The sequence below is a fragment of the Pseudoduganella lutea genome, from assembly GCF_004209755.1.
Lineage (GTDB): Bacteria > Pseudomonadota > Gammaproteobacteria > Burkholderiales > Burkholderiaceae_D > Rugamonas > Rugamonas lutea.
Window position 1 is genome coordinate 4,417,236 of record NZ_CP035913.1, and the last position, 57,671, is coordinate 4,474,906.

At 62.6% G+C, this 57,671-nt stretch carries 44 protein-coding genes, 1 tRNA gene and 2 pseudogenes (1 of these 47 only partly in view); 12 read left to right on the forward strand and 35 right to left on the reverse strand.

Features of this window, described 5'->3' with window-relative positions:
* Positions 1-56 carry the 5' end (the start) of a leucyl/phenylalanyl-tRNA--protein transferase gene (gene aat / locus EWM63_RS18745; RefSeq protein WP_130187892.1) on the reverse strand. It extends 673 nt beyond the left edge of the window, so only the first 56 of its 729 coding nucleotides appear in the window; its start codon is at positions 54-56; its stop codon lies off the left edge, out of view.
* Positions 53-625 (reverse strand): NUDIX hydrolase, encoded by a 573-nt coding sequence (locus tag EWM63_RS18750; RefSeq protein WP_130187893.1) that lies wholly within the window; start codon positions 623-625, stop codon positions 53-55. Before EWM63_RS18750 ends, aat begins: the two co-directional genes overlap by 4 nt.
* 182 nt (positions 626-807) lie before the next feature.
* On the opposite strand from EWM63_RS18750, the gene EWM63_RS18755 reads away from it, so the two are divergent.
* Together EWM63_RS18755 and EWM63_RS18760 are read left to right on the forward strand one after the other, a co-directional pair.
* A tRNA-Met gene (locus EWM63_RS18755) sits at positions 808-884 on the forward strand.
* 390 nt (positions 885-1,274) lie between these two features.
* Positions 1,275-1,694: a hypothetical protein gene (locus tag EWM63_RS18760; RefSeq protein WP_130187894.1), complete on the forward strand. Its 420-nt coding sequence runs from the start codon at positions 1,275-1,277 to the stop codon at positions 1,692-1,694.
* A gap of 73 nt (positions 1,695-1,767) precedes the next feature.
* Here the strand turns inward: EWM63_RS18760 and EWM63_RS18765 are convergent, their stop codons facing one another.
* The 19 genes from EWM63_RS18765 to EWM63_RS18855 form a co-directional block, all read right to left on the reverse strand.
* Positions 1,768-2,778, reverse strand: a complete 1,011-nt coding sequence (locus EWM63_RS18765) for a MerR family transcriptional regulator (RefSeq protein WP_130187895.1) — start codon at positions 2,776-2,778, stop codon at positions 1,768-1,770.
* A 51-nt stretch (positions 2,779-2,829) separates the two neighbouring features.
* Positions 2,830-3,750 (reverse strand): DNA-3-methyladenine glycosylase family protein, encoded by a 921-nt coding sequence (locus tag EWM63_RS18770; RefSeq protein ID WP_229487374.1) that lies wholly within the window; start codon positions 3,748-3,750, stop codon positions 2,830-2,832.
* Positions 3,747-4,631: a DMT family transporter gene (locus EWM63_RS18775; protein ID WP_130187896.1), complete on the reverse strand. Its 885-nt coding sequence runs from the start codon at positions 4,629-4,631 to the stop codon at positions 3,747-3,749. The genes EWM63_RS18770 and EWM63_RS18775 overlap by 4 nt, the downstream gene beginning before the upstream one ends.
* A gap of 84 nt (positions 4,632-4,715) precedes the next feature.
* Positions 4,716-5,750, reverse strand: a complete 1,035-nt coding sequence (locus EWM63_RS18780; protein WP_130187897.1) for an XdhC family protein — start codon at positions 5,748-5,750, stop codon at positions 4,716-4,718.
* A gap of 12 nt (positions 5,751-5,762) precedes the next feature.
* Entirely contained in the window at positions 5,763-6,191 is a 429-nt protein-coding gene (locus tag EWM63_RS18785; RefSeq protein WP_130187898.1) for a surface-adhesin E family protein, read from the reverse strand.
* Positions 6,191-7,321, reverse strand: coding sequence for a M48 family metallopeptidase (locus EWM63_RS18790; RefSeq protein WP_130187899.1), 1,131 nt, complete (start codon positions 7,319-7,321; stop codon positions 6,191-6,193). The genes EWM63_RS18785 and EWM63_RS18790 overlap by 1 nt, the downstream gene beginning before the upstream one ends.
* A gap of 72 nt (positions 7,322-7,393) precedes the next feature.
* Positions 7,394-7,843 carry a dUTP diphosphatase gene (gene dut / locus EWM63_RS18795; RefSeq protein ID WP_130187900.1) on the reverse strand — a complete coding sequence of 150 codons (450 nt, stop codon included), beginning with the start codon at positions 7,841-7,843 and terminating at the stop codon, positions 7,394-7,396.
* A 1-nt stretch (position 7,844) separates the two neighbouring features.
* Positions 7,845-9,077: a bifunctional phosphopantothenoylcysteine decarboxylase/phosphopantothenate--cysteine ligase CoaBC gene (coaBC, locus tag EWM63_RS18800; RefSeq protein WP_130187901.1), complete on the reverse strand. Its 1,233-nt coding sequence runs from the start codon at positions 9,075-9,077 to the stop codon at positions 7,845-7,847.
* A 37-nt stretch (positions 9,078-9,114) separates the two neighbouring features.
* Entirely contained in the window at positions 9,115-9,624 is a 510-nt protein-coding gene (gene lspA / locus EWM63_RS18805) for a signal peptidase II (RefSeq protein ID WP_130187902.1), read from the reverse strand.
* Positions 9,625-9,865: 241 nt separating this feature from the next.
* Entirely contained in the window at positions 9,866-12,763 is a 2,898-nt protein-coding gene (ileS, locus tag EWM63_RS18810; RefSeq protein ID WP_130187903.1) for an isoleucine--tRNA ligase, read from the reverse strand.
* Positions 12,764-12,822: 59 nt separating this feature from the next.
* Positions 12,823-13,794 (reverse strand): bifunctional riboflavin kinase/FAD synthetase, encoded by a 972-nt coding sequence (locus EWM63_RS18815; protein WP_130187904.1) that lies wholly within the window; start codon positions 13,792-13,794, stop codon positions 12,823-12,825.
* Between the two features lie 158 nt (positions 13,795-13,952).
* Positions 13,953-15,182 (reverse strand): tetratricopeptide repeat protein, encoded by a 1,230-nt coding sequence (locus tag EWM63_RS18820; protein WP_229487375.1) that lies wholly within the window; start codon positions 15,180-15,182, stop codon positions 13,953-13,955.
* A 171-nt stretch (positions 15,183-15,353) separates the two neighbouring features.
* Positions 15,354-15,788, reverse strand: a complete 435-nt coding sequence (locus EWM63_RS18825; RefSeq protein WP_207221116.1) for an ExbD/TolR family protein — start codon at positions 15,786-15,788, stop codon at positions 15,354-15,356.
* 65 nt (positions 15,789-15,853) lie between these two features.
* The gene (locus EWM63_RS18830) at positions 15,854-16,282 is read right to left on the reverse strand and encodes an ExbD/TolR family protein (RefSeq protein ID WP_130187905.1); all 429 of its coding nucleotides are present in this window, start codon (positions 16,280-16,282) and stop codon (positions 15,854-15,856) included.
* A 4-nt stretch (positions 16,283-16,286) separates the two neighbouring features.
* Positions 16,287-17,231: a MotA/TolQ/ExbB proton channel family protein gene (locus EWM63_RS18835; protein WP_165390864.1), complete on the reverse strand. Its 945-nt coding sequence runs from the start codon at positions 17,229-17,231 to the stop codon at positions 16,287-16,289.
* Positions 17,232-17,309: 78 nt separating this feature from the next.
* Complete coding sequence (locus tag EWM63_RS18840) at positions 17,310-17,969, reverse strand: energy transducer TonB (RefSeq protein ID WP_130187906.1); 660 nt, start codon at positions 17,967-17,969, stop codon at positions 17,310-17,312.
* A 657-nt stretch (positions 17,970-18,626) separates the two neighbouring features.
* Positions 18,627-20,168, reverse strand: coding sequence for a SpoVR family protein (locus EWM63_RS18845; protein WP_371861102.1), 1,542 nt, complete (start codon positions 20,166-20,168; stop codon positions 18,627-18,629).
* 71 nt (positions 20,169-20,239) lie between these two features.
* The gene (locus tag EWM63_RS18850; RefSeq protein ID WP_130187907.1) at positions 20,240-21,508 is read right to left on the reverse strand and encodes a YeaH/YhbH family protein; all 1,269 of its coding nucleotides are present in this window, start codon (positions 21,506-21,508) and stop codon (positions 20,240-20,242) included.
* Positions 21,509-21,618: 110 nt separating this feature from the next.
* Positions 21,619-23,541 (reverse strand): PrkA family serine protein kinase, encoded by a 1,923-nt coding sequence (locus EWM63_RS18855; RefSeq protein WP_130187908.1) that lies wholly within the window; start codon positions 23,539-23,541, stop codon positions 21,619-21,621.
* Between the two features lie 557 nt (positions 23,542-24,098).
* Between EWM63_RS18855 and EWM63_RS18860 the strand changes: the two genes are divergently transcribed.
* Together EWM63_RS18860 and EWM63_RS18865 are read left to right on the forward strand one after the other, a co-directional pair.
* Complete coding sequence (locus tag EWM63_RS18860; RefSeq protein WP_130187909.1) at positions 24,099-25,112, forward strand: adenosine deaminase; 1,014 nt, start codon at positions 24,099-24,101, stop codon at positions 25,110-25,112.
* 26 nt (positions 25,113-25,138) lie between these two features.
* The gene (locus EWM63_RS18865; RefSeq protein ID WP_371861103.1) at positions 25,139-27,649 is read left to right on the forward strand and encodes an ABC transporter permease; all 2,511 of its coding nucleotides are present in this window, start codon (positions 25,139-25,141) and stop codon (positions 27,647-27,649) included.
* Between the two features lie 68 nt (positions 27,650-27,717).
* On the opposite strand, the gene EWM63_RS18870 is transcribed toward EWM63_RS18865, so the two are convergent.
* Together EWM63_RS18870 and EWM63_RS18875 are read right to left on the reverse strand one after the other, a co-directional pair.
* Positions 27,718-28,722, reverse strand: a complete 1,005-nt coding sequence (locus tag EWM63_RS18870) for a response regulator (RefSeq protein WP_130187911.1) — start codon at positions 28,720-28,722, stop codon at positions 27,718-27,720.
* Positions 28,719-29,993: a sensor histidine kinase gene (locus EWM63_RS18875; RefSeq protein ID WP_130187912.1), complete on the reverse strand. Its 1,275-nt coding sequence runs from the start codon at positions 29,991-29,993 to the stop codon at positions 28,719-28,721. The genes EWM63_RS18870 and EWM63_RS18875 overlap by 4 nt, the downstream gene beginning before the upstream one ends.
* 120 nt (positions 29,994-30,113) lie before the next feature.
* Here EWM63_RS18875 and EWM63_RS18880 point away from each other — a divergent pair, with 120 nt between their 5' ends.
* The 3 genes and pseudogenes from EWM63_RS18880 to EWM63_RS18890 all read left to right on the forward strand — a co-directional run.
* The gene (locus EWM63_RS18880; protein ID WP_130190475.1) at positions 30,114-30,527 is read left to right on the forward strand and encodes a group II truncated hemoglobin; all 414 of its coding nucleotides are present in this window, start codon (positions 30,114-30,116) and stop codon (positions 30,525-30,527) included.
* A 21-nt stretch (positions 30,528-30,548) separates the two neighbouring features.
* Entirely contained in the window at positions 30,549-31,814 is a 1,266-nt protein-coding gene (locus EWM63_RS18885) for a DNA recombination protein RmuC (protein ID WP_130187913.1), read from the forward strand.
* A gap of 22 nt (positions 31,815-31,836) precedes the next feature.
* Positions 31,837-33,381: pseudogene (locus EWM63_RS18890) on the forward strand (acyl CoA:acetate/3-ketoacid CoA transferase); the annotation flags it as partial.
* Positions 33,382-33,446: 65 nt separating this feature from the next.
* Here EWM63_RS18890 and moeA read toward each other — a convergent pair.
* The 5 genes and pseudogenes from moeA to EWM63_RS18910 form a co-directional block, all read right to left on the reverse strand.
* Positions 33,447-34,673, reverse strand: coding sequence for a molybdopterin molybdotransferase MoeA (gene moeA / locus EWM63_RS18895; RefSeq protein WP_207221346.1), 1,227 nt, complete (start codon positions 34,671-34,673; stop codon positions 33,447-33,449).
* A gap of 42 nt (positions 34,674-34,715) precedes the next feature.
* A pseudogene (mobA, locus tag EWM63_RS32080) lies at positions 34,716-35,278 on the reverse strand (molybdenum cofactor guanylyltransferase MobA); the annotation flags it as partial.
* A 129-nt stretch (positions 35,279-35,407) separates the two neighbouring features.
* Entirely contained in the window at positions 35,408-36,520 is a 1,113-nt protein-coding gene (moaA, locus tag EWM63_RS18900) for a GTP 3',8-cyclase MoaA (RefSeq protein ID WP_130187915.1), read from the reverse strand.
* Between the two features lie 37 nt (positions 36,521-36,557).
* Positions 36,558-37,898: a chromate efflux transporter gene (gene chrA / locus EWM63_RS18905; protein ID WP_130187916.1), complete on the reverse strand. Its 1,341-nt coding sequence runs from the start codon at positions 37,896-37,898 to the stop codon at positions 36,558-36,560.
* A 48-nt stretch (positions 37,899-37,946) separates the two neighbouring features.
* A complete protein-coding gene (locus EWM63_RS18910) occupies positions 37,947-41,261 on the reverse strand; it encodes an Rne/Rng family ribonuclease (protein WP_130187917.1) in 3,315 nt (1,104 codons plus the stop codon).
* 583 nt (positions 41,262-41,844) lie between these two features.
* Between EWM63_RS18910 and EWM63_RS18915 the strand changes: the two genes are divergently transcribed.
* From EWM63_RS18915 to EWM63_RS18930, 4 genes are read left to right on the forward strand one after another with little or no spacing between them, the layout of a single operon-like run.
* Positions 41,845-42,867, forward strand: coding sequence for an RluA family pseudouridine synthase (locus tag EWM63_RS18915; protein WP_130187918.1), 1,023 nt, complete (start codon positions 41,845-41,847; stop codon positions 42,865-42,867).
* Between the two features lie 35 nt (positions 42,868-42,902).
* The gene (locus EWM63_RS18920; protein WP_130187919.1) at positions 42,903-43,565 is read left to right on the forward strand and encodes an HAD-IIIA family hydrolase; all 663 of its coding nucleotides are present in this window, start codon (positions 42,903-42,905) and stop codon (positions 43,563-43,565) included.
* 56 nt (positions 43,566-43,621) lie between these two features.
* On the forward strand, positions 43,622-43,996 hold the full coding sequence (locus tag EWM63_RS18925; protein WP_229487377.1) for a Rieske (2Fe-2S) protein: 375 nt from the start codon (positions 43,622-43,624) through the stop codon (positions 43,994-43,996).
* Entirely contained in the window at positions 43,993-44,997 is a 1,005-nt protein-coding gene (locus tag EWM63_RS18930; RefSeq protein ID WP_130187921.1) for a S49 family peptidase, read from the forward strand. Before EWM63_RS18925 ends, EWM63_RS18930 begins: the two co-directional genes overlap by 4 nt.
* Positions 44,998-45,269: 272 nt before the next feature.
* On the opposite strand, the gene EWM63_RS18935 is transcribed toward EWM63_RS18930, so the two are convergent.
* Entirely contained in the window at positions 45,270-45,482 is a 213-nt protein-coding gene (locus EWM63_RS18935) for a hypothetical protein (RefSeq protein ID WP_130187922.1), read from the reverse strand.
* A 179-nt stretch (positions 45,483-45,661) separates the two neighbouring features.
* Between EWM63_RS18935 and EWM63_RS18940 the strand changes: the two genes are divergently transcribed.
* Positions 45,662-46,378: a pseudouridine synthase gene (locus tag EWM63_RS18940; protein WP_130187923.1), complete on the forward strand. Its 717-nt coding sequence runs from the start codon at positions 45,662-45,664 to the stop codon at positions 46,376-46,378.
* 155 nt (positions 46,379-46,533) lie between these two features.
* On the opposite strand, the gene EWM63_RS18945 is transcribed toward EWM63_RS18940, so the two are convergent.
* From EWM63_RS18945 to EWM63_RS18970, 6 genes are all read right to left on the reverse strand, one after another.
* Complete coding sequence (locus EWM63_RS18945; protein WP_165390865.1) at positions 46,534-47,583, reverse strand: polysaccharide pyruvyl transferase family protein; 1,050 nt, start codon at positions 47,581-47,583, stop codon at positions 46,534-46,536.
* Positions 47,584-47,700: 117 nt separating this feature from the next.
* Positions 47,701-49,347, reverse strand: coding sequence for a glycosyltransferase family 4 protein (locus tag EWM63_RS18950; protein ID WP_130187925.1), 1,647 nt, complete (start codon positions 49,345-49,347; stop codon positions 47,701-47,703).
* Position 49,348: 1 nt separating this feature from the next.
* On the reverse strand, positions 49,349-51,754 hold the full coding sequence (locus tag EWM63_RS18955; protein ID WP_130187926.1) for a glycosyltransferase family 2 protein: 2,406 nt from the start codon (positions 51,752-51,754) through the stop codon (positions 49,349-49,351).
* Positions 51,755-51,836: 82 nt separating this feature from the next.
* Complete coding sequence (locus EWM63_RS18960) at positions 51,837-54,206, reverse strand: glycosyltransferase family 2 protein (protein ID WP_165390866.1); 2,370 nt, start codon at positions 54,204-54,206, stop codon at positions 51,837-51,839.
* A 22-nt stretch (positions 54,207-54,228) separates the two neighbouring features.
* Positions 54,229-56,232 (reverse strand): glycosyltransferase family 2 protein, encoded by a 2,004-nt coding sequence (locus EWM63_RS18965; protein WP_130187928.1) that lies wholly within the window; start codon positions 56,230-56,232, stop codon positions 54,229-54,231.
* Between the two features lie 7 nt (positions 56,233-56,239).
* Positions 56,240-57,298, reverse strand: coding sequence for a DUF4214 domain-containing protein (locus EWM63_RS18970; protein ID WP_130187929.1), 1,059 nt, complete (start codon positions 57,296-57,298; stop codon positions 56,240-56,242).
* Positions 57,299-57,671: the final 373 nt, after the last annotated feature.

Genomic DNA, 57,671 nt, shown 5'->3' on the forward strand with positions numbered 1-57,671 from the left:
GTGAGCGCTTCGGAAACGTCAGGAAAAGGGGTGTGGGCGCCGAGCCAGGGGATCATGAGTCGCCGCGCATCGGGCGCGTGATGTCCTGCGTATGGAAACCATAGCTGCCGCCCTCCAGCATCCTGGCGCGGTCGGCAAAGAAGCATTCCAGCGTGGTGTGGATCGTGGGGAAGGCCAGTTCGTCCCACGGGATTTCGCTTTCGGTGAACATTTTCACATCGAGGCTCTCTTCGCCGGGCGCGAAGTCGAGGTCGCGCAGCGTGGCCAGGTAGAACATGTGCACCTGGTGCACGTGCTTCACGTTCAGCAGCGCGAACAGCGGGCCGAGCGTGATGTTGGCGCCCGCTTCCTCCTGTGTTTCGCGCTCGGCGGCGTCGGCCGTGGTTTCATTGTTTTCCATGAAGCCGGCCGGCAGTGTCCAGTAGCCATAGCGCGGCTCGATCGCCCGCCTGCACAGCAATACGCGCACTTCGCCATCGCGCTCCCATACGGGAATCGTGCCGAGCACCATCTTGGGGTTCTGGTAATGGACCGTGGCGCAGTGCGTGCAGACATAGCGGGGGCGGTTGTCGCCGGCCGGGACCATCAGCTCGACAGGGTTGGCGCATTCGGAGCAATATTTCATAGTATTTGCATACAGTTCGGTTTCGGTTGTCGTGTCTACTTTACACCGTTTGCATGCGTGCGCGGAACCTGCGCCACGCGGTCTGGGCATGCCTGCTGACGTATATAGCCGGGCTATCATGCAGAAAACGAGGATAAATATTGCCTAAACCTGCGAAGGCACGTATAATTCATTTCATCAGACGCGGGGTGGAGCAGTCTGGCAGCTCGTCGGGCTCATAACCCGAAGGTCACAGGTTCAAATCCTGTCCCCGCAACCAGAATTCCGAAAAAACCGTCATCGTGAGCCATTCGCGATGACGGTTTTTTTATTTCCCAGCCTGTATTTCCTCTACGTCCCCGATATACTTGCTATTTCGTAAATATCGGCGGCTCGCATCAAGATAGTAGCGCACGGCGAAAATTCGCTGGCGGGTTTTATCCTGGTCGCAGGGCTGCACCTGTTCGTGCTTTATCTTCTGGTGCAAGATTATTCCCGCGTGGACCAGTCACCGGTCCCACAGTATTCCCGCCTGGTGTTGATCGACGTGCCCCGCAAACCCGTGGTGGCCAAAACTCCACCGCGCCCATCCGTACCCGCAACCGCTCGACCGGCACCAGCGTCCAGGCCTGCCGTGGTAATACGGCCGGAAACTACGGAAACTGCGGAAATGACGGTCACACCGGAATCCCTTGAGAATCCGGCCCCTTTCGAAAACGCCGATCCATCCCGGGAGCCGGCGCGGCTGAATATCGACAATCTGGTCAGGCAGGCAGGGAAGGCCGATCGGGAAACCCGGCCCGTCAATGAAATCCATGTCTATGGCCCGACGCGTGATTCGATGGAAGCAATCATGACCCGTGCATTTACTGAAGCCAAGCTGGCGGTTCCCCTGAAATGGTATGAGGCAACGCGCATTGAATTGTTCAGCGCGCCCAATGACCCGAAAAAGATTTATCAGGTGAAAACCGCATTCGGCACTTATTGCCTGTTTTACCCGAGTATCTACGAAGACAGTGGCGGCGGGGCGGCAGCCCGGCAGCCGAAGATTTCAAGTTGCCCCAGGCGTTTCGGGCGCGGTGCGAAGTAAATCATGCTGGAATCTGGTTTGATTGCGCCAGATTCCAGCATGATCCGGACGTGGCGAGCGCCTTGAGTACCCTTCAGGCCCGCTGATGGACTGCGCGCAGCCAGCTAATCATATCGTCCGTCAATCCGCGCGCCACGCGCAGCACCGGCTCGTTTTCCACCGCCGCGCGGAAGCGCCCAAGTGTTTCCGGATTATCGCCAGCCATGTCGTGGAATAATTCGAACTTGTGCCGGGCAACGCGTTTCGATTCCGGCATATTGCCCTCCGGGTCGGCGCGGAATTGCTCGCGGATTGCTTCGAATAAAGGAAACCATTCCCTGCCGCGTGAACGCTGGTGGCGGCGCATGCGTTCCAGTTCCGCAGGCAGCAAGTATTTGGACCAGGCATCCAGTTTTACTTCGTTGATTACCTCGGCGATATAGGCATGCATGGCCGGCGTGATGCCGGAACTTTCCTGGATTGCCGGCTCGTTGACGTGCATCGAATCGAGGCGGGCAATCAGCGATGCATCGCCGCCTGTATCGCGTTCGAGCATCGTCAGCCAGCGCAGCCCTAATTGTTTCGCCTCCAGGCTGGTCGGTAATGCATTCGCCGCCATGATATTGCCGACCTCCGTAACCAGTGCCGCCCATTCGGCCCGGCAGTCTTCATCGTGGATGATGCGCAGGTTTGCCAGCTCTTCCTTGGAAAAATATTTGTCGTACATTTTCATCTGCTCCAGTGTCGTCAGCCAATCGGCCAATTCCGGTTGTTCGCCGCGCGCCAGCCGCGCATGCAAACCCAGCAAATGCGCGTGCATGCGTGTCGCTTCGTCGATCCGGCTTTGCAGCGCGGCCAGTTGGCGCTCGACGATTGCCAGTGCGGAGGTACCGGAATGGGCCAGGAAATGTCCGATGTCGGCCAATGGCATGCCGAGTTGACGCAGTGCCTGGATTTGCTGAAGGCGGGCCGCGTCATCGCGGTCATAGAGCCGGTAGCCGGCATCGGTGCGCACCGAAGGGCGGAGCAGGTCGATGTCGTCGTAATGGTGCAGGGTGCGGACCGTCAAGCCCGCGTGTTTCGCCAGTTGTCCAATTTTCAGCATCGTCAGCTCCTCTTCGGTAAAGCCATCGTGAAGCCTGACGTTGCGTGAGGGTCAAGCGGTATCGTTGTCGTCGGGTGGGGCCAGGCTGGCCCACAGGTGAGCCGCGGCCATCGTACGGTGCGGTTGGTATTGCTGCAAGATCTGCTCGGTGCGGACGATGTCCGGCCGCTGCTCCTCACCGAGCAGGCGCTGCAGCGCGGCGCGGATCGCCACGTCGCCATGCAGCGAACAGTCGGCATGGCCATAGCCGCGCAGCAGGCCATAGTTGACTGTCCACGGCCCGATCCCCTTGATGTCCAGCAGCCGCTGCCCGATGGTCTCGACCGGATTGTCCGCACCCGGTTCAAGGTCGAGTTCACCGCTTGCCACCAGGTGGGCGAAGCGCAGCAGCGTTTCCGCCTTTGCCCGCGAAAACTTGCGGCTTGTGAGGTCGTCGACGGCCAGGTCGGCAGCGTCAGGCGCTTCCGGATAGCACCACAGTCCGCACGAGTGCCGCCGGCCCGCCAGCTGGATGAAGGTACGCCGCAGTGCGATCGCAAACGGCAGGTTGATCTGCTGGCCGATGATGGCCCACGTCAGCGCTTCGAACACGGTGGCCGATTGCACGATGCGCAAGCCTGGCTGGCGCCGCACGATGGGGCCGAACAGGGGATCGTCGGCCGCGAACGCGCAAAATGGCCCAGGGTCGATGCGCAGGCCGAGGATGCTGCTGAATGCCTCGTCGATGCGCCGTTCCAGCGCCGGCGTTGCCGAGCCGTCAATGTCGGCGGTGCAGGTCGCCTCGGTGGGCGCAAAGTCCACGGCCAGCACGACCGGCACGCCTTCGAGCATCACGCCTTTGCGCAGCATGTCGGCCCCCACCTGTTCGGCCGTGCTTTCCGCATCGCGGCGGTGGAAGGCCAGCACGTCGCGCAGGCGGTAGCCGGCCGGCAGCGGGAGCTTGCGTTGCCATGTCATGCGCTGCTGTGTCATGCCAGGTTGGCCTTGCCGCCAAAGCCGGGCCGGTAGCCGGTGACGAGCACGGTGCCGGCAATGACGATGGCAGCGCCGGCCACCGTGTACCAGCCGACCACCTCGTGCAGGAACAGTGCACCCCACAAGATGCCGAACAGCGGACTGATGAAGGTGACGGTCAACGCCGACGTCGCGCCGACATCGCGGATCAGTCCGTAGTACAGCAGATAGGCAACGCCGCTGCACAGCACCCCCAGTGCGATGGCGGCCGCCATGATACCGGTGGTGGGTTCGCCAGGCGCGGGGAAGAACAGCAGGGAAGGCAGTACCATCAGCGCGGCTGTCCACATGCTGCCGTGCGCGTTCGCGAACGGTTCCACGGCCGGCGCCGCCTTGGCATAGGTGCTGGCGATGCCGTAATTGAACGATGCAAACAGCGCCGCGGCGATCGCCAGGCCCGCGCCATCGCGCGAACTCACATGGTCGAAGCCGACCAGCAGGGCCACGCCGGCGGTACCGAGGGCAATGCCCACCAATACACGCGGACTCACCATCTGGCGCTGCCACACGGCGCCGATCAGCGCACCCCACATGGGCGCCGTGGCGTTCAGCACGGCCAGCACGGAGGCCGACAAGGTGCGCGCCGACCAGGCGAACAGCAGGAACGGCAGCGCGGAATTGAAGAAGCCGAGGATGACGTAGTGCTTCCAGTGCCGTTTCCAGTGCAGCGGCTTCTTCGTCAGCAGTGCGATTACCGCCAGGAACAGCGCTGCGAACACGACGCGGTATTCGATGAGCACGGCCGGGCCGAGGACGGGCGCGGCAATGCGCATGAACAGGTACGAGGCGCCCCAGATGGCGGCAAGCAGGACCAGGCGGAACAGGTTGGCGGTGGACATGTGACTGATCGATATTGTTCTGCGCGTGGCCGTGTGGTGGACACGCGCTCATTCATGGCGTCATTGTCGCCGCCGCAGCCCGGACTACGCCATCTTCATCTTGCTGTCGAATTCGACGGCGCAAACGTTGCTGCCCGGCGCTTCGAGGGCGGCGGCATGGTTGACCTGGAGCGCCGAAGGCACGCCGTTTTTCACGGCCGTCATTTCGGCCAGGATCGAGATGGCGATCTCGGAGGGCGTCTTGCTGCCGATGTACAGCCCGATCGGCCCGTGCAGCCGGGCCAGTTGCGCTTCATCGAGGTCGAACTGCAGCAGCCGTTCGCGCCGCTTTGCGTTATTGGCACGCGAGCCGATCGCACCCACGTAGAACGCTTCGGATTTCAGCGCTTCCATCAGCGCCAGGTCGTCCAGCTTGGGGTCGTGCGTCAGCGCGATCACGGCGCTGCGCCGGTCCAGTTTCATCTCGATCACCAGGTCGTCGGGCATCGCATGCACCAGCCGCACTTCCGGGAGCATCCAGCCGGCGCGGTATTCCTCGCGCGGATCGCAGACGGTGACGTAATAGTCCATGGCGATGGCGATCTGCGCGACAAAGCGCGACAGTTGCCCGGCGCCGATGATCAGCAGCCGCCAGCGCGGGCCATGCTGGGTGACCAGTTCGTCGTCCGTATGCACCAGCACGTTGCCGGCAACGGCGCGCTCGAGGCGCACAGTGCCGGTGCGCAGGTCGAGCCGGCGTTCCACCAGCTGGTGCTGTTCCAGGCGTTCCAGGAGTTCGGCGATCCGGCTGTGTTCGGACAGCGGTTCGAGCGCCAGTTCGATGGTGCCGCCGCAGGGCAGCCCGAAGCGGTGCGCTTCGTCGGCCGTGATGCCGTAGCTGACGATTTCGGGGAGCACGCGGGTGATGCCTTCACGCCGCACGCGGTCGATCAGGTCGTCCTCGATGCAGCCGCCGGAGACGGAACCGACGACGCGGCCATCGTCGCAGATGGCAAGGGTGGCGCCGACCGGGCGCGGGCTCGAGCCCCAGGTGCGGATCACGGTAACGAGTTCGCAGCGGTGCCCGGCCGCGATCCACGCGGCGCTGGTCTTGAGTACTTCGAGATCGATGCTGTCCATTGCTGGACTATACTACGGCGCCGGTTTCGCTGCCCGTACCCGCCCGCACACGGCGGTCATCGCCGTTGCATAGCGGGTACCCGCTTCCACTTTCTCGGCATCGAAGGCTTCGAACTTGTAGGTGCCGACGGCTTCGCCCTTTGCCATGGCTTCGGGGAAGAACGTCTGCGATTGCAGCGTCACGCTGCGCTCGTCGCAGTCGTACAGGTGGAGCGCCTTCACGGACAGGTACTGCTTGCCGTCCGGCGCCGTCTGCGGCTTGCCGAACGATTCGAGCGTCCAGGCACGGCGAGCACTGTCGCCGCCTTTCGATCCACCCTTCTTGATCGATGCCTTGTCGATGTACACGCGGCTGTCCTTCGTGCTGCCGGCCTTCGTCCACGTTACCGCATGGGCCAGCGCGGGCACCGTGCACAGGACGAAGAGGGTGGCACGCAGCATCACGGTACCAGCGGCTTCTTCGAGGCCTGCTTGGCCTTGATGTCGGCCACCACCTTGTCGATCGCGGCCAGGCGTGGCGCCAGGTTCGGATGGACCGCCATGTAGCCGTTCGGTACCGAAGCCGGATACTGCGCCGCCAGCCGCTGCCAGAACGCCTTGTAGCGCTCCACGCCATAGCCGCCGCGCACCAGCATGTACAGCGCCAGCGTATCGGCCGCCGTTTCCAGGTTGGCGGCGAACGGCTTCACGTTGCCGCTGCCGGCAAGTTGCGTCTGGTCGGGCTGCACGCGCGTGACGTTGTCGATGATGGCCGCCACGGCGGCCGTGTTGCGCGACAGCGCCGCATGACCGAGCACGTTATGGGCGATGTCCTTGGCCAGCACGTAGGCGATCGCTTCGTCGCCGCCGGCGAAGTTGATCATGCCGCGCGTGACGGCGATGCGGCCGCCATCGGCATAGGAATTGACGTTGTCGGCATTGCCCAGGTCGACCCGCATTGCGCAGGCACGCGTGACAGGCACTTTCAGCACCTGGGTCTGGCCATTGCGGCCGACCGTCATCGACAGCTGGGTACGGCCGGAAACGAGGGGGGCGAACACGCTGGCGGCCGCGGTTTCCGCACCCGCGCCGGTGGGCAGCGCGCGGCCGTCGGCGGCAACCAGCAGGTCGCCTTTGCGCAAGCCGGCGCGCGCGGCGCCACTGCCCGGCAGCACGCCGGAGACACGCAGCGTGTCGTCATAGCCCAGCACGGCCGCCGCGGCATCCGCATATTCGCCCGGATACGACCACTTGTTCTTTGCCGTAAAGCCCAGCAGGCCGCGCGCGGCGGTGCGGCACAGGTCGACGTTATTGATCAGCAGCGGCGCGGCCACGCGGTACAGCCTGTCCTGCTGGGTGACCATCGTGTCTAGCGCGGCCCGCGCCGCCTGCATGCGCGGCGTGACCAGCGGCGCTTCCGCGGCCGGTTGCGACGTATCGACGACCGGCGGGGAGGGCTGGGAAAGGGGCACTGTGGAGCAGGCGGACAGCAGCATGGCCGCTGCGACCGCGCTCAGGACCGATGCGCGACGGGTGATGGGATTGATGCGCGAAGCAATGTGCAAAGTGACGTGTACCGCGGTTCCTGCCATGGTTCCTTCCTGTATTGTTCCTGGAGCCTCAGTCTTGGAGCCTCAATGCCTGGAGCCTTGGTGCTTGAAGCCTTAGTGCTTGCCGGTGCTGCCGAAGCCACCTTCGCCCCGTTCGCTGGCACCGAATTCCTCCACCACGTTGAACCCCACCTGCAGCACGGGCACGATGATCAACTGGGCCAGGCGCTCCATCGGTTGCAGCGTGAAAGCGTTCTGGCCGCGGTTCCACGTCGACACCATCAACTGACCCTGGTAATCGGAATCGATCAAGCCTACCAGATTCCCCAGAACAATGCCGTTCTTGTGACCCATGCCGCTGCGGGGCAGGATCATTGCCGCATAGCCTGGATCACCGATGTGGATCGCCAGGCCCGTGGGCACCAGCACGGTCTGGCCAGGCTCGATCGTCAGCGCGGTATCGAGGCAGGCGCGCAGGTCGAGGCCGGCGCTGCCGGGCGTGGCGTAGGCCGGCATCAGGTCGTGCATGCGCGGGTCGAGGATTTTGACGTCGATGGTTTTCATGTTATTGGAACAGCGAGTGCTTGCTGATGCGTTTCGAGATTTCGGAAATCAGCTGGCGTGCCAGCGTGAGCTTGGGTGCTTGCGGCAGGATCGTGTGGCCATGCTCGTCGAACAGCACGATCGTGTTGTCGTCCTGCCCGAACGTGTGGTGGCCGATATTGCCCACCAGGAGGGGAATGCCCTTGCGTTCGCGCTTGGCCGAGCCGTATTCGAGCAGGTTTTCCGATTCGGCCGCGAAGCCCACGCAGTAAGGATAGCCAGCCAGCGTGGTACGCGCGGCAATGGTGGCAAGTATGTCGGGATTCTGCTCGAACTGCAGGTCTGGACCTTTAGCTCCCCCCGCACCGCCTTCGGTCTTCTTGACCTTCTGCGTGCTGGGATTGACCACGCGCCAGTCCGCCACCGCGGCCACGGCGATGAACACGTGCTGGCCATCGATGTGGCGGTTCACGGCATCCATCATCTGCTGGGCGCTCTGCACGTCGATGCGGGCCACGCCGTGCGGCGTCGGCAGCGCGGTGGGGCCGGAGATCAGCGTGACGTCGGCACCGGCTTCGCGGGCGGCGCGGGCGACCGCGTAGCCCATCTTCCCGGAGGAGAGGTTGGTGATGCCGCGCACGGGATCGATGGCCTCGAACGTCGGGCCGGCCGTGATCAGGATGCGCTTGCCGGCCATGACCTTCGGCTGGAAGGCTGCCACGATCTCGTCGAGCAGCTGCTGCGGTTCGAGCATGCGGCCCATGCCGACTTCGCCGCACGCCTGTTCGCCTGCGGCCGGGCCGAGAATGCGGATGCCATCCTCGCCCAGCTGTGCGGCATTGCGCTGGGTGGCGGGATTCGTCCACATTTCCACGTTCATCGCCGGGGCTACCAGCAGCGGCACGTGGCGCGGGCGGGCCAGGCACATCGTCGACAGCAGGTCGTCGCAGGCGCCATGGGCCAGCTTGCGGATGAAGTCCGCCGAGCAGGGCGCGATCACGATCGCATCCGCGTTGCGCGTGACGTCGATGTGCGCCATGTTGTTGTCGACGCGCGGGTCCCACTGGTCCGTGTAGACGGGCTTGCCGGACAGGGCCTGCATCGTCACCGCCGTGATGAAGTGGGTGGCGGCATCCGTCATCACCACCTGCACGGAGGCGCCTTCCTTCGTGAGTGAACGGCACAGTTCCGCCGCCTTGTAGCAGGCCACGCCGCCGGACAGGCCGAGGACGATCTTCTTGCCGGTCAGTTCCATGCCGTTCCCCCGTTCCGATGGGCTTGATGGGCTTGCATCATTTGTTCACGCGCCGCAGTTCATCGAGGATGAGCAGCCCGGCGCCGATGCAGATCGCCGTGTCGGCCACGTTGAATGCCGGGAAGTGGCCGATGCCGCGCCAGTGGAAATCGAGGAAGTCGATCACGTGGCCATGCACCATGCGGTCGATCACGTTGCCGACCGCGCCGCCCAGGATCAGCGACATCGACCAGCAGAACAGCTTTTGCGCCGCGTGCTTGCGCAGCAGGTAGACGATGAACAGGGCGGCGCCGATGCCGATCGTGGTAAAGAAGTAGCGCTGCCAGCCGCCCTGGTTGGACAGGAAGCTGAACGCGGCGCCCTTGTTATAGGCCAGCACCAGGTTGAAGAAGCTGGTGACGTAAAGCTCCTCGCCATACGTGAACAGTTTTTCGATCGTGATCTTGGTCAGCTGGTCGACCAGGATGATGATGGCGGCAATGCCGAGCCACGGTGCCATGCTGCCACCGGCAGGTTTGCTGGAGAAGGTTTTCTTGGATTTTGCCATTGTTGTTGTCGGGTCCGTGGGTCCGCCAGGAATATTGCAGAAAAACCGGTGACAGACACCGGTTTTAATGAAATGTTTCAAAAAAACCGGTCGCTATCGTGCATGCCAGCGTTTGAACATGTCTTCGCCGAAAACCGGTGTCCGACACCAAAAGGCCGGTGTCCGACACCAGACGCTGGCGACGCGAATGACAGCGAATGCCGCGAACTGAACGGCATTCGTGTCCGCTGCCGGCTTTGCGTTATGCGAAGCGCCGCTGTTCGCCGGCGCCGAACAGGTTGCTATGGCAGCGGCCGCACAGCGTGGGATGCTCGGCATGGGCGCCCACGTCGGCGCGGTAGTGCCAGCAGCGTTCGCATTTTTCCGCCTTCGATGCGGCCACGGCAATCGCTTCGTCGGCATCGTTCGCCACTTCGACGGCTTGCGCCAACGATGTGATGAACACGAACTTCAGGTCGTCGTCCAGGCTGGCCAAGGCGGCGTACTTGTCGCCGGCGGCCTTGATCTCCAGCTCGGCCTGCAGCGACGAACCGATCGCGCCGGACGAGCGCAGGTCTTCCAGCTGCTTCGTTACGTCGGCGCGCACGGCCAGGATCGTTGCATACTTCGCCAGCAGCGCTTCGGCATCGGCAATCGCCGGCAGCTGCCAGAACGTCTGCGTGTAGATGGTTTCGTCGGACGCGGCGAATTGCTCACCCGCGGCGAACACGGCCCATGCTTCCTCCACGGTGAACGGCAGCACCGGTGCCAGCATGCGCAGCAGGCTTTGCGTGATGTGCCACAGCGCGGTCTGCGCCGAGCGGCGCGCCCGGGAATCGACGGCCGTCGTGTACAGGCGGTCCTTCAGGATATCGAGGTAGAAGCCGCCCAGGTCCTCGGAGCAGTAGTTCTGCAGCTTCGACACGACCGGGTGGAATTCGTATTGCTCGTAGTGCTTCTCGACGGCCTGCTGCAGCGCGGCCAGGTTGGCCAGCGCATAGCGGTCGGTTTCCAGCAGTTCGGCCACCGGCACGGCGTTCGCCTTCGGATCGAAGTCCGACGTGTTGGCCAGCAGGAAGCGCAGCGTGTTGCGCAGGCGGCGGTACGATTCCGTCACGCGCTTGAGGATCTCGTCGGAGATCGACAGCTCACCCGTGTAGTCGGTCGAAGCGACCCACAGGCGCAGGATGTCGGCGCCCAGCGTGTCCGAGATCTTTTGCGGCGCCAGCGTATTGCCCAGCGACTTCGACATTTTCTTGCCTTCGCCATCGACGGTGAAGCCGTGCGTCAGCAGCGCCTTGTAGGGCGGGCGGCCGTTCAGCATCGACGACGTGAGGAGCGACGAGTGGAACCAGCCGCGGTGCTGGTCCGAGCCTTCCAGGTACAGGTCGGCCGGGAAGTGCGACTGTGCGGCGTGCGAGCCGCGCAGCACGGTCTGGTGCGTGATGCCCGAATCGAACCACACGTCCAGCGTGTCCTTGTTCTTCACGTAGTTTGCCGCATCGTCACCGAGCAGTTCCTGCGGGTCGAGCGCGAGCCAGGCGTCGATACCGCCTTTTTCGATGCGCTGCGCCACCTGTTCCAGCAGTTCGGCGGTGCGCGGGTGCAGCTCGCCCGTTTCCTTGTGCACGAAGAAGGCCATCGGCACGCCCCACTGGCGCTGGCGCGACAGGGTCCAGTCCGGCCGGTTGGCGATCATGCCGTGCAGGCGCGCCTTGCCCCAGTCGGGGAAGAACTGTGTCTCGGCGATGCCTTCGAGCGCCGTTTCGCGCAGCGTGGAGCCGCCGTCGATCGGCTGCACGTCCATGCCGGCGAACCACTGCGACGTGGCACGGTAGACGATCGGCGTCTTGTGGCGCCAGCAGTGCATGTAGCTGTGGTCGAACATCTTCAGCTCGAACAGCGCGCCCGCTTCGCGCAGCGCGTCGCAGATCGGCTTCGATGCTTCCCAGATCGTCATGCCGCCGAACAGCGGCAGGGTGGACACGTATTTGCCGTCGCCCATCACCGGGGTCAGGATTTCGTCATCCTTCATGCCGTGCTGGCGGCACGACACGAAGTCTTCCAGGCCGTAGGCCGGCGCGGAGTGCACGATGCCGGTGCCGGAATCGGTGGTCACGTAGTCGGCCAGGTACACCGGCGAATAGCGGTCGTAGAACCCGTCGCGCGTATGCAGCGGGTGCTTGAAACGGATGTTTTCCAGCTGCGCGCCCGTGGTGGTCGCGATGACCTTGCCTTCGAGCTTGTAGCGCTGCAGGGCCGCTTCGACCAGGTCCTGGGCGAGGATCAGCAGCAGCGGCGACGGTTCGCCATCGACCTCGCGCGACGTTTCAACGAGGGCGTACGTCACTTCGGGGTGCACGTTCAGCGCCTGGTTCGACGGAATCGTCCATGGCGTGGTGGTCCAGATATTGATGAAACCCGTCTGCGTGGGCAGCGCCGGCAGGCCGAATGCGGCGGCGATCTTCTCGTGCTCGGCGAACGGGAAACCCACGTCGATGGCCGGGTCGCGCTTGTCCTGGTATTCCACCTCCGCCTCGGCCAGCGCCGAGCCGCAGTCGAAGCACCAGTTCACCGGCTTCAGGCCGCGGTAGACATAGCCCTTTTCCAGCAGCTTGCCGAGTGCGCGCAGTTCGTCGGCCTCGTTACCGTAGGCCATGGTGAGGTAGGGGTTGTCCCACTCGCCCAGCACGCCCAGGCGGATGAAGCCGGCGCGCTGGCGGTCGATCTGCTCCAGCGCGTAGGCGCGCGCCTTGGTCAATACCTCGGCGGTCGGCAGGTTCTTGCCGTACTGTTTTTCGATCTGGATCTCGATCGGCATGCCGTGGCAATCCCAGCCCGGTACATAAGGCGCGTCGAAGCCCGCCATCGTGCGCGACTTGACGACCATGTCCTTGAGGATCTTGTTGACGGCGTGGCCCAGGTGGATATCGCCGTTCGCATACGGTGGACCGTCGTGCAGCACGAACATGGGCCGGCCCTTGGCGGCCTTGCGGATGCGCTGGTAGACCTTCTTGTCCTGCCATTGCTTCACCCAGTTCGGCTCGCGCTTGGCCAGGTCGCCGCGCATCGGGAACGGGGTTTCGGTCATGTTGACCGCGTATTTACTATTACTCTTGCTGGGGGCCTTGCTGTCGGCCTTTTTTGGTTTGTCGGACATGGTAAATCTTTATGTAGTCAATCGGGAGTGACGGCGCGGTGATGCCGGATGACCGGCACTCAAATTCGGTCGGTGGCGGTGACGGCACCGCTGCGTTCGCGGAACCAGGCCCGCGCCTGCTCCGCGTCGCGGTCGATCGCCGCGGTCAGCGTCGGCAGGTCGATGAACTTTTCCTCGTCGCGGATCTTGTGGAGGAACTCGACCTTGATGCGCTGGCCGTACAGGTTGGCGGCGAAATCGAAGATGTGCACCTCGAGCAGCACGCGGCCTGCGTCTTCCACGGTGGGGCGCACGCCCAGGCTGGCCACGGCCGGCAGCGGTACATCGGCAATGCCGTGCACCTGCACGATGAAAATGCCGGACAGGGCGGGGCGGTGCGGCACGCGCAGGTTCAGCGTGGGGTATCCGATCGTGCGGCCCAGCTTCTGGCCGTGGATTACGTGGCCGGAAATCGAATAGGGGTGGCCCAGCAATTGCTCGGCCTGTGCAAAGTCGCCGTTGGCCAGCGCCGAGCGCACCGCCGACGAGGAGATGCGCGTGGCGCCGCTCATCACGGTCTCCAGGGTTTCGACCTCGAAGCCATAGCGCTCGCCCGCTTCGTGCAGCATCTGTACATTGCCGGCACGGCGTGCGCCATAGCAGAAATCGTCGCCGACCATCAGCCATTTGACGTGCAATCCGTCCACCAGCACGCGCTCGGTGAAGTCCTGCGGGGTGAGGGCGGCAAAGCTGTCCGAGAAATGCTCGACGATGACGCGGTCGATGCCGTTCGCCTCCAGCGAGGCCAGCTTGTCGCGCAGGTTGGCGATCCGCGGTGGCGCCTTCGACAGGTCTTTTTGCTTGTGGGCAAAGAATTCCCGCGGATGCGGCTCGAACGTCATGACGGCGGCTTCCAGGCCGAGGCGCGATGCGGCGGTGCGCACGTGGGCCAGCAAGGCCTGGTGGCCACGGTGAACGCCGTCGAAATTACCGATTGTGAGGGCGCAGGGCGCACGGGACGCTGCGTTGGGGAGTCCGCGAAATACCTTCATGGATATGCAATCTTTTGCCTGAACCACGGATTATACGGCGGTTTTACAAATTCACATGGGAAATGCCGCAGCGCACCAGGGAGGGCCGCGGCGACCCAAGTAAAAAGCGCCGCCTGCGGAGCAGGGCGGCGCTTTCAAAACGGGAACCGTGCAGGAAATTATGCGGCCACGTTCGGATTGTTGATATACAGCGTCCAGTAACGTGCCAGGTCGGATTCGCCGGCAGTGCCCTTGACGTTCTTCAGTGCCGTCAGCGCCTGCTGCTTCTTGCCGGCGTTGAACAGCGCGATGCCATAGTGCAGCTTCATTTCTTCCGGACGGCGTGCCGTACCGAACTCCATCGCCTGGTCCATCAGCGCAATGCCTTCGCTGGCCTTGCCACCGGTAACCATGGCATAACCCATATTGAACAGGCCATCCGCATCTTTTTCTTTGATCAGGGTGGCTTGATGGGTTGCCTGGGCGGCGGTATTGTCGGCCAGGGTCTTGTTGGCCAGGTCTTTCAGGCGCTGGTGGCGGGCGGCGTCGGTGCCGGTGCCCAGCGCGCCTTTCTTGTAACCCTGGTCGATGATCTTGATCGCTTCAGGCGCATTGCCGGCCTGCAGTGCGAGCTGGGCCATTTCCATGTACTCGGAAGGCTTCGTCAATTGGCCCAGCGCCAGGCGCAGGCGCATCAGGTCCAGGCCCAGCGTGCGGGAGAAGCCCGGCTTGCCCTGCACGCGGTTCAGCAGGTCGGCCCAGTAGCTTGCTTTCGGGTAGCTGCCGGCCAGCTTCTCGATGGTTTGCACGTAGCCAGCCTTGTCGTTCTGCTTCAGCTGGATGTTGGCCAGCATCTGCAGGCTTTCCTCGTTCTGCTTGCCGGACTTCAGCGCGGCAGCCGCTTCGTTGAAGCGGCCGCTGATGAAGTAGGTCTGCGTCAGCAGTTGCTGCATCTGCGAGTTGCCCGGATTGTCCTTCAGCACGCCCTGGATCGCCGTGATCGCTTTCGGGTAATCCTTGGCGCGGTAATACATGCCGGCCAGGCCTTCCTGGAACTTGCCTTTTTCGGAAGCCGACAGGCGGCCCGAGGCGATCAGGGTTTCAAAGGCCCGGATGGCGGTCGGTGTGTCGCCGGCGGTGGAGGCGGCGGCTGCGCGCACGCGCTCGATCTGGTATTTCTCGAATTCAGTCTTGTTGCCGACGGCATCGGCATCCTTCAACTTGGCCACCGCTTCGCGGGCCTTGCCGCTGCTCAGCAGGCGCTGCGCTTCCTGCAATGGTTTGCCCACATCGGCACGGACCGTATCGGCAGCATGGGCAGCGGACACCAGGCCAGCCATGGGAGCTGCAGCGGTAAAGCCGACGGCGGCCATTACCAGGCCGAGATGGGCGAGACGGAACTTGGACATAAGCGAGGTATCTTTCATCAAAAAACAAGAATAGGCAGGATAACCTGCCTATCGTGGAAAATAAAGAGCCGTACTCCTGAGTTTCAAAAGTTACCCGCGCTTACAAAAATCGCGGTACCGAAGTACCGCGATTTTGTATGCCAGGCATCGAAACTGTCCAGGAAAATACTCTTACTGGAACTGCTCGTTACCGACGAGGCCGATCTTCGTGACGCCCAGGCGCTGGGCCGAAGCCATCACGCCTGCAACAGCGTTGTACTCGACCAGCTTGTTGGGACGCAGGTGCACTTCCGGCTGGTCAGCCTGTGCAGCCACGTTCATCAGCTTCTGCTCCAGCGTCGCGCGATCGGGAATGGTCTGGCCATCCCACAGGATCGTACCGTCGAAGTCCACGTCGATCGTCACGACCACCGGTTCCACCGTCGATGGCGGCGGCGTACCGACCGGCATGTTCAGGTTCACCGAGTGGTTTGCTTTCGGGATCGTAATAATCAGCATAATGATCAGCACCAGCATCACGTCGATGAGCGGTGTCATGTTCATTTCCATCATTGGTTCCGGATCCGCGTTTGATGCACCGCCGCCCGAACCGACATTCATACTCATGGGTGTGTTCCTTTTTCAAAGACTGCCCGGCCGGCAGTAATAAACCGGCCGGCCGAGCAGGGGCCTTACATCTTGTCAGGCGGTTCGGTAATGAAACCAACCTTCTGGATGCCAGCGCGCTGGGTCGTGAAGATCACGCGGCCGATCGACTCATACTTGGCTTCTTTATCGCCACGCACGTGCACCTCGGGTTGCGGCACTTTCACGGCCTCGACCTTCAGAAAATCGAACAACTCATTCGTGTCCGCCATTTTCTTCTGATTCCAGTAGATATCACCATCCTTGTTAACGACGATGTTGACATTTTCCGGCTTCGTTTGGATCGCCTGGTTGATCTCCGACGGCAGCGTGATTTTCTGCAGTTTGAGAACGACCGGGCTGGTAATCAGGAAGATGATCAGGAGAACCAACATGATGTCCACGAGGGGCGTCGTGTTGATCTCCGACATTACCTGGTCTTCGCCTCCGCTATCGGAGCCTACGGACATCGACATGGTATTAGCCTACTTTTTTCGCACGAGCAGCGGAGTCAGCGGTGGACATCGCGCCGGAGATCAGCACCGAGTGCACGTCAGCAGCGAAGGTACGCACTTCTTCCATTGCGGACTTGTTACGACGCACCAGCCAGTTGTAGCCCAGAACGGCCGGAACTGCGACTGCCAGACCGAATGCCGTCATGATCAGTGCTTCACCGACCGGACCTGCAACCTTGTCGATCGACGCGTTACCGGTCATGCCGATGGCGGTCAGTGCACCGTAAATACCCCACACCGTACCGAACAGACCGATGAACGGTGCGGTCGAACCCACGGTTGCCAGGAACGACAGGCCATCTTGCAGGCGCGATTGCACTTTGTCCACCGAACGCTGGATCGACATCGTCACCCAGGTCGACAGGTCGATCTGCTCCAGCAGGGCGCCGTCGTGGTGAGCCGAAGCCTTGGTGCCGGTTTCAGCGATGAAGCGGAACGGCGAACCTTCGGCCAGGGTCGTGGTGCCGGCAGCGATCGACGATGCTTTCCAGAACTTGGCGGAGGCTTCACGGGCTTGACGCATGATCTTCATCTGGTCCAGCAGCTTGGTGATGATGATGTACCACGAGCCGATCGACATGATCGACATGATGATGATGGTGCCTTTGGCAACAGGGCCGGATTCCCATGCTGCCTTGAAGCCGAATGGGTTTTCCACTTCTTCCGTGGCGCCGTGGCCGCCAGCTGCTGCCGGTGCTGCGTCGGCAGCAGGTGCTGCTGCGTCGGCTGCCGGTGCTGCTGCATCGGCTGCTGGTGCTGCTGCCGCATCCGCTGCCGGCGCTGCTGCCGCATCCGCTGGGGCCGGGGCAGGTGCATCGGCCATGGCCGGCGCGCTTACCAGGGCGGTTGCTGCGGTCACCGAGAACAGCACAGCGGCCAGTACAGCGGACAAACGGGTATTCTTAAACATGCTTCCTCCAAATTGATAAAAGATCAGTTCGCTGAACGTAACGACAACGAATATTGCTAAATGAGACTTTGTCTCGGGTTATTCCAGCGTCCAGACGTATTGCATCTGCATCCACGCCTGCTCCGGCTTGCCATCGACCAGGGTCGGCTTGAACTTGCACTTGCCGATACCGTTCACGGCTGCCTTGTCCAGATCCCGGAAACCACTGGATTTCACGATCTTGGAATCGGCAACGCGACCGTCAACGCCAATCAGGAACGACAGGGTTACCGTGCCGGTTTCTTCGTTACGCAGCGACGACTTCGGCCATTCCGGCTTCGCGCAGGTGCTGAAGTCAGCCACTGCAGGAACACGCACGGATTGGGCCGGAGGTGCCGGCGGTGCAGGAGGTGCCGGTGGTGCCGCTTTCGCCAGCTCGGTCGTTGCCGGCTTTTGCTGGGTCGTGTTGGCGATCACGTTCTGCTGTGGCGGCGGCTGCTGCACATTCACTTCAACTGGCGGAATGAACGGCGGTGGTGGCGCTTTCATTTCCGGCGGCGGAGGCGGTGGCGGCAACTCCTTCGGTGGCGGTGGAGCGACCTCTTCGATGATCTTGGTTTCAACCGGCTCGATCATTTTAGTGACGATCCGTTTGCCCATGCCCGACACCATTGCATAACCAGCGACGATGTGCAAAGCAACCACTACCACGATGCCGGTATAGTTCTTTTTGACCTTCCCGTTATCACTAAAATTCATGCCTGCTTTCTCCAATACCTACTCTACTTGAACCCCAAAATAGCGACACAAAGCTACAGCCGCATCCGGGACGTCGGCGAATTATACATACGAATTCTTCATTGTACATAGAATTTTGGGCTCAAAAAACTGGTTAAATTTCATGCCCTTAGCTGCTCCCGTGCACCAATCTGGCGTCCGTTCCGGGGCACCGCTGACCAACGCTGTGCAAGCCGTGCAAACAGTGTCATGAAGTTTTCCGAATGCGAAAAAAACAAAATTTTCTGCGCAATTCCCTCCCTTCAAGGTATGTAAAATTTGGTACCGAAACTTGCTATTTCATAAGAATGGGAGCGGTACCTTCGACTGACCAGTATATGCAATTTGCAGCCCCGGTGGAGCATGCGAATACAAAAAAACCAAGCTTGAAAGTTCACTACAGAAAAAATGCCGGCGTCGGCTGAAAATGTAGGTCCGGTCAAGCCGATCCGGTAATGCGGTCAGACCAGTTTACAGGGTTTTTAACGGATGAAGGAGTTCGGTTGCCATGCCGTTCGGACGGCGCTCCGAGGAGGGAAGGGAAAGTGCCGGACTTGGCGCGTCAATCCGGATCGCACCCTGAAATGTAGCGGCGGGCAGCCATGCAGCCGCCCGCCGGAGATCGATACGAAAGAACGGTCAAATCAGGCGGCCGCGCTTTTCACGCTTGCATTCCAGCGTGCTGATCAGTTTGCCTTCAGGTGACACGGTATCGAGGTGGACATCGAAGCCCCAGAGGCGTGCCACGTGCTTGAGCACTTCATGTGCCTGCTGGTTCAGCGGGCGGCGGTTGAACTGCGTATGGCGCAAGGTCAGTGCGCGGTCATCCCGCGTGTTGACGGACCAGACCTGGATGTTCGGTTCACGATTGCCCAGGTTGTACTGGTCGGCCAGTTGCTGTCGCACGTAGCGGTAACCCATCTCGTCGTGGATGGCCGAGACGGACAGCTTTTCATTGCGGTCATCATCGAGCACGGCGAAGAAGTGGAATTCCCGGATCAGGCGCGGCGACAGGTACTGGGCAATGAAGCTTTCGTCCTTGAAGTTGCGCATCGCGAAGTGCAGCGTTTGCTTCCAGTCGCTGCCGGCGATATCCGGGAACCATTCGCGGTCTTCGGCCGTGGGGTTCTCGCAGATGCGGCGGATGTCCGTCATCATCGCGAAGCCGAGCGCATACGGATTGATCCCATTGTAATAGGGACTGTGCACCGGCGGCTGGAAGACAACGTTGGTGTGGCTCTTCAGGAATTCCATCATGAAGCCATTGCCGACCACGCCTTCGTCATACAGCTGGTTCAGGATCGTGTAGTGCCAGAACGTGGCCCAGCCTTCGTTCATGACCTGGGTTTGCCGCTGCGGGTAGAAGTATTGCGAAATCTTGCGCACGATGCGCACCAGCTCGCGCTGCCAGGGTTCCAGCAGCGGCGCGTACTTCTCGATGAAGTACAGCAGGTTTTCCTCGGGCTCGGGCGGGAAGCGGATCGGGGCCTGCGCCACCGTTTCCTCCTCGGCCTTTCGTGGCAGCGTGCGCCACAGCTCGTTGATCTGCGACTGCAGGTAGGTTTCGCGTTCCTTTTGCCGGCGCTGTTCCTGCGCCAGCGACAGCTTGGCCGGCCGCTTGTAGCGGTCCACGCCATAATTCTGGATCGCATGGCAGGAATCGAGCAGCAGCTCGACGGCATCGATGCCGTGCCGCTGCTCGCATTCGGCGATGTAATTCTTGGCAAAGACCATATAGTCGATGATCGCATCGGCATCGGTCCACGTGCGGAACAGGTAATTACCCTTGAAGAAGGAATTGTGGCCGTAGGCGGCGTGCGCGATCACCAGCGCCTGCATCGTCAGGCTGTTTTCCTCCATCAGGTAGGCAATGCAGGGATTGCTGTTGATGACGATCTCGTAGGCCAGGCCCATCTGGCCGCGCTTGTAGCCCTTTTCGGTCGACAGGAAATGCTTGCCGAACGACCAGTGGCTGTACGACACGGGCATGCCGACGGATGTGTAGGCATCCATCATCTGCTCGGCCGTGATGATCTCGAGCTGGTTGGGATAGGTGTCGAGGCCAAAGGCTTCGGCCACCCGCTTGATTTCCTCGTGCGCCTGTTCGATCAGCTCGAACGTCCATTCCGACTGCTCGGGCAGCGCACGCGGGTGCGGCGGTCGTTTCATCATCTGGTTCATCAGGTTTGCTCCAAACCCGAGCCGTCAGGCTTGCGCCTGTCCAGCTCCGCCCTCCAGGGCAGGGCAGTTGACTATTTAGGCTGCTTCTTGAACAGTTCGCGGAACACCGGATAGATGTCGGCCGGCGTGACGATCTTCTGCATGGCGAAGTGCTGGTGGATCTCCGGCACCTGCGCATATTGTTCCCACAGGTTCTGCGGCGGGCCATCGGTGATTTCCACGTAGGTGTAATACTGCACCTTCGGCATGATCGTGTTGGCCAGCAACTGGCGGCACAGTACCGAGTCGTTGTCCCAGTTGTCGCCGTCCGATGCCTGGGCCACGTAGCTGTTCCACTGGCCGGCGCCGTAGCGCTCGTCGATGATCTTGTTCAGCAGGTTCAGCGCGGACGACACCACAGTACCGCCCGACTCGCGCGAGTGGAAGAACTCGTGCTCGTCCACTTCGGCCGCCGCCGTGTGGTGGCGGATGAAGACCACCTCGATCTTGTCGTAGACCCGCTTCAGGAACAGGTACAGCAGGATGAAGAAGCGTTTTGCCGTGTCCTTGCGCTGTTCATCCATTGAGCCGGACACATCCATAATGCAGAACATCACGGCCTGCGTCATCGGCTTGGGAATCTTGATGCGGTTGCTGTAGCGCAGGTCGAACGGGTCGATGTAGGGAATCGCCAGCAGCTTCGTGTGCAGGTGATGGATGCGCTTCTTCAGCTCGACAACACGGAAATCGTCGAGCGGCACATCGGCCAGCAGCAGCGTTTCCAGCTCCAGTTCCGCTTCGGCCAGCGCCTTGCGCGACGGGCCGCCCACGGCGATGCGCCGGCCGAGCGCGCCGCGCAGCGAGCGCAATACATGGATATTGCTGGGCGTGCCGGACACGGTGTAGCCGGCGCGCTGGCTCTTGAAATCGGTGGTGGCCGTCAGCTGCGTCTTGACGAGGTTCGGCAGTTCGAGGTCTTCAAAGAAGTAATTCATGAATTCCTCGCGCGACAGCTCGAAGATGAAGTCATCCTCGTTGGTCTGGTCGCTGTTGCCCGCCTTGCCGCGGCCGGAGCCGCCGCCGCCCTTGGGCCGGGCGATCTGGTCGCCCTTCTGGTATTCCTGGTTGCCGGGATTGACGACTTCCCACACGCCGCCATGGGCGTGGCCGAAGCTGGGCTCGTTCACGTCCTTGACGGGAATCGAAACCTTTTCGCCATTTTCAATGTCGGTGATCGAACGGCCTTTGATGGCGCGCCCGACCGCGTCCTTGATCTGGGCCTTGTAGCGCCGCAGGAACCGTTCGCGGTTGACCGCGGACTTGTTTTTGCCCTGTAGCCGTCTGTCGATGAGGTAACTCAAAAGAATCCTCCTGCGGTGGGGACCGCGCTCCCGCCGGGAAGCGGGAGCGCGAAGCCCGGTACTGCGGTAAACCAGACTCGCTTGTTGAACCTATTATGGCACTGACAGCCTTACGACGACTTCCGCACGCGCAGATACCATTCGCACAGCAGCCTTACCTGCTTGGCGGTGTAGCCTTTTTCCACCATCCGGGCCACGAAGTCGGCGTGCTTGTTGGCATCTTCGGCGCTGGCCTTGGCGTTGAACGAGATCACCGGCAACAGTTCTTCGGTGTTCGAGAACATCTTCTTCTCGATGACCGTGCGGAATTTCTCGTAGGACGTCCACGCCGGGTTCTTGCCGCCGTTGTTGGCGCGGGCACGCAAGCCGAAGTTGACGATCTCGTTGCGGAAATCCTTGGGATTGCTGATGCCCGCCGGCTTCTCGATCTTTTCCAGTTCGGCGTTCAGCGATTCGCGGTCGAAGCTTTCGCCCGTGTCCGGATCGCGGTATTCCTGGTCCTGGATCCAGAAATCGGCGAACGTGACGTAGCGGTCGAAGATATTCTGGCCGTATTCCGAATAGCTCTCCAGGTAGGCGGTCTGGATTTCCTTGCCGATGAAGTCCACGTAGCGCTGCGCCAGGTGCTCCTTGATATAGGAGAAGTACTTCTGTTCCGTTTCTGGCGGGAACTGTTCGCGTTCGACCTGCTGCTCGAGCACGTACAGCAGGTGCACGGGATTGGCCGCCACTTCCGTCGAGTCGAAGTTGAAGACCTTCGACAGGATCTTGAAGGCGAAGCGGGTCGACAGGCCGTTCATGCCTTCGTCCACGCCCGCGTAATCGACGTATTCGTGGATCGACTTCGCCTTGGGATCGGTATCCTTCAGGTTCTCGCCATCGTAGACCAGCATCTTCGAGAAGATCGACGAGTTTTCCGGTTCCTTCAGGCGCGACAGGATGGCGAACTGCGACATCATGCGCAGCGTGCCCGGCGCGCATGGCGCTTCGGCCAGCGACGAGTTGCGCAGCAGCTTGTCGTAGATCTTCACCTCGTCGGACACGCGCAGGCAGTACGGCACCTTGACGATGTAGATACGGTCGAGGAATGCCTCGTTGTTGCGGTTGTTGCGGAAGCTCTTCCACTCCGACTCGTTCGAGTGGGCCAGTACCACGCCATCGAACGGGATCGCGCCGAAACCTTCGGTGCCCTTGTAGTTGCCTTCCTGCGTGGCCGTCAACAACGGGTGCAGCACCTTGATCGGGGCCTTGAACATCTCCACGAATTCCATCAGGCCCTGGTTCGCCAGGCACAGGCCGCCGGAGTAGCTGTACGCATCCGGATCGTCCTGCGCGTAATCCTCGAGTTTTCGGATGTCGACCTTGCCAACCAGCGACGAGATGTCCTGGTTGTTCTCGTCGCCCGGTTCGGTCTTTGAAATGGCGATCTGCTTCAGGATCGACGGATAGCGCTTGACCACGCGGAACTGGTTGATGTCGCCGTTGAATTCATGCAGCCGCTTCACCGCCCACGGGCTGGGAATGCTGCGCAGGTAACGGCGCGGAATGCCGTAGTCCTCTTCCAGGATCACGCCGTCTTCCGCTTCGTTGAACAGGCCGAGCGGCGATTCGTTGACGGGCGAACCCTTCAGGCAATAGAACGGCACCTGTTCCATCAGCGACTTCAGCTTTTCGGCGATCGACGACTTGCCGCCGCCGACCGGGCCCAGCAGGTACAGGATCTGCTTGCGTTCTTCCAGGCCCTGCGCCGCATGGCGGAAGTAGGACACCACCTGTTCGATCACTTCCTCCATGCCGTAGAACTCGCGGAAGGCGGGATAGATCTTGATGACCTTGTTGGCGAAGATGCGGGACAGCCGGGTATCGTTGCGCGTGTCGACCAGCGTCGGCTCACCGATCGCGGCCAGCATCCGCTCCGCCGCCGACGCGTAGGTCAGGTGATCCTTCTTGCATAACTGCAGATATTCGGAAAGGGACATTTCCTCTTCCCGGGTGCGCTCATACCGTGCTGCGTAAGTGTCAAAGATCGTCATGTGCGTGTCCTCTGATGAAAACCTACAAGTCACGGGATGCCGTCGTCGCTGCCGCGCCGCCAATCTTGTGGATGCGCGCGGCGGTTCGTCAGGCTCCCTTATTGCGGTCGGCAGTCGTGGTGCAAGGCTGTCGGCCTGATCCTGGGTGCTGCTCCTTGATTGTCAATGAATACCTTCAGCTTCTGGCAATGGCACGCGTTGCGCGCGCCGTGAGCTGAGTTTCTTATATGCCGCGCCGTGGAAAGGTGCCGGCTTGCGTGTGTGTGCGCCGAAACGCATCTTACGCAGATGAAATTGATTATTGCGCTTATGGTGCGGGAAGTCAAAAGATTATCCTGCATCTTCAATTTCATCTCCAAGACCATGATTCGCAAGGTTAAACCATCGCACGCTTGAGCCCACTCACAGCATTGTTGCCAATTTCTTCACGCTTGGCACCACAGTAGCATGGTTGTTCAAGCTGTGCTGAACACCACACAAACCGTGCGGAAGGGCATGGATTCAAAAAAGATTTGTTCTTGCGCTAAGATGCGCTTTATCAGGAACAAAGGAAGCCAATGAACACCCAAATCCGCCATATCGTGCAGAACATGCCGAAAGCCGAACTGCACATCCACATCGAAGGTTCGCTCGAACCCGAACTGATTTTCGCGCTGGCGCAGCGCAACGGCGTACAGCTCGCCTATCCGTCGGTGGAAGCCCTGCGCGCCGCCTATGCGTTCAAGGACCTGCAATCCTTCCTGGACATTTACTATGCCGGCGCCAGTGTGCTGCTGAAGGAGCAGGACTTCTACGACATGACGGCCGCCTACCTCGCGCGCGCAAAAGCCGACCACGTGCGCCATGCCGAGATCTTCTTCGATCCGCAGACGCACACATCGCGCGGCGTGCCGATGGGCGACGTGATCAACGGCATCCACCGCGCCTGCGCCGACAGCGACGTGTCGGCCACGCTGATCCTGTGCTTCCTGCGCCACCTGTCCGAAGACGACGCGCTGGCCACCCTGGAAGCAGCGCTGCCTTACCGCGACAAGTTCATCGGCGTGGGCCTCGACTCGTCCGAGGTCGGCCATCCGCCCGAAAAATTCACGCGTGTCTTCGCGCGCGCCCGCGAGCTGGGCCTGCACCTGGTGGCGCACGCCGGCGAGGAAGGCCCGCCCGCCTACATCTGGTCGGCGCTTGACGTGCTGCACGTCGAGCGCATCGACCATGGCGTGCGCTGCCTGGAGGATGCCGAGCTCACGCGCCGCCTGGCCGCCGAGAAAATGGCGCTCACGGTATGCCCGCTGTCGAACATCAAGCTGCGCGTGTTCGACGACATGGGCCAGCACAACCTGCTGTCGCTGCTCGACGCCGGCATCGTGGTGACGATCAATTCGGACGACCCGGCGTACTTCGGCGGCTACCTGAACGAGAATTACCTGGCCACGTTCGACTCGCTGCCGCTGGGCCTGCAGCATGCGCACGAACTGGCGAAGAACAGCTTTGCCGCCTCGTTCCTGCCGGCGGAACAGAAGCAGAAGTTCCTCGATGAAGTGGATGCGTATTTCTCGGCGTTCGACGTCGTCTGACCACCATGTTCCTCCAGGCCCTCCGCATGACCGCGCGCGACTGGCGCGCCGGCCAGTTGCGCTTCCTGCTGGTCGCGCTGATCGTCGCCGTCGCCGCGCTGTCGTCGGCCGGCTTCTTCATCGACCGGCTGCGCGCCGGCCTGAACCGCGATGCCCACCAGTTGCTGGGGGCCGATCTCGTGATCGCCGGCGACCAGCAGATTGCCGGGGCCTGGCGTGACGAAGCGAAGCGCCGCGGCCTCGTGCTCGCCGATACGGCCGTTTTCCCCAGCATGGCGCAGGCCGGCGAAGGCGAGGCCGCGCAATCGGTGCTGGCCTCGCTGAAGGCCGTCGGCGCCGGTTATCCGCTGCGCGGCCGCGTGAAGGTCACGACCGATCCGGAGCAGGCCAACGACAGCGTGGGCACGCCGGCACCCGACATTCCGGCGCCGGGCACCGTGTGGATCGACGTTGCCGTGCTGCGCGCGCTGAACGCGAAGGTGGGCGACGCGGTGCGGGTGGGGGACGCCACGTTCCGCATCGCGCAGCTCATCGCCGCCGAGCCCGACCGCGGCACCGGCTTCATCAACTTCGCGCCGCGCGTGATGCTGCGCCATGACGAGCTGGCGAAAACCAACCTCGTGCAGACCGGTTCGCGCATCACCTACCGGTTGCTGGCCGCGGGGCAGGGGCCGGATGGCCGCGCCGCGGTCAAGGAGTTCTCCGACTGGGTGCGCGCCGAGATCAATGCCGGCAAGGCGCGCAATATCCGCATCGACACGCTCGAAGAAGGCCGCCCGGAAATGCGCGAAACGCTGGAGCGGGCCGACCGTTTCCTGTCGCTGGTGGGGCTGCTGTCGGCGATGCTGGCCGCCGTGGCCGTGGCGATGGCGGCGCGCCGCTTCATGCTGCGCCACCTCGATGCGTGCGCCATGCTGCGCTGCCTGGGCCTGACGCAGAACCAGGTGACGGCGATCTACCTGATCGAATTCCTGCTCGTGGGCCTTGCCGGCAGCGTGATCGGCGTGCTGGTCGGCTTCGGCAGCCACTTCGTGCTGCTCGAACTGCTGGGCCGTCTGGTGCAAGCCGATTTGCCGCCCGTATCGTTCATGCCGGCGCTGCAGGGGCTGGCCACCGGCATGCTGCTGCTGGCCGGCTTCGCGCTGCCGCCGATCCTGCAGCTGCGCAACGTGCCGCACAACCGCGTGATCCGCCGCGAGCAGGCGCCGCCGCAACCGATGGCGCTGGCCACGTATGGGCTCGGGCTGGCGGCCTTCGTCGTGCTGCTGCTGTGGCAGGCCGGCGACCTGAAGCTGGCGCTGTACACGGCACTCGGTTTCGTGGGCGCCTTCGGCCTGTTCGCGCTGGCCGGCTATGGCGGCCTGAAGGCGTTGAGGTCGCTGCGCACGTCGCTGAAGCATCCGGCCTGGCGCTTCGCCGTCACGTCGCTGCAGCGGCGCCCGGGCGCCACCGTGGTGCAGGTCGTGTCGCTTGCATTGGGCCTGATGGCCCTGCTGGTGCTGACGATCGTGCGCGACGACCTGATGACATCGTGGCGCAACGCTACCCCACCGGATGCGCCGAACCACTTCGTCATCAACATCCAGCCGGACCAGAAGGACGAAATCGCCGGCAAGCTGCGCACCGGCGGCGCGCTGGAAGCGCCGCTGTACCCGATGATCCGCGGGCGGCTGACGGCCGTCAACGGCAAGCCGGTCACGCCGGCCACGTATCCGGAAGGGCGCGCGCGCAACCTGGCCGAGCGCGAGTTCAACCTGTCGACGATGGCCGAGATGCCCTCGCAGAACCGGCTCACGGCCGGCAAATGGTTCGACGACGCCCCGGGCAGCGCCGAGGCCTCCGTCGAGGAAGGGCTGGCCAAGACGCTGGGCCTCAAGCTGGGCGATACGATGCAGTTCGATATCGCCGGCTCGCCGGTGACAGCGAAGATCACCAGCCTGCGCAAGCTCGAGTGGGGCTCGATGCGGGTGAATTTCTTTGTCATCATCAATCCGCGCGCCATGGCCGACACGCCGCAGACGTGGATCACCTCGTTCCACTTGCCGAAGCAATCGGCCGCGCTGGGCACGCAGTTGTCGCGCGATTACCCGAACCTGACGGTGATCGACGTGGGCGGCGTGCTGCGCCAGATCCAGTCCGTGCTCGACCAGGTGATCCAGGCGGTGGAGTTCCTGTTTGCCTTCACGCTGGCGTCCGGCCTGCTGGTGCTGTATGCGGCCCTGATGGGCTCGCAGGATGAGCGCACGCGCGAATCGGGCCTGCTGCGCGCGCTGGGTGCGACGCGGCGCCAGCTGTCACGCGCGCAGATGATCGAGTTCCTGCTGGTGGGTTCGCTGGCCGGCCTGCTGGCCGCCACCGGCGCTGCGGCGATGGGCTGGGGGCTGGCGACTTACCAGTTCAAGTTCGACTGGGTATTCAGCCCCATGGCCTGGATGGCCGGCGTGGTGGTGGGTGCCGTGTGCGCCGCGATCGGCGGCTGGCTCGGCTTGCGCAACGTGCTGCGCCAGCCGCCGCTGCAAACGCTGCGCGAAGCCTGACGAACACCGGTGCCGGATGCTCGCTCCATCAGCAGGGCGTCATTCGGCACCGTATCCTGCGGCCTGTGCTACGCCGCCAGGAAATCCGCTGATTGCCGCGCATTCAGGAACTGCTCGAACGGCGCCGGCGGCGCGGCCAGGTAATGTTCGGGGAAATCGAACAGCGCCCAGTAATATTTTTCGCGGCCCATGCACACCTGCGGCGCGCGGCAGTGGCGGTGCCATTCGTCGCCCGCTTCCGTCGAGTACATGCCGTCGCCGGGTGGAAAGAACGGCAGCACGCGCCGTTCCGAGAGCGCCAGCAGCAGCGAGTGCGGCGCATCGTTGTCGCGCGCCACTTCGTACTGGGCGCACATGCCCTGTTCCGTTTCAATGACCATCAGCTTGGCACGGCCATAGCGGTCAAAGAACAGGATGCCGGCCGGGCCCGGATACAGGTAATGCTCGACGAAGCCATGGCGGCGGTACAGGTCCTGCACCACGGCGGCCATCGCCTGGCAGCGCAGGAAGCTGAAGTCGTGCAGGGCCAGCATGTCCGCCAGTGTCTGCGTGTAGTCGAGGAAGAAGGCGCGCTGCATGGCGCCGATTTCCACTTCCAGCCGGTCGAGCGCGTCGTCGTCGCTTTTCTTGATGTAGCGGTCGATCAGGCCGCGATTGAACGCATCGACCGCGATCTTTTCGTCCGCCGCCCCGGTAAACAGGATTTTCTTCGTTGGCAGGTGCCGCAGCGCTTCGCAGAATTCCACGCCATTCATCTGCGGCATCGAGTAATCGACGACGAGCACGGAAGGGATCGTGAAACGCATGGGCTGCTCGCACACGCGGTGGATGCGCCGCATGTCGACGGCCACGTTGGGCTGGTCGGGCGACTGGTTCAGGCTGTCGAAATCCACGTGCAGCGGCAGGTCTTCGCGCCGGGTGCTGCGGGCAAACCAGTCCAGCGCCACCGCCGTATCGTGGAAGGTCTTGCCCGGCAACAGCGGATCGAGCTGGAACGTCAGGCTTTTCAGGAAGGAATCGCTGTCGTCCACCAGCACGACCGTGGTCGGATGGAAAAGGATCGGAAGTCTCATGAGTCACCTGATGGCGGTGTGCTGTGCTGAACGGGGAACTCCAGCACGAAGATCGAGTAGGCGTGCTCGCGCGACACGCAGCGGATATCGGCGTTCCATGCGCGCATGATCTGCCGGCACAGCGCGAGTCCGATACCTGTGCCGTTGTGCGCGGGGTAGGCGTAGAAGCGCTGGAAGATCAGCGGCAGGCGGCGCGCGGCAATGCCGCATGCCGTGTCGATGAACAGCAGCCTGGGCGCCTTGCGGTTGCCATCGACGATGATGCGCACGCGGCCCTTGCCGGCGCGGTGGATGGCCTTCAGCGCATTGCGCAGCAGGTTGAGCAGGATGACCACCGTCAGTTCGTGCTGGCCGGCGAAACGGAAATTGCCGCGCACCTGCACCGTGACCGCATCGCTCTGTTCCGGGCCCGTGAACGGGTAGCGGCGCAGCACGGACTGCACGGCATCGGCCATCGACACGGTCTCGAACGGCTCGTGGCGCCGCCGCACCGCATTGGCCGACAGCAGGAACAGGTCGATCAGGTGGTTCATGTGGCGCACTTCGTATTGCACGCGGGACATCGCATTGCGGACATCGTCGGGCTGGCCGGATGGCAGCGCTCCCAGCATGCGTGTCAGGCCGCGCACATTGGCTTCCATGCTTGCCAGCGGCGTGCGCATCTCGTGCGCCACGGCGCCCAGGCCTTCGCCCAGGCCTGCCAGCTTTTCCTGCTCCAGCGCCACGCGGGAAAAACGGGCCAGGCCCAGCAGGAGCACGATCATGCCATGCACGGGCAACTGCTGCAGCACGCCCGCCGACAGGATCACGTCACCCTTGCCTTGCAGGATGACGCACAGGCAGGCAAGCAGCGTGCCGGTCGCATAGCAGCGCAGCGCCAGCTTCGTGGGGAAGTGGAACAGGCCCACGATCATCACGGTCAGGCACTGTGCCCACGCGCCCGCCGCGCCGTTCATCATGAACATGTAGGCACCAAAAAACGGCAGCACGAATGTGAGGGCGAACGGCACATACAGCTCGCACCAGCGGGTGTGGTAACGCGCGGCGGCAATGCCGGCCACGCCCAGCAGCGTGCCCAGCACCCGGAGCGCCGGGCTTTCGTAAGGTTGTGGGAATACCCACGTGAACATCACGAAATATAGGGGGTGGAGGATGACGCTGAGCCAGCCAAGGACAAACGCCTGGATGGCTGCGCGTTCGCCGCCGCGGTGGCGCCGCGCCAGCCGGCCGATGAAGCCGCCGGCCGCGCGTTCGATTGCATCGTGACGCATGGCTGTGTGAATGGCTCGAAACAAGCCATCTTCCTACCAAACCCAGCCATGTTGAGCGGTATCGCGTGCGGAATTGATTTGGATCAATCAGCTTACGTGCAGTGCGCTATCATGACGATTATGACTGAATCACGCACTGACTCCCTTCCTGAATCCCGCAGCCTTTACGAGGTCATCGGTGGCGCTGAAAAGCTCCGCGAGATGGTCGACCGTTTTTACGATCTGATGGAGCTGGAACCGGAATTCGCCGGCATCCGCGCCATGCACCCGCCCGCCACGGATGGCTCGCGCGACAAGCTGTACTGGTTCCTGACCGGCTGGATGGGCGGCCCCGACCTGTACCAGGAGCAGTTCGGCCACCCGCGGCTGCGCGCCCGGCATTTGCCGTTCGCGGTCGGCAGCAGCGAGCGCGACCAGTGGCTGCGCGCCATGGCCTGGGCGATGGAAGACGTGGGCATCGCCGAAGACCTGCGCCTGCGGCTGATGCAATCGTTCTACCAGACCGCCGACTGGATGCGCAATAAAGCGGACTGAGCCAACAAAGGCGGCTGAACCATGGAAATCTACGCCTTGCTGGCGCTGGCCATCGCGATTCTTGCGGTGCAGATCGTCATTCTCGTTCGCGGCAACAATGGCAGCGCCGGCAGAGATGGCGACATCGCCGAACGCCTGGAACGGGTCGAGCGCGAAGTGCGCATGCAATTGCAGGCCACCGCCCAGGCCCAGCGGCAGGAGATGGGTAACCTGCTCGCCCAGTCCCACGCCGCCACCGTCCAGCAGCTCGACGGCATGCGCCGCCAGATCGAAGTATTGACGGAGTCGAATGCGCGTCGCATGGCCGAAGTGCGCGCGACGCTGGAAACGCGCATCCGCGACCTGCAGGCCGATAACTCGGCGCGGCTGGAAGAGATGCGCCAGACCGTCGATGAAAAGTTGCATGCTACGCTGGAATCGCGGCTCACGGAATCGTTCAGGCAGGTATCGGACCGGCTGGAGCGCGTGCACCAGGGCCTGGGCGAGATGCAGCAGCTGGCGCTGGGCGTGGGCGACCTGAAACGCGTGCTCACGAACGTGAAAACCCGCGGCACATGGGGTGAAGTGCAGCTCGAAATGCTGCTCGAACAAGTGCTGACGCCCGACCAGTATGCTAAAAACGTGGAAACGGTGGCCGGCACGAATGCGCGCGTGGAATTCGCGCTGAAATTGCCGGGCCAGAAGGACGGCGGGCCGCCGGTCTGGATGCCGATCGACGCCAAGTTTCCAAAGGAGCAGTACGAACGGCTGCTGGAGGCGGCCGAGCGGGCCGATGCCGAGGGCGTGGCGCTGGCCGGCCGCGAACTGGAACGGGCGGTGCGCACCGAAGCGAAAACCATCGCGGACAAATACGTGTGCCCGCCGCAGACGACCGATTTCGCGATCCTGTTCCTGCCGACCGAGGGGCTGTATGCGGAGGTGATGCGGCGCCCGGGCCTGGCGGACGAGCTGCAGCGCGTGAACCGCATCAGCATTGCCGGCCCATCCACGCTGACGGCGCTGCTGAACAGCCTGCAGATGGGGTTCCGGACGCTGGCGCTGGAAAAGCGTTCGTCCGAAGTGTGGCAGGTGCTGGGCGCGGTCAAGACGGAATTCAGCAAGTTCGGCGACGTGCTGGCAGCCACGAAAACCACGCTGGAACGCGCCGCGAAGAACATCGAATCGGCGGAAGTACGCAGCCGCCAGATGGCAAAGAAACTGAAATCCGTCGAGGCACTGCCGGCCGAGGCGGCGGAACTGTTGCTGGGCCGGCAGGTCGAAACCGAACTGGACATTACAGACAACTGAATCGCTGCCAAAGGAGGCCGCCATGCCCCATCGTAACAAGATCGTCAGTGCCCAGGAGGCGGTTGGCAGGATCCACGATGGCGATACGGTGGCAACCGGCGGCTTCGTCGGCGTGGGCTTCGCGGAAAACATTGCCGTTGCCCTCGAGCGGCGCTTCACGTTCCAGGGTGTGCCCCGCGACCTGACGCTGCTGTACGCGGCCGGGCAGGGCGACGGCGGCGAGCGCGGCCTGAACCACTTCGGCCACGAAGGCCTGGTCAAGCGCGTCATCGGCGGCCACTGGGGCCTGGTGCCGAAACTGCAGCACATGGCCATCGACAACCGCATCGAAGCCTACAACCTGCCGCAAGGCGTGATCAGCCAGCTGTTCCGCGACACGGCCGCCGGCAAGCCCGGCCTGCTCACGCACGTGGGGCTGGGCACCTTTGTCGACCCGCGCCATGGCGGCGGCAAGGTCAATGGCCGCACGGTCGAGAACCTGGTCGAACTGACGACGATCGGCGGCCGGGAATGGCTGTTCTACAAATCGATCCCCGTGGACGTGGCGATCATCCGCGGCACCACGGCCGACAGCGCCGGCAACGTGACGATGGAGCGCGAAGCGCTCACGCTCGAAGCGCTGGCGATCGCGATGGCCGCGCACAACAGCGGCGGCATCGTCATCGTGCAGGTCGAGCGGCTGGCCGCCTGCGGCACGCTGCCGCCGCGCCAGGTGCGCATCCCCGGCATCCTCGTCGATTGCGTGGTGGTCGCCGAGAAGCCGGAATACCACATGCAAACCTTCGGCACGCCCTACGATGCCGCATTTGCCGGCGAATTGCGCGTGCCGCTCGACGGCATCAACCCCATGCCGCTGTCCGCCCGCAAGGTGATCGCCCGCCGCGCGCTGCTCGAGCTGTCCGACGGCGACATCGTCAACCTCGGCATCGGCATGCCCGAAGGCGTGGCGGCCGTCGCGGCCGAAGAGGGCATGCTCGACCGTTTCACGCTGACGGCCGAACCGGGCGTCATCGGCGGCATGCCGGCGGGCGGGCTCGACTTCGGCGCCACCGTCAACCCGGACGCCGTCATCGACCAGCCCTACCAGTTCGACTTCTATGACGGCGGCGGCCTCGATGTGGCCATCCTCGGCCTGGCGCAGGCCGACCGGCAGGGCAACCTGAACGTGAGCAAATTCGGCCGCAAGCTGGCCGGCGCCGGCGGCTTCATCAACATCAGCCAGAGCGCCCGCAAGGTGGTCTTCATCGGCACGTTCACGGCCGGCGCGCTGGAGGTGGCCATTGGCGACGGCGGCCTGCGCATCGTGCGCGAAGGCGAGTCACGCAAATTCGTGCACGAGGTTGAACATCGCACCTACAGTGGCGCCGTGGCCCTCGAGCGCGGGCAGGAAGCGCTGTTCGTCACCGAGCGCTGCGTATTCCGCCTGACGCCGCAGGGGCTGGAGCTCGTGGAGGTGGCGCCGGGCATCGATATCGAACGCGATATCCTGGCGCGCATGGATTTCGTGCCGCGCATCGCGGACGAGGTCAAACCCATGGATGCGCGCTTGTTCGGGGAAAGGGCAATGGAGGCGGGGTTGGACAAGGGCCGGTGAACCGGCGCCGCTGCAAGGCCGCACGTGCTTGCCACGGGTCAGACCAGCCCCTCGAACAGCAGCACTTCCACCGGTTCACCCGCGGCCACGTTGCCGCGCTCGTCCGGCAGCACGACGATGCAGTTCGCTTCCGTCATCGAACGCAGGATGCCGGACCCCTGCGCGCCGGTAATCCGCACCTCGCGCTTGCCATCGGGCGCAATGGACAGCACCCCGCGCTGGAATTCGGTACGCCCCTGGCGCTTGCGGATCGGTTCGGCGGAGCACGCCTGTACCAGCAGGTCGGCCGGCGCATCGGCGCCCATCATGCGCAGCAGGGCGGGGCGGGCGAAGAAGTAGAACGACACCATCACGGCCACGGGATTGCCGGGAAGGCCGAACAGGAAGGCCTCGCGGCCATCGGCGCCGATGCGGCCGAACGCCATCGGCCGGCCGGGGCGCATGCCGATCGTCCAGAACGCCACGTCGCCCAGGCGCGCCATGATGTCGCGCGTGTAGTCGGCGGCGCCGGCCGACACGCCGCCGGAGGTGACGATGGCATCCGCGCTGTGGCATGCGTCGCGCAGCGCCGCTTCCAGCGCCGCCGGGTCGTCCTTCACGAGGCCCATGTCCACCAGCTCGCAGCCAAGGCGCGTGAGCATGCCGAACAGCGTGTAGCGGTTGCTGTCGTAGACGCAGCCTTGCGCCAGCGGTTCGCCGACCGAGCGCAATTCGTCGCCGGTGGAAAAGAACGCCACGCGCAACCGGCGCCGCACCGCCACTTCGGCAATGCCGAGCGAGGCGATCAGCCCCAGGTCGGCCGGGCGGATGAGCTTGCCGGCGACGAGTGCCGGGCGGCCCGCCATCAGGTCTTCGCCGGCCAGGCGGCGGTTGTCGCCGGTGCGCACGCTGCGCGGCGCGATCGTCACGCAGTCATCCTCGATGCCTTCCGCGCGCTCCTGCGGCAGCACCGTGTCGCAGCCGGCGGGCATGACCGCGCCCGTCATGATGCGCAGGCACTGGCCGGGGCCGGGGCGCAGGCCGGACGGGCGTCCGGCGAAATCGGTGCCGATCACCTTCAGCTTGGTCGGATGGTCGGGCGAAAGCTGGGCGCCGGCGAATGCAAAGCCATCCATCGCGGAATTGTCGTGTGCGGGCACGCTGATCGGCGAGATCACGTCCTCGGCCAGCACGCGGCCCAGCGCGGCGCGCAGCGCCACTTTCTCCACGCCGCGCACGGGCCGCACGAATCGTTCGATGACATCGCGCGCGCGCCGCACCGGCATCGCGCACGGATCGAGATCGCACGTGAGATCGTGCAGGCGTTGCGCGCGGTCTTCGCGCTGCAGCTCTTCCAGGGTGTTGATGTTGCGGAACGCCGCGGCATCGTTGAAGAGCACTTCGGCCACCTTCAAGCCCTCGTGCCATCCGCCCATCTTGCGCCCGCCCCCGCCAGATAGGCATCGAGCCGGGGCAGCACCGCCACTTTCATCAGCGCGAATACCGGGTGCGGCTGCTTGCGTGCCGCGCCGGCATCGTCCGCTTCCATCGTCACGGCGAACGCCACGTCGGCATCCTGCGCCAGCAGCGCCTCGCGCAGCCGCTGTACCAGGTCTTCCGGCAGGAACGGCGAATCGCACGGCACCGTCGTCAGCAACGGCGTGGTGCACTGGCGCAGGCCCGCCTGCAAGCCGGCCAATGGACCGGCGAAGCCTGTCAGCTCATCGGCAAGCACAGTCGCCGGCAAATGAGCGCCCAGTGCCGCATAGGTTTCGCGGCTGCGGTTGGCGCTGATCGCCACGCTGGCCACTTGCGGCGCAAGGCGCTGCAGCACGTGCGCCACCAGCGTCGTGCCCCGGAACGGTTGCAGGCCCTTGTCCACGTTGCCCATGCGGCTGCCGCGGCCGCCTGCAAGGACCAGGCCGCTGATGTCGTTGTCGCTCAACTCATTCTCCAGAATGTCTCCGCCACGCAGTCATCCACCACGCAGCTATCCACCACGCAGTTATCCACCACGCAGTTAACCACCAATGTAGGACATCTCGACCTTGCGCGCGGCACTGCCGGACAGCCCGTCCGTGTTGATGGTGCGCAGCTCGGAATAACGGTCGCCGCGCGCCTGCCACAGCGCGCCGACCGCGGCGGCCAGCTCCTCGTCGCTGTGCCCGTCACGCAGCAGGGCGCGCAGGTCGTGGCCCTGCGTGGCGAACAGGCAGGTGTACAACTTGCCTTCGGTGGACAGGCGCGCCCGCGTGCAGTCCCGGCAGAACGCCTGCGTGACGCTGGAAATGACGCCAACCTCGCCGCCGCCATCGGCATAGCGCCAGCGTGCCGCCGTCTCGCCCGTGTAGTTCGGGTCCACCTGCACCAGTGGCAGTTCGGCGTGGATCCGGCGAACGATCTCGGCCGATGGAATCACGTCTTTCATGTTCCAGCCGTTCGAGGCGCCCACGTCCATGAACTCGATGAAGCGCAGGATGTGCGGGGTGCCATGGAAATGCCGCGCCATCGGCAGGATTTCCTGTTCGTTGGTGCCGGCTTTGACCACCATGTTCACCTTGATCGGCCCCAGGCCGGCATCATGGGCGGCTTCGATACCTTCGAGCACGTCGGCAACGGCGAAGTCCACGTCGTTCATGGCGCGGAACGTGGCATCGTCGAGCGCGTCCAGCGACACGGTCACCCGTTGCAGGCCCGCGGCCTTCAGCGATTTCGCCTTGCGCGCGAGCAGCGAGCCATTCGTCGTCAGCGTGAGGTCGAGCGGCTTGCCGTCGACGGTGCGCAACGCGGTCAGCATTTCGATCAGCCGTTCGATATTCTTGCGCAGCAGCGGTTCGCCGCCGGTCAGCCGGATCTTCTCGACGCCGTGCGCGACGAACTGGCGCGCCAGGCGCGTGATTTCCTCGAACGTCAGCAGCGACGAGTGGGGCAGGTACTGGTAATCCTTGTCGAACACTTCCTTCGGCATGCAGTACACGCAGCGGAAGTTGCAGCGGTCGGTGATCGAGATGCGCAGGTCGCGAAGGGGCCGCGCCAGGCGGTCGCGCAATTCGCCGGTGGGTGCTTCAAACGCGGCGGGAATGGCCGGCGGCCGGCTGCGGCCGTCGTGGAGGAGGATGATCTTTTCGGTCATTGCAAAAGTGGTACCCGGTTCGCAGCAGTGAGCTGCTTTATCTGACTTGGCTAAACGCTACTAAAGCGTTGATTTCATTAGCGTAATGTAGCACGAGGCCGGCGATTGCACAGGCGCCGAGCAACTTTACGGGGCCGGTTTGCCAGCGCAGCAACGCCCAGGCCGCCACCGCGGCGATCGCCAGCGCCGCCCAGTCCCAGCGCCCGCCGGCGTGGAACACGTGCGCGCCGAAAAACACGGCCAGGCTGGCGATCACGCCGACCACGGCCGCCGAGATCGCTGTCAGCGGTGCCGTCATGCCGATATTGCCGCGCGTGGCTTCCACCAGCGGGCCGCCCGCCAGGATGAAGATGAACGATGGCACGAACGTAAACCATGCCGCCACCACCGCGCCAGCCACGCCGGACAGGGCCGGATCGCCCAGCACCAGGTGCCGCCAGCCGCCGACGAAGCCCACGAAGGCGTTCACCATGATCAGCGGGCCGGGCGTCGTTTCGCCCAGTGCCAGGCCGTCGATCATCTGGGCCGGCGTGAGCCAGCCATACGTTTCGACGCCGCCCTGGTAGACATACGGCAGCACCGCGTAGGCGCCGCCGAACGTCAGCAAGGCCGCCTTCGTGAAAAACCAGCCCATCTGCGCGAGCGGATTGTACAGGCCCGTGAGCGCGGCTACCGCCACCCAGCTGCCTGCCATGAGAGCAACACCCGCCAGGGACGCGCCCAGCAGCCTGCCCCATGTGAAACGGGCATGCGGTGGCGTCGGCGTGTCGTCGTCGATCACGGCGGGACCATGGTGGGCGATGGCCTTGCCATGGCCCGGCATGCCCGGCACGAACGCGGCCGGCCGCAACCGCCCGCCCAGCCAGCCCAGCACGGCGGCAGCCAGCACGACGGCGGGGAAGGGCACGTCTACCATGATGGCCAGGAACGCGGCACCGGCAAGGCTCGCCAGCCAGCCGTTGCGCAGCGTGCGCCGGCCGATGCGCCAGGTGGCCGCCAGCACCAGCGCGACCACGGCAGGCTTGATGCCGTACAGCACGGCCGCGACGGCGGGCAGGTGGCCGAACGCGAGGTAGATCCACGCCAGCCCGATCAGGATCAGCAGCGACGGCAGCACGAACAGCGTGCCGGCCAGGATGCCGCCACGCGCCCGGTGCAGCAGCCAGCCGATATAGACGGCCAACTGCGTGGCTTCCGGCCCCGGCAGCAGCATGCAATAGTTCAGTGCATGCAGGAACCGTTGCTCGGAAATCCAGCGCCGTCGCTCGACGAGCTCGGCATGCATCAGCGCGATCTGGCCGGCCGGGCCGCCAAAGCTGATGAACCCCAGCTTCAGCCAGTAGCGCAATGCGGTCGACAGGGAAGGGATTGGTGTCATGGGCGAAAAAAAAGGGAAGCCGCAGCTTCCCTTTTTGCTGGCTGAAGATCAGCGTCGGGTGTCCACCTGCACCAGCGGCTCGTCCGCCACCTGTGGCGCGGGCCTGCGGGTACGGCGCACCCGCGCAGGTGCCTCCTCGTGCGCGGCCGCTTCCTGCGCGGCACGCAGCTTGGCCGGGTCAGTCGCGGCCATCTGCAGGCCGGCGGCTGCCAGGATCGATTGCAGGTCCGTCGCCGCGGCGGCCGGCTGCGCCGGAGCTGGAGCAACAGATGCCGGAGCAGGTGCAGGCGCTTCCGCGGCGGCTTGCTGCGCGACCGGCGCGGCAACCGGGATCGCCTGGGTTGCCACGGCTTCGGCGGCAACCGCCTCGGCTGTAGCAATCTCGGCGGCGGCAGGCACGACCATGGCGGTTTCCGCCACCGGTGCCGTCTCGGCGGCGGCCGGCGTTTCGGCTGCCGGTGCCTCAGCTTGTGGTACTGGTTCGGCGGCTGGGGCCTGCACGATTTCCGCTTCGGCGGGTTCGACGGCCACTGGAGCGGCGGCGACTGTTACGGGCGCGAGCGTTTCCTCGGCCGGTGCCTGCACGATTTCCGCTTCGGCAGGTTCGACGGCAACCGTGACGGCTGGCGCTTCCGTTACCGGCGGCAGCGCTTCGGTGGCCGGCGCCTGGACGATTTCCGCTTCAGCAGGCTCGACAGCAACCGGCTGCGTTGCCGGCACGTCGGCCGTGGCGGCTTGCACTTCGGCCGCTGGCGCGCCCTGGACCGGCTCCGCTGCCACCGGTGCCTGCTCGACAGCGTCGATCGCGGCGGCGGCCACGGGCTCAGCGGGAGCCGGTGCTACCGGTGTGCCGGCGAATGCGGCAGCCTCTTCGCGCGCCGCGGCTTGCGCTTCCCCGGCAACGACCGTGGCGGTAATGGCCTTGATCGTGTCGCCTTCGGTTGCGCTGGTGCCGAACTCGTCGGCGGACTCGATACCGTCGATGCCTTCGCCACCCTCGCGCTCGCGGCGGTTACGGTTGCGGCCACCACGGCGGCGGCGGCGGCGCGGTTCATCGCCGCCTTCGCCCGCTTCCAGGTCTTCGCCTTCCGGCCCGGTGTTGGCAACCGACTTCACGAGGCTCGGCGCCTCGATGGCTGGGGCTGCGACCGGTGCAATGGTACCGGTGCCCGTGCCGACCGGGCCGACGCCGGTGGCGGCCAGCGCCAGTTCGTCGGCTTTGGCTTCGGCAGGCTGGGCTTTCGGTTCACGCGGCTCGCGCGGTTCGCGCGGCGGGCGCACTTCGCGGGGCTCACGCGGTTCACGCGGCGGGCGTTCCGCCCGTTCCGGGCGCTCGGCACGTTCACGCGGCGCCACGGCGCCTTCGGCCGTTTCCACTTTTTCGCCAGCCTTGTCGGCGAATTTCTCCAGCTTTTCACGCGGTTCGCGCGGTGGGCGCGGCGGGCGTGGCGGGCGTGCCTCCGTCACCGGCTTCGCTGCCTCGTCGCGGGCACCCGGTTCGCGTTCCTTCGGGCCGCGCGGATTGCGGCCACGCGGGGCACGGCCATTCTTGTCGGCGCGCTCGGCCGGTGCAACGGCCGGCTTCGTGACGATGGCCGGGGCCGTCGGCGGTGCCGGTTCTTCGGTCTTGCCCGTGAAGAACGACACCAGTTTGGCAAAGAAGCCTTTCTCGGCCGGGGCAGGGGCGGTGACCGGGGCCGGCGCCACCACCGGTTTTACCGCTTCCGGTGCCGGCGTGCGGTCCACGATCGGGGCCGGCTGGCTTGGCGTGATCGTCTTGACGACGGCTTCCTGGCGCGGCTTCTGCTCTTCCTTCTGGCGCTTGGCGAAGCCCATGTCGGTTTCCGCCTGCTCGGCCATCGTGTAGCTGGCGGCCATCTCTTCGAGGCGCGGGTCGTCGTGCTTGATGCGTTCGAGCTTGTAGTGCGGCGTGTCGAGGTGCTTGTTCGGCACCAGGATCACGGTAATGCGGTGGCGGTTCTCGATCTTGAGCACTTCGCCGCGCTTTTCGTTCAGCAGGAAGGCGGCCACGTCGACCGGCACCTGCACGTGGATCGCGGCGCTGTTTTCCTTCATCGCCTCTTCCTGGATGATGCGCAGCACCTGCAGGGCGGACGATTCGGTATCGCGGATGTGACCGGTGCCGGAGCAGCGCGGGCACGTCACGTGCGACCCTTCGGACAGCGAAGGGCGCAGGCGCTGGCGCGACAGTTCCATCAGGCCGAAGCGCGAAATCTTGCCCATCTGGACGCGCGCACGGTCGTGGTGCAGCGCATCCTTCAGGCGCTGTTCCACTTCGCGCTGGTTCTTCGACACTTCCATGTCGATGAAGTCGATGACGATCAGGCCACCCAGGTCGCGCAGGCGCAGCTGGCGGGCCACTTCCTCGGCCGCTTCGCAGTTGGTGTGGAAGGCAGTGGTCTCGATGTCGGAGCCGCGGGTGGCGCGGGCCGAGTTGACGTCCACGGACACCAGTGCTTCGGTGTGGTCGATCACGATGGCGCCGCCGGAAGGCAGCGGCACGGTGCGGCTGTAGGCCGTTTCGATCTGGTGTTCGATCTGGAAACGCGAGAACAGCGGCACGTCGTCGCTGTAGCGCTTCACGCGATGCACCATGTCGGGCATCACGTGGCTCATGAACTGGTGCGCCTGTTCGTAGATCTCGTCCGTATCGATCAGGATCTCGCCGATATCCGGCTGGTAGTAATCGCGGATGGCGCGGATCACGAGCGACGATTCCTGGTAGATCAGGAAGGCGCCCGATGCGGATTTCGACGCGCCTTCGATCGCGCGCCACAGCTGCATCAGGTAATTCAGGTCCCACTGCAGTTCATCGACATTGCGGCCGATGCCGGCGGTGCGGGCAATCACGGACATGCCCTGCGGCAAATCGAGCTTGTCCATCGTTTCGCGCAGTTCCTGGCGCTCTTCGCCCTCGACACGGCGCGATACGCCGCCGCCGCGCGGGTTGTTCGGCATCAGCACCAGGTAGCGGCCGGCCAGCGAGATGAACGAGGTGAGGGCGGCGCCCTTGTTGCCGCGCTCTTCCTTCTCTACCTGGACAACGATCTCCTGGCCCTCGCGCAGCGCTTCCTTGATGGTGGCGTTGCGCACGTCGCAGCCTTCACGGAAGTAGCTGCGGGCCACTTCCTTGAACGGCAGGAAACCGTGGCGGTCTTCGCCGTAGCTGACGAAGCAGGCTTCCAGCGATGGCTCGATCCGGGTAATGACGCCTTTGTAGATGTTGGACTTGCGCTGCTCGCGTCCAGCGGTTTCGATGTCGATGTCGATCAGTTTCTGGCCATCGACAATGGCTACGCGCAGCTCTTCCTGCTGCGTAGCGTTGAACAACATGCGTTTCATTTTTTATTTGACTCCGCGACCCTTCGGCCGAGTTAAGCCGCTCGTGAGAGCGGCAACCGTACAAGGATATACGCGGGAATTAAGGAGGCTGCGGGGAAATGCCTCGTCGTGCGGCAGCGCGCAGGCGCAGCTGCCACAGTGGGCGCATGATGCTGATCGTCATGCCGAGTTCGCACCACCTGCAACTCATCCTGTCCGGCCCCATCACTGTGGTGGGGCCGCGGAGAATGCGGGCGTGCGCAATTGGTCGAGCCGGCCATCTTGTGTGGTGCCCGGCGAAAACGGCAAGCGTTATCAGCTTCATCAACCGGCAAGCAACGACTCTGTGCTTGCTTGCCGGATTTATCCTAACGATCCAGCCAATCTAATTCCAACATCCGTCCACCAACCCGATGACAACAGTGGTTGCCACCCTGATCCGTGCCCGTATGTGCGTATACGTTTATTTCCGCTGAATTAGCATTTAAGCGAGGCCAGCGGACGCGCCCCTGTGTAAAATCGTGGTTTTCTTCTTACACTGCAACAGCAAGAGAGCACTGTTTCAAGTGCCAAATTGCCACGGCGAATTGATTATATATTCAAAATGAAGGACTTAGAGAGATTTTCTGGGAAGACAACCCAAAAGCCCCGGCAAAGCGCCGCGGCGTCTTCCCCACAAACAGTCCTGCCCCAAGCACAATTCGTGACGATCGGCGAAGAAGAGGCCGGACAGCGTATTGATAACTACTTGTTGCGTGTTTGCAAAGGTGTGCCGAAGAGTCACGTCTATCGCATCCTGCGGTCCGGTGAAGTGCGTGTGAACAAGGGCCGGATCGACCAGTTGTACCGTCTGGTGGCGGGTGACATTGTGCGTATTCCGCCTGTACGTATGGCGGAGAAGCCGGACAATGTGGTGCCTGCCGCCGAATTTCCCATCATTTACGAGGATGCGCACCTGCTCGTGATCGACAAGCCGGCCGGCGTGGCCGTGCATGGCGGTTCCGGTGTGTCGTTCGGCGTGATCGAGCAGTTGCGCTCCGCCCGCCCCGATGCAAAATTCCTCGAACTGGTGCACCGGCTGGACCGGGAAACCTCGGGGCTGCTGCTGCTGGCGAAAAAACGCTCCGCGCTGACCAGCCTGCATGAGCAGATGCGCGACGGCGAGACGGACAAGCGTTACCTCGTGCTGGCCACCGGCGACTGGAAAAACAAGCGCCAGCATGTAAAAGCGCCATTGCACAAATACACCACGGGCGATGGCGAGCGCCGGGTCGCAGTCATGGAAACCGGCATGCCTTCGCATACCGTCTTCACGCTGCTGAGAAAATACAAGGACTTCGCGCTGCTCGAGGCGGAGTTGAAGACCGGCCGCACGCACCAGATCCGTGTGCACCTGCAGTCGACCGGCTTTCCGATTGCCGGCGACGACAAATATGGCGACTTTGCCCAGAACAAGGCGCTGCAGAAGCGGCCCGTGCCACTGAAGCGCATGTTCCTGCATGCCCACCAGATTACCTTCCGCCATCCCGACAGCGGGAAAATCATGACGCTGAACGCGCCCCTTGCCCCCGAATGCGAAAAATTCTTGGTAAGCTTGGGCCAACCCGATAACTCTGCTCTGCAATAGCGGATACAAAACTGGAGCCGGCGTCGCCGGAGCACATGGCAAGAAAGCAATTTGACCTGATCGTTTTCGATTGGGACGGCACCTTGATGGACAGTACTGCAACCATCGTGAAAAGCATCCAGTCGGCGGCCAGGGACCTGGGCCTGCCGATTCCATCGCGCGATGCCGCGTCGCACGTGATTGGCCTGGGCCTGTCGGAAGCCATGCAGAAGGTGCTCGGTCCCGACGTGGATCCGAAATATTACCCGCGCATGGTCGAACGCTATCGGTATCACTATTTGACAAAGGACCATGAGTTGACGCTGTTCGACGGCGTGCCCGAACTGCTGGCAGAATTGACGCAGCAGGGATACTTCCTGGCGGTGGCCACCGGCAAGAGCCGCGTGGGCCTGAATCGCGCACTGGACGCGGCCAAGCTGCTGTCGACATTCCATGCCACCCGCTGCGCGGATGAAACGTTCTCGAAGCCGCACCCGGCGATGCTGCAGGAGCTGACGCGTGAATTGGGCCAGGACCTGCGCCGCACCGTGATGATCGGCGATACCACGCACGACCTGATGATGGCGCAAAACGCCGGTTCGGCCGGCATCGCCGTCGAATACGGCGCCCACCCGGTCGACCAGCTGCACGCATGCCGGCCCGTATTTTCCGCGAAGAACGTGCCGGAACTGCATGCCTGGCTGAGTGCCAATGCCTGAGGTCCGACGCGTGAGGTCCAATGCATGAAGCAGGCCCAAGGGGAAACAAACACGCTGTGAGCAACGATATCCTGATCTGCGCAGCCGATGCGGTGCCGGACGGCGGCAAGGGCATTCGGTTTGCCGTGCTGGCCGGCGGTGAACCGGCCACGGCGTTCGTCATCCGGCATGGCGGTACTGCCTACGCATACCTGAACCGGTGCGCGCACGTGCCTATCGAGCTGGACTGGAACGAAGGCGAGTTCTTTGAATCCAGCGGCCTGTACCTGATGTGCTCCACACATGGTGCCGTGTACATTCCCAGCAGTGGCCAATGCGCTGGCGGCCCGTGCCGCGGTGGCCGGCTGCGGCCCGTGGCGCTGGCCGAGCGCGACGGCAACCTGTACTGGCAACCGGACGACTACATCCGCCCTCCAACAACAGTTCTATGAGTAACGACAACCAAGAAACGCCGGGCAGCCTGCCGCCCGAACCGCTCCGCCCGGACACGCCGCCCATCAAATGGGAACGCGAAGTCCTTGAGAAGCTCGTGTTCGCCACGATCAAGGAGCAGCGCGCCAACCGGCGGTGGAGCATCTTCTACAAAGTGGCGATGCTGCTGCTCGTGTTCTTTGCGATCGCCAGCTACTTCGAGGTCAACCTTCTTGGCAGCGAAGGCGACGTGGGGCGCCACACCGCGCTGGTCGAGATCGAGGGCGATATCGAAGCGCAGGGTAGCGGCGCGGCCTCCGTTGTCATTCCCGCATTGAACAAGGCGTTCTCGGACGATGGCTCCGTCGCGGTGGTGCTGCATATCAACAGCCCGGGCGGCAGCCCGGTGCAAGCCGGCATGATCGTCGACGAGATCCGCCGCCTGCGCCAGGGTTACCCGGAAAAACCGCTGTACGTGGTGGTGGACGAGATCTGCGCGTCGGGCGGCTACTATATCGCTTCCGCAGCGGACAAGATCTATGTCAACAAGGCCAGCATCATCGGCTCGATCGGCGTGCTCATGGATGGCTTCGGTTTCACGGGCACGATGGAAAAGCTGGGTGTCGAGCGCCGCCTGATCACGGCGGGCGCCAACAAGGGCTTCATGGATCCGTTCAGCCCGCAATCGGACAAGCAGAAACAGCACGCTCAGGCAATGCTGAACGAAATCCACGAACAATTCATTGAAACCGTGCGCGCGGGCCGCGGCAAGCGGTTGCAGGAAACCCCGGAAACCTTTTCCGGTTCGTTCTGGACAGGTGCGCGGGCCATCGACATGGGCCTGGCCGATGAACTGGGCAGCGTGGACAGCGTGGCGCGCGACGTGGTCAAGGCCGAGGACATCATCGATTACACCCAGCACGAAGGCTTGCCGGAGCGGGTGCTGAAGAAGTTCGGCGCCGCGGTGGGCAGTGGCGCGGTCAAGGCCGCGGTAGAAGCCGGCGTGCCGGTCATCAAGTGAGCTCAGTGATGATGAGCCGTTTCAAACAAAAGCGATCGGGCGCTTGAAAACGACTGCAGATAGGTTATAGTAGTCCTGTAGTTATTGAACGGAGGGCGCAATCTTAAAAGCACTCAACATTCGATCGCGCGGTCGTTATCCGTATCACCTCGCGTACTAGACTATCTATCGCATCAGCGAATTGAGAGAATTAAATTCCTCACTGGTCCCTTCCGGGGGCTGGAAAACAGCGGCCCCTGGCTGCTGTTTTCGTTTCGCGCCTTGCTTGTTCGTCACGTGTTTTGGCGCCGCACCGCTTCGATCTCGCTTTGGAAGCCGCCTGCACCCAGCCAGTCGTGAAAGCCTTGCGTAGTTGCCGCGAACCAGCGGTTCTGCGGCATCACTACCGGTTCGGCGCCGGTTCGGCAGCGGGAGATCAACAGTTCGGTGGCAAACCGGCCCGCGGCGTTGCGGGAAGTGGCAGAGCGGCATTCAGCGGTGATCATTACGGCCTCCAGGTGATCGTATCGGGATCTCGGATACTTTCTTAACGATAGGGTAGGAAGATTGGCTGCGGTTCAGCAGATTCCTACATGCGTTTCAGTGTATCAACGACAAAGATTCCCTACTTGATTTTTCTCAACTACCGAATGATCGTTCCTTGCGATCCGGTAGAATGCCGCCCATGAGCAAACTATCGCTGGATCGCATCCTCCAATCCCAGGGCTTTGGCACCCGCAAATATTGCCGCACACTGATCGAGGACGGCGAAGTGGCCGTCAACGGCACCGTCATCGACAATTACAAGTCCACCATCGACACCGATGGGCTCGTTCTCACCGTCTTCGATGAGGAATGGCGTTACCGCCAGCATGTGTACATTGCCCTGTACAAGCCGACCGGATACGAATGCTCCCGGAAGCCGAGTCACCACCCTGGCGTACTCAAGTTGCTGCCCGAGCAATTCACGTGGCGCGACGTGCAGCCGGTCGGCCGCCTCGACCATGACACCACCGGCCTGCTGCTGATCTCCGACGACGGCCCGTTCATCCATGCCCAGTCCTCGCCGAAACGCCACGTGCCGAAGGTGTATCAGGCCACGACGGCCGAACCGGTGACGGATGCGCTGGTGGCGCAGATGCTGTCCGGCGTGCAGTTGCACGACGAACCTGCGCCGCTGGCCGCGCTCGTGTGTGCACCAAAAGGCGAGCACCAGCTGGAAATCGTGCTGGAGCAGGGCAAATATCACCAGGTCAAGCGGATGCTGGCTGCCGCCGGGAATCATTGCAACGCGCTGCACCGGTCGGCCATTGGCGGCTTGCAGTTGGCCGACCTGGGATTGAAGGAAGGGGAGTGGTGCTATCTGGAGGAAGAGCAGCTGGGGTTGCTGGCGGCGGGGTGAGCATGCGCCGGCACGCCCTCTCTTTGCCTGGCAAGGATTGCAGCTGGAAAATGCGATTTTCGGGACATGCGGCTCCCGGCCCGGGATAGCCGATTATCGCGGGGGCTGGCTCCGGGCAGTTCGCTGCATCATCGACGGGAGCCAGGCAAATCTGCTCAGTCTGCCTCTGTCATCCGGTGCCCGATTTTGTTGTCGTTCAGGAAATTCACGAAGTTGTTATAGCGCGCGTTGAATTGTCGATTGAAAGCCGAAAAAGACACTTCGCCCAGGAATTTCTCGACATCGAAATCTTCGGTCACCGCATCCTCGAACAGCACGGGAATCGAGAAAAATTCCGCCAGTTCGGCAGTTCGTGAATCATACGCGACGAATACCGCAGGCCGCCCCATGGCCAGTGCGGTGATGTTGCCGTGCAGCCGCGTGCCGAAATTCATGTCTGAATTTCGCGAATACTCATAGTATTCGTTCCCTGTTTCAAAGCAGACTGCATTCCGGATGAAATCATCCGTGAACCCCTGGTCATCTTCGAGCCAACCTATTTCTTTCAGCTCGTTGATGCCGCTTTCCTGGTCCATTTTGTAGACTATCTTTGTCTCGGCAGAAATGCCTTGAGTAAGATATTTGAGATGGTAACCGCTGGAGCGAAGCTTCTGGATCAATCTTACCTGCATTGCCCGGGAGTTCCGGTCGTCTCTTGTATAAAGTCCACCGAGGTAAGGATGCGTGGTGAACGAGAGATTGCGGTGGGATTGAGGCAGGTAACGTATTCTCACATGCGGATTTCGTTCTCGAAAAATGCTCGGGCAGCCAATGGTCTGCACATTGTCAATGCCAAGCTCATTCAGCAGTCTTTTACTATGATCGCCACGGACACCTATCGAGTGCACGGACTTTGCTGAAATTTCTTTCAATGCGGCGACGGTATCGGGGTGGAGTTCGATGGTGCTATCCATGCTCGGGGCTTGCGCGCCAATACCGAAAGCAAGAATGGGAATCTCTATGCGCTGAAAGAAGGGCAACCATTGACGAAGCGGCCCGTCATCGCGAATGTAGTTTGATCCGCGAATGATGACGTAATCGAAATTGCGGTTGTAGTAATCATAAAGCTCGTCGCTGACAGCGGAGATATCGGGGACTTCTTCCATGTAGTCATAGTCCAGAAGGCGCAGTGTCGATTCATGCACGAACAGGTCGCCGCGATTCATGTCCTCCGTGAACGAGTGCCAAACCTTTCGCCGGACGACCGGTTCGCCTTCGCTTTGCTCCACAATGCCCGAAGGCCAAAGAATTAGAATTTTCATATTTTGGATTAATGGGTGATTCTAAAGTTCCGACAACACGGCGACATCGTCACCGGTACTTCCTGGAAAATAATGGCTGGCCTGCAAAGCCAGATCGAAGTTTTCGTCGTTGTGCCGCCGGCGAACATATGCCTGGCCACGCAAACGCAGCTGTTCTGCCTCCGACGGATGCTGGATAATCCATTGCAAGGCGTCGATATACGCCTGGGGTGAACTGATATCCTTCACGATCATGCAGTGGTCGACACCAAGATCGGCTCGGATCCCGCCTATATCCGGCGCGACGACGGTCATTCCTGCCCACAGCATCTCGAGCAGGATGTTCGGCAGCCCATCCCACAATGAGGTGTACAGGAAGCAGCGGTATTGCTCGCGTGTCAGTTCCGACGGGCTGGAGAACGGACCCTTGTATACGATATTCGGGACCGACTGCAGGCGTTGGACAATTGCGTCGCCATGTTCGACGACAGCCGATCCAAATACATCGAACGTCACGAACGGCATGCGCTTGGCGATCTCGATCAGGATTTCCGGCTGCTTCTGGCGATCGAGGCGGCTGGCCCACAGTACTTTCCTGGAGAGATGGGGGTAAGGTTTCGCCAGTGGACGGTGGCTTACGGGATGCGGCAGGACGTGAATGATCCCTGGATCGATTCCGATATCGTCTGCAAGATGGTTCTTGAAGGTCGTATTGTCCGTGTAGATACCTGCTACGCCATGCACGCATTGGCGGATAAAACGCGCATAACCTACCGGTTCGTCGATATCCGTGTAATCGTAGCAGTACAGCGATACATAGATTTCCGCCAGCGATTTCATCGGCCGCGTAAAACGCTTCAACGCTTCCCAGGCAGCATGGCTGTTGATGATATGGACCTTGGCAGGTCCCAGCGCACTGATCAGGTGATAAACGATCTGTGCCTGGCAATACAGGTTTGCTTCACTGAACAATTCGCCAAACGGTACGACATCGACGTCCGCTGGAAGCCGGTGCAGCCATTCGGAGTCCGTGTTTTCCGTCAGAAAAACAACCGTACGCAGGCCACGAGCACTTAGCGAGGCAATGTGATACAGGCTTGCTAGGTCGGCGCCACCTTTTTTCAACCATGGCAAGAAAAATGCAAAATCATAGTCTTGCTGGCGCAGGTACCCCTTGACCTTACCCATGCCTTCGGCCCACGTGATCTTGGACAGCGGCGTGTAATGCAATGGCGCTGGAAATGGCATGAAATCGAGCCCGGGCTCGTATTCGGAATGCTTGTGCATTTCCTCCGATATCCACGGTTCCAGCTCCGTTCGGTCCAGAAATTCTTGCAATACATCTTCGAGGCCGGTAGGGCGGCCTTCGCGTCGACCGGCATTCTGGTAATGCCATGTAGCAGTCAGGCCGTGCAGTGCCAGCGCGGACTTCAAGCCTGGATTCGCCCGCAGGTAAAGCTCGTCAGACCATGGCCAGGGTTCTCTCTTCGTTACCTGCGATCTGGTTGCCGCCTCGCGTCCTTCCCACAACCCGTTGGCAATGAAATGCGCATAACCATTCGCGAAACCGCCATTCTTGACGGCCTCCGCAACGTCGGCATACCTGGCCAGGTAAGCGGCGTCGTCCCAGTTTGGAGGAACCTCATCGCTGAGCGACATCACGTGTTTGCTTGGGTATTGTTCATTCATATCAATTATGTACAGAGGACACGCCGACTGCTTTCGATTTCGAACGCCCGAATATCAGCTGGCGAGCGAAGCTGGAGGGGCGCACGATCGCGCTGCCCGATGCGGAACGCAGGTTGAGGCTGCCGGTGGGTTTGAGGCGAACGAAATGGGCCGTCCGTGGTACCGGTCTGTGCTTGATTCCTTTCGCTACCGTATCCATGTTCCAATGCCAGTCTTCATAGCCATGCCCGTCGTCGATGCCATTATCGTGGACAGGATTTTCGAGGTAGATGGACCGATGACCGAAAGACAGGGAAGTCCAATAATTCTCGAGAAGAAGGCCTGCAATGCCGGAAGGATCGAGCGTGGCGGGGTCCGGGTGGCGAAATGCTCGATGATGCGCCCCGAAATAAATGTTGACTTCGGGGTGGTAGATCGCTGCTTTTCCGGGAGCTTCCGACCTGGCGTGAGAAAACGCTTCAGCAATCCAGTTTTCGGAATATAAATCGTCACCGTCCAGCAAGGCAATATAAGTTCCTGTACTGCGATCGATGCCGTTTCGCCGAGAGCTGCCGAGGTCTCCGTTGCTGACCTCGATAATGGTGACTGGCAGCGCCGAAAAGAAGTTTTTCTGAGCCTCGGCAGTCAGGCGGCGCGTCTCGCCGTCGGCATTGTCGAGCACGATGACGAGTTCACAATGCAGGCCCTGATGCTGAGCAAACTCCATCATTCGTGCAATCGAGGTGAAGGTCGGCATGACGATCGCACCTTCCCTGTGCAGGTTCAGGATGCAGCTGACATCCACCGTCTGGTTGTCGTAATCTGCCGCCAGCGTCAACTTGTCCGGCGTCGATGGCGAAGGCTTTCTCTGGGCGGAGCGGACGTGAGAAATCAGCAGTTCGATATAACTGAGCTTGGCAGGGACCATCAGGATTTCAGTACCCGATACCGAATACATGGCGCTTGCATACTTGAAACTATCGAGATCGGTAACGGCGAGATACGTGTAGCTGAATTTTGTCTGGTTCAGGTCGGCCATGAGACGGCGATCCCAGAATGCCGCCTGGATGTCATGCAGCGGAGCCAGCATGTAGCGAACCGAAGGAATATCCTGATGACCGAGGAACTGGCGACGAGCGCCGCAAAAATAGTCCACGTATTCCGAATTGACATTGATAATGGCTGCCGGCCGGTAGTTGGACAGGAAGTTGCCCAACGCCTGATCGAGCAGGTAGGCAATATCGCCACATTCGCGCAGGACCATCTTGTAATTGAAATAGCAGACATCGCCCTCCTGGCGCACCAGTTGTTGGGCAGTCAGGGCATCGCCGCACAGTACCAACAACCGGTGCCCGTCGCGGGCAGCCCTGCGCAGGCCAAGTTGCAGGTGGCCGGCGCGATCACTGGTCATGTTTTCACAATCGATTGCAACGATCGAATAGTTGCCACCGCAAAAAGCGGCGGCCCTGCCGAAAAGATAGCTGGCGCCGACATTGATATCGGGCGTTTCACATTTCAGATCACTGGCCACTCGAAGTAATTCGAAGATATCGTTGTCGTAGCGGGTAGCGGCTTTCGCCTCCGCATACAACCACGCCGGCAATTCATCCGCGTAACGAATGCGGTTCTTGATGTGTAGCAGTTGCGCATCGCACCGATCATCCAGGCCGGCGAAATCGGCGTAGCTGTCGATGATCGCAGGGTCCCGGAAGAGCGCCGTGGGCTGCAGCACGAGCCCTGCGATAGTGCCCAATGTCGGGCGTGCAGGATCGCGTCGATAGAAATATACCGTTCCGGGCACAAGGTCGCGCTCGATGCCCTGCGCCAGCGTCTCGCAGCTCCAATGCCAGTCTTCCGAGCCGAATCCCTTGCTGTGATCGTAGGGCGTGATCGGGACCCTGGTGAAAATCGATGAGTGGGCAAAAAGATTGTTACAAAAATGCCAGGATGTCGCCAGGTGCAGAGGGTGAAATATTGGGTCGTCGCTTCTCAGCTGTGCGCGGACGAAAGACGAATCGACGCCGAATCCGGCAAACAGCTCGGTATGGTAAATGCAGTTCCTGTTGTCCGTGCGTTGCGCGTGTTGATAAGCCAGCGCCGGCCATTTTTCCTGCCAGATATCGTCGCCATCGAGGAAACAGTAATATTCACCCTTTGCACGCATGATGGCGTGTTGCCGCGCACTGCCCAAATTGCCGTATTCGACGTACTCGATAACGTCGATTTGCTGATCGAATCGTGAAATGACCGAGCGGGTTGCCGGGTCGACCTTGTCGCCTATGACGATGATTTCGCAGCTGATGTTGATGTTACGACAGAACACCGCCGCGGCGATTACGCTGCGCAGGGCCGGCATCAGCAACAGCTCCTCGCGGTGCGCATTGACGATAAATGAAAGGTTGGGGGCGGGAAGGGCGGCGTTATTCAAAGTCGTTTCTCCGAGAACTCAAGCATACCGTTGGCAAGGCCAACGGCCTGGCTGGATTGACAATACTCGACATTGGCAGGTTTCAGGATAGTTCCGGTATCGATGGCAGTGCATTCGTACGCGGTCTGCGTGAGCGCGGTGGCAAAGCAAAGCCACCAAAGGCGTGGCCGTTGGGGTCGAGGTTGACCGCCGGGTGATAGGCCGGATCCCGCGACAGTACGTGTCCCCAGCGCTGCCGGAGCATGTCGATTTCACGCTGTGCACGCGCTTTCTTTTGCGGGGTATCTTCATGGCCCCGGCTCGCGGATTCCGCATGCAGCAATTTGGCATGGGGCGTCCAGATGATCGTCTTTCCCGCCGCCCGTAACTTCAGGCAAAGATCGACATCGTTGAAGGCGACAGGGAACGCGTGCGCATCCATTCCACCGACCGCGATGAAGTCCTGCTTGCGAAGAAACAGGCAGGCCGCCGTGCAGGCGCTGACGCGTTGCACGAGCTGGTTTCGCCCATGATCGCCCCAGTCGGCATCCATGAGGCGATTGCCGAAGTGGCCAGCCACGTCGCCAACGCCCAGGACCACGCCACCATGCTGGACCATGCCGTTTGGCCACAACAGCTTTGCACCGACCGCCCCGACACCAGGCCGCATGAGCTGGGCAATGATCTCGTCCAGCCATCCCTCGTGCAACGCTTCGATATCGTTGTTGACGAGACCGATGATCTCTCCCGATGCCTGCGTCACGGCGCGGTTGTTCAGGTCCGCATAGTTGAATGGCCCCGGCATCGGCAGCACGCGGATGCCCCGCGTGGCAATGTCGGCGAAGTAGGCATGGGTCGATGATTCGGTGGAGCCATTGTCGATGATGAGGATTTCGAGGCGTCGCCATGTGGTGAACCGCTGGATGCTGTCGATGCAGCGCTTGAGCAGGTCGGCACGGTCCCGGGTGGGAATGATCAGGCTCACCACGACGTCACTTGCATCAGCGGGCAATGCCGGCCGCACCCGGCGAGCCGCGCCAAACGCACCCGGCAAAGGGCCCGCCAGCTCTTCAAGGGAAATGGCTGGTTCGTGCGCCTTGATCGCGCGTGCAGCCGCCACGGCCCGGTTTGCGCATTCCCCTGGTGTCAGCGGAGAATTGACCTGGTAGAGCACGCGAGGCACATGCACGATTGCCTCGTCGCTGCGAGTCCATACCTCTGACAGCGACGCCCAGGCGAATTCGGCTTCGTTGGCCAGAGGTGGCAGGCGCCGTGCCACACTGCTGCGGACGAGCAGGAATTCAAGCGCACAGTCGCTCCCCAGCGCATAGTCGGGGTCCCATGCCGGCTTGAACCAGGGACGGCCTTCATGTTCGCTATCCGTATAGACCACCTCGACATCATCGGATGTGAAACCGGCCAGCGCATGAACCAGTGCGTACTGGCCCAGCGTATCGCCGGCACGGATGCATGTGATCACTTCGCAGCCGGCGGCCAGTGCCTCGGCGAGCATCGAGGGAAATGGCAACCCGCTGTAGAGCTGGGTGGTCCGTCCCTGGCGCTCCAGGCTCTCGGCAGTACGCGCCGTGGCGGCAGCATCCTGCGTGCCGGTAACGAGGATGCCGAGCCGGAGGGGCGCCAAGCTGGTGGGCACATCCTTGCTCGAAGCGTGGTCGAAGCGCGCCGACCATTCCGGCCATGCGCTCAGCGGAAGGCTGCGCGGCACCATCCGCTCATAGGTGGCGGCGACACGAAGCGTCAGTTCATCGGTATCTTCGGGCAGCAGTGCCGCAAGGCCTGCCGGCATGCAGCAGACGATTACCGGACTTCCGTTCAGCGCATGGCCTTCATCGTCAACCACGCGCAGTGTGTGCGTCCTCCCATCCGCCAGCGATATGGGCAGTGCAAGGTCAAAACCATGCGGACCATCCACGTAGGCACGCGACAGTGGCAGCACGATATTCGCCGCGGCCTGCGCGACCATTTCGTGGCCCAGGAATGCCCGTACGGTTCGCGTGCGATGTGGATCCGATGGGTCGATTGCCCAGCCGAACAGGCGCAGCCCGCCATCACCCACGACGGAATTCAACGCCGCGGGCGGTGGTTTCCGGATGTGTGCAATGTCCATGCTGCCAGGCAGGACCACATCGGTATTGGCAACGCGGGCGGTCAGTATCCCATGCGCGTGGGCGGCCAACGCATTGAGGTCGGCAATGAAGCCGTGGCAGACGTCCGCCCGGCCAGCGAGCGCACTCAATGTCGTGGCAAGGTCCGTGCGGGCAGCGTCGGCAGCGATACAGGCGCACGGTACGCCGTCGAGGCATAGTTCAATCACCACCCGGGCATCGGGACAGGCGCTGTTGAATGCCCAGCCGAACACCAGTCGATCATGCATTCCTTCAAGCGCCCCGTGCCAGGGGCCATTGCCTGACATGGCGGAAATCTGTTCAGGAACGGGCAAGTCGGTATTCATCGATCTCCAGTAGTCGAAACAATCAGGCCGCTTTTGGTGCGGTATTCCAGCTCTCCAGCCAGCCAACGGCATCGAAGTGCTCGTCGAGCACAACCGGCCTCATCTTTGGCGGCAATCCCGCCGGGTTATCGGTCAACACCGCGCTGCAACCGGCGGCCTGGATCAGGCGCAGATCGTCGAGCAGTGGCAGCGCATCGCCCTCGACGAATGGCACGTGGTCCACCACACCCGTATGCCACAGCGCTTCGCTGCCATCGCCAATGACAAGCAGGCGCACTGTCGATCCCGGCCGGCTGGCAATGGCACGGGCCAGCGCCAGCACATGGTGCGCAGCCTTGCTGGTGCCGTCGTGCCGCCAGATCGCGATCCGCTGGCTGGCCGTGCGCAGCGGTGGCAACGTTGCCGGCAATGGTCGTTTGGCAATGATGTTCGGCAGCGCGGCAGTTGCCTGCGCGGTATCCGCCTTGCGCAGCCAGCCGGCAGCGCGCGAGGCGGGCAGCGCCGCGCGCAGCACGGCACGCGCCGCAGCCAGTGGATCGTCGCGCTTGAACGCCGTGAATTCGGGGTAATACGACGGGTAACGCGCCACCAGCACGCTCCGGTTCTGTGCCACGCGTAACGTCTTTTCGGCGCGGAACGACACCGTTCCGGCATGCGCCACGAAGACATTGGTGACATGCAGGTGGCGCCAGCCGGCGGCGCGGGCGCGCATGCACCAGTCCACTTCCTCGCCGTAGCCGCGTACCAGTGCGGTTCCGTCGAGCATGCCAACGCCGTCGAGCACCGTACGCCGGATCAGCATCGTGAAGCCGCAGCACGATGGCAATTCCACGTTGCCCGCGGTCGTGGCCGCGGCGGTATCGTCCAGCGCGGCCAGTTCGCGGGTATCCGGTGCTGGGGCGGCCTGGCTCATGACCGGGAAGCTGCTGATCTCGCCATTGTTTGTCCAGGGCGTCACGGAAGCAATGTCAGCTTCGGCGTACAAGGCTCGCGCCAGCCGATCGATCCAGTTGCCATGCACCTGGGTGTCGGCATTCAACAGCAGCACGTCATGATCGGGCAACTCGCGCATGCCGCGGTTGACCGTTTCAATGAAACCAAGATTGCAGGCGTTGCGCAGCAGCGTGATGCGGCCGGCGGCGGCCTGCTTGTCGAGCCAGGCCGACAGGGCCGGTTCGGGACTTGCATCGTCCACTACGACCACGCGTGCGGGCGTGGTGTTTTCCTTCAGGCTCGCCAGCACGCTGTTCAGGCAAGCCTGCACAAGCGCTAGCTCGCGATAGACGGGGATGACGACCGATACGGGCCGTGGCTGGTCTGCCGCGTCCGTCCTCATGCGGGCCTGGATAGCGGGCGGCGCATAGAAAGCCAGTGGCGAACCCGGAAACAGTTGCCGGCGCCCGTCGGGCTGCACTACTGTAATGGACCACACCTTGCCCGGCTGCGGGCAGGCCAGCCGGAAGCGGCTGCCGTCGGCGGGTACTTCACACTGAAACTGCCGGGTTTCATCCGACAGCAGCAAAGTGGCGCGCGGTGCCGGTGCGCCGGCCTGCGCACTGAAGAAAATCATGCCTTCGATGGCGTCGCCTTCGCGCCAGCAGGCACCCGTATGGGCAACGCCCGCGGCGCGCAGCAGCGCCAGCAAGTTCGCATGCCTGCCGGCGCGGCAGCGGGCAGGCAGGAATGCCGGGCCCAGGCTGGCCACATCGGCGCGGCCGCCATCCTGCAGCCAGCTTTGCAGCATCGCATCCTGGAGCACGGGATTGCAGGCGTCGGCCTGCCATGCCGCGTGCCATGCGCGCGCGGCCATGAATGGGTAGCCGGTCTGCAGCACTTTCGCGCGCAGCATGGCTGGAATGCTTTTCGTGGAAAGGCGCCGGCAAACGTATTCGGCAGCCACCAGCGCATCGGCGTGGTGGCCCGCCGCGAACGCTTCCAGCGCGCGGGTCAGCAATGCATCGTCCCGCAGGCGGGGCGTGCACGAGGCCAGAAAAAAGGGGGCAGGGCCCCCTTTCAGATCTTGCATGGGCGCTTTATCCCGTGACGATGCCCTCCACCACGGTGACCGAGCCAACCACGTTCACCTCCTGCAGTTCCACATGGTCCGCCGCCACCGTCGCGAACTGTGCCACGACAAGACTGCGGTCCGTGCCGCCCTCGAGCACATCGATCCAGTACTCGACACCTCCGGCATCTCCCGCTCGACCCAGTGCGTTCTGATACAGCTCCGCAATGAACTCCGCGTCGGTCAATCCATCGTCGGTGTATTCAGCGGAGTCCAGGAAATGCCCGGCGATACTGCCGAGATCCAGTCCGTTGGCCGCCTGCTCGAACCAGTAATCGAGCCCGCCCGCGTCCGCCGTTCGGCCGAACACCGCCTGGTACAGGTTCGCCACCGCCGCCTCGGTATCGTTGTCCGCGAAGATCAGTGCATCCCCGTCGTCAAGCTGCACGAACTGCACGTTGGAGATATCGACTTCGACCCCGGTCTGGCTGTTCATGATGACCGCTCGCCCATCTTCCGCTGTCACGGTAAAGTCGTCGTCGTCGCCCACTGCCTGGATCATCGTGTCGCCACCGCCGTTCACGGTACTGCTGCCTTCAGCCGCGACCACGATGGTATGTCCAGTGCCGGCGTTGACCGTGTCGCGGCCACCGACCGTGATGTGCGTCCCCTTGTCGTCCGCGATCGTGATGACATCCTCGCCGGCCGTGCCCACGATGATGCGTTCGATCGGATCGCCCGGGGCGCCCTGCGGATCGTCCGCGGCGGCTTTCTCGGCACCGGTCGCCGCAGCGGAACCAAAGGTGGCGTTGACACCGCCCGCACCCTGGAACAGGACCACGGGAATATCCGCGTCGACGGTCACTGTGGTCTGCGCGGTATCGGACACAGACACGAAGACCAGCTCGGTGCCTTCGGCCGCTTCGACGGTGCCGTTATTGGTAACGGTCACCTGATCGACAACGATCGGATCTGCGTCATTCGAGCTCACCAAGGCGAGGATGCTGTTGATCGTGGCCTCGGTGAAGACGGCAGTGGAAGTATTCGTGAGCGCGGTCGTGATGGCGCCCTGGTTGGAATCGTACATGGATATCCTGCTCCTATATCAGACAGATTTCCCGGCGAAGAGAACCGATACCGTTCGTTAAACCAGGCCGGGCACTTGGTCCACGAATCGTTGCAAGAATCATTGCCTCATGGTTATAAGAGCCAGCCACGAGGTTATACAATTCTTATAAAGGCCTTAGCGTGCCATGTTTTTCATAGTTGGGGAGGCACGATTGAACGCGGCTTTCGCTCAGCGTTGCAAAATGGTTACTGCCTGCTATCCTCGCGCAGTCTAGCGCGAATCCTCACTGCGAATTCTCGCGAATTATCACAAGCGTGAATTCAGGTTTGCTGGAGGAATTGCCCCTTAAATCCCCCGTTGTTCGTTCCATCGACGCACCGCGCCATGCCCG

Excerpts from the sequence above, each read along its gene's own strand:
- EWM63_RS18750 (WP_130187893.1), bottom strand. The coding sequence starts at position 625 with ATGAAATATTGCTCCGAATGCGCCAACCCTGTCGAGCTGATGGTCCCG.
- EWM63_RS18760 (WP_130187894.1), top strand. The coding sequence starts at position 1,275 with ATGACGGTCACACCGGAATCCCTTGAGAATCCGGCCCCTTTCGAAAAC.
- EWM63_RS18765 (WP_130187895.1), bottom strand. The coding sequence starts at position 2,778 with ATGCTGAAAATTGGACAACTGGCGAAACACGCGGGCTTGACGGTCCGC.
- EWM63_RS18770 (WP_229487374.1), bottom strand. The coding sequence starts at position 3,750 with ATGACACAGCAGCGCATGACATGGCAACGCAAGCTCCCGCTGCCGGCC.
- EWM63_RS18775 (WP_130187896.1), bottom strand. The coding sequence starts at position 4,631 with ATGTCCACCGCCAACCTGTTCCGCCTGGTCCTGCTTGCCGCCATCTGG.
- EWM63_RS18780 (WP_130187897.1), bottom strand. The coding sequence starts at position 5,750 with ATGGACAGCATCGATCTCGAAGTACTCAAGACCAGCGCCGCGTGGATC.
- EWM63_RS18785 (WP_130187898.1), bottom strand. The coding sequence starts at position 6,191 with ATGCTGCGTGCCACCCTCTTCGTCCTGTGCACGGTGCCCGCGCTGGCC.
- EWM63_RS18790 (WP_130187899.1), bottom strand. The coding sequence starts at position 7,321 with ATGGCAGGAACCGCGGTACACGTCACTTTGCACATTGCTTCGCGCATC.
- dut (WP_130187900.1), bottom strand. The coding sequence starts at position 7,843 with ATGAAAACCATCGACGTCAAAATCCTCGACCCGCGCATGCACGACCTG.
- coaBC (WP_130187901.1), bottom strand. The coding sequence starts at position 9,077 with ATGGAACTGACCGGCAAGAAGATCGTCCTCGGCCTGTCCGGCGGCGTG.
- lspA (WP_130187902.1), bottom strand. The coding sequence starts at position 9,624 with ATGGCAAAATCCAAGAAAACCTTCTCCAGCAAACCTGCCGGTGGCAGC.
- ileS (WP_130187903.1), bottom strand. The coding sequence starts at position 12,763 with ATGTCCGACAAACCAAAAAAGGCCGACAGCAAGGCCCCCAGCAAGAGT.
- EWM63_RS18815 (WP_130187904.1), bottom strand. The coding sequence starts at position 13,794 with ATGAAGGTATTTCGCGGACTCCCCAACGCAGCGTCCCGTGCGCCCTGC.
- EWM63_RS18820 (WP_229487375.1), bottom strand. The coding sequence starts at position 15,182 with ATGTCCAAGTTCCGTCTCGCCCATCTCGGCCTGGTAATGGCCGCCGTC.
- EWM63_RS18825 (WP_207221116.1), bottom strand. The coding sequence starts at position 15,788 with ATGAGTATGAATGTCGGTTCGGGCGGCGGTGCATCAAACGCGGATCCG.
- EWM63_RS18830 (WP_130187905.1), bottom strand. The coding sequence starts at position 16,282 with ATGTCGATGTCCGTAGGCTCCGATAGCGGAGGCGAAGACCAGGTAATG.
- EWM63_RS18835 (WP_165390864.1), bottom strand. The coding sequence starts at position 17,231 with ATGTTTAAGAATACCCGTTTGTCCGCTGTACTGGCCGCTGTGCTGTTC.
- EWM63_RS18840 (WP_130187906.1), bottom strand. The coding sequence starts at position 17,969 with ATGAATTTTAGTGATAACGGGAAGGTCAAAAAGAACTATACCGGCATC.
- EWM63_RS18845 (WP_371861102.1), bottom strand. The coding sequence starts at position 20,168 with ATGAACCAGATGATGAAACGACCGCCGCACCCGCGTGCGCTGCCCGAG.
- EWM63_RS18855 (WP_130187908.1), bottom strand. The coding sequence starts at position 23,541 with ATGACGATCTTTGACACTTACGCAGCACGGTATGAGCGCACCCGGGAA.
- EWM63_RS18860 (WP_130187909.1), top strand. The coding sequence starts at position 24,099 with ATGAACACCCAAATCCGCCATATCGTGCAGAACATGCCGAAAGCCGAA.
- EWM63_RS18865 (WP_371861103.1), top strand. The coding sequence starts at position 25,139 with ATGACCGCGCGCGACTGGCGCGCCGGCCAGTTGCGCTTCCTGCTGGTC.
- EWM63_RS18870 (WP_130187911.1), bottom strand. The coding sequence starts at position 28,722 with ATGAGACTTCCGATCCTTTTCCATCCGACCACGGTCGTGCTGGTGGAC.
- EWM63_RS18875 (WP_130187912.1), bottom strand. The coding sequence starts at position 29,993 with ATGCGTCACGATGCAATCGAACGCGCGGCCGGCGGCTTCATCGGCCGG.
- EWM63_RS18880 (WP_130190475.1), top strand. The coding sequence starts at position 30,114 with ATGACTGAATCACGCACTGACTCCCTTCCTGAATCCCGCAGCCTTTAC.
- EWM63_RS18885 (WP_130187913.1), top strand. The coding sequence starts at position 30,549 with ATGGAAATCTACGCCTTGCTGGCGCTGGCCATCGCGATTCTTGCGGTG.
- moeA (WP_207221346.1), bottom strand. The coding sequence starts at position 34,673 with ATGCCGGTGCGGCGCGCGCGCGATGTCATCGAACGATTCGTGCGGCCC.
- moaA (WP_130187915.1), bottom strand. The coding sequence starts at position 36,520 with ATGACCGAAAAGATCATCCTCCTCCACGACGGCCGCAGCCGGCCGCCG.
- chrA (WP_130187916.1), bottom strand. The coding sequence starts at position 37,898 with ATGACACCAATCCCTTCCCTGTCGACCGCATTGCGCTACTGGCTGAAG.
- EWM63_RS18910 (WP_130187917.1), bottom strand. The coding sequence starts at position 41,261 with ATGAAACGCATGTTGTTCAACGCTACGCAGCAGGAAGAGCTGCGCGTA.
- EWM63_RS18915 (WP_130187918.1), top strand. The coding sequence starts at position 41,845 with ATGAAGGACTTAGAGAGATTTTCTGGGAAGACAACCCAAAAGCCCCGG.
- EWM63_RS18920 (WP_130187919.1), top strand. The coding sequence starts at position 42,903 with ATGGCAAGAAAGCAATTTGACCTGATCGTTTTCGATTGGGACGGCACC.
- EWM63_RS18930 (WP_130187921.1), top strand. The coding sequence starts at position 43,993 with ATGAGTAACGACAACCAAGAAACGCCGGGCAGCCTGCCGCCCGAACCG.
- EWM63_RS18935 (WP_130187922.1), bottom strand. The coding sequence starts at position 45,482 with ATGATCACCGCTGAATGCCGCTCTGCCACTTCCCGCAACGCCGCGGGC.
- EWM63_RS18940 (WP_130187923.1), top strand. The coding sequence starts at position 45,662 with ATGAGCAAACTATCGCTGGATCGCATCCTCCAATCCCAGGGCTTTGGC.
- EWM63_RS18945 (WP_165390865.1), bottom strand. The coding sequence starts at position 47,583 with ATGAATCGCGGCGACCTGTTCGTGCATGAATCGACACTGCGCCTTCTG.
- EWM63_RS18950 (WP_130187925.1), bottom strand. The coding sequence starts at position 49,347 with ATGAATGAACAATACCCAAGCAAACACGTGATGTCGCTCAGCGATGAG.
- EWM63_RS18960 (WP_165390866.1), bottom strand. The coding sequence starts at position 54,206 with ATGAATACCGACTTGCCCGTTCCTGAACAGATTTCCGCCATGTCAGGC.
- EWM63_RS18965 (WP_130187928.1), bottom strand. The coding sequence starts at position 56,232 with ATGCAAGATCTGAAAGGGGGCCCTGCCCCCTTTTTTCTGGCCTCGTGC.
- EWM63_RS18970 (WP_130187929.1), bottom strand. The coding sequence starts at position 57,298 with ATGTACGATTCCAACCAGGGCGCCATCACGACCGCGCTCACGAATACT.